This is a genomic window from Brevibacillus ginsengisoli (assembly GCF_050113715.1).
GTDB classification, from domain to species: Bacteria; Bacillota; Bacilli; order Brevibacillales; family Brevibacillaceae; genus Brevibacillus_H; species Brevibacillus_H ginsengisoli.
Genome location: NZ_JBNJQR010000001.1, coordinates 491122 through 548792, shown reverse-complemented (window position 1 = coordinate 548792; position 57671 = coordinate 491122). Strand labels below are relative to the sequence as shown.

At 46.5% G+C, this 57671-nt stretch carries 53 protein-coding genes and 1 other RNA gene (1 of these 54 running past the window's edge); 6 read left to right on the top strand and 48 right to left on the bottom strand.

The window, feature by feature from the left end; translation table 11 throughout:
- From ACQCN2_RS02740 to ACQCN2_RS02705, 8 genes are all read right to left on the bottom strand, one after another.
- A protein-coding gene (locus ACQCN2_RS02740) for an O-methyltransferase (RefSeq protein ID WP_426927350.1) crosses the window boundary here: on the bottom strand, window positions 1–609 show its 5' portion. The gene continues 54 nt to the left of window position 1, outside the view; the window shows 609 of its 663 coding nt (coding positions 1–609); it begins with the start codon at window positions 607–609; its stop codon lies beyond the left edge, outside the window.
- A 66-nt stretch (window positions 610–675) separates the two neighbouring features.
- Complete coding sequence (gene mltG, locus ACQCN2_RS02735; RefSeq protein ID WP_426927512.1) at window positions 676–1770, bottom strand: endolytic transglycosylase MltG; 1095 nt, start codon at window positions 1768–1770, stop codon at window positions 676–678.
- Window positions 1771–1922: 152 nt separating this feature from the next.
- The gene (locus tag ACQCN2_RS02730; protein WP_426927349.1) at window positions 1923–2153 is read right to left on the bottom strand and encodes a hypothetical protein; all 231 of its coding nucleotides are present in this window, start codon (window positions 2151–2153) and stop codon (window positions 1923–1925) included.
- A gap of 188 nt (window positions 2154–2341) precedes the next feature.
- Window positions 2342–3676 (bottom strand): histidine--tRNA ligase, encoded by a 1335-nt coding sequence (locus ACQCN2_RS02725; protein WP_426927348.1) that lies wholly within the window; start codon window positions 3674–3676, stop codon window positions 2342–2344.
- 288 nt (window positions 3677–3964) lie between these two features.
- Window positions 3965–5746, bottom strand: coding sequence for a DNA helicase RecQ (gene recQ / locus ACQCN2_RS02720; protein WP_426927347.1), 1782 nt, complete (start codon window positions 5744–5746; stop codon window positions 3965–3967).
- A 156-nt stretch (window positions 5747–5902) separates the two neighbouring features.
- Complete coding sequence (locus ACQCN2_RS02715) at window positions 5903–6385, bottom strand: PaaI family thioesterase (protein ID WP_426927346.1); 483 nt, start codon at window positions 6383–6385, stop codon at window positions 5903–5905.
- A 107-nt stretch (window positions 6386–6492) separates the two neighbouring features.
- Window positions 6493–6717 (bottom strand): hypothetical protein, encoded by a 225-nt coding sequence (locus ACQCN2_RS02710; RefSeq protein WP_426927345.1) that lies wholly within the window; start codon window positions 6715–6717, stop codon window positions 6493–6495.
- 107 nt (window positions 6718–6824) lie between these two features.
- Window positions 6825–7259: a hypothetical protein gene (locus ACQCN2_RS02705; protein ID WP_426927344.1), complete on the bottom strand. Its 435-nt coding sequence runs from the start codon at window positions 7257–7259 to the stop codon at window positions 6825–6827.
- A gap of 326 nt (window positions 7260–7585) precedes the next feature.
- Between ACQCN2_RS02705 and ACQCN2_RS02700 the strand changes: the two genes are divergently transcribed.
- Window positions 7586–8569 carry a S66 family peptidase gene (locus ACQCN2_RS02700; protein WP_426927343.1) on the top strand — a complete coding sequence of 328 codons (984 nt, stop codon included), beginning with the start codon at window positions 7586–7588 and terminating at the stop codon, window positions 8567–8569.
- Window positions 8570–8711: 142 nt separating this feature from the next.
- Here the strand turns inward: ACQCN2_RS02700 and ACQCN2_RS02695 are convergent, their stop codons facing one another.
- From ACQCN2_RS02695 to cymR, 12 genes are all read right to left on the bottom strand, one after another.
- On the bottom strand, window positions 8712–9002 hold the full coding sequence (locus ACQCN2_RS02695; protein WP_426927342.1) for a DUF1292 domain-containing protein: 291 nt from the start codon (window positions 9000–9002) through the stop codon (window positions 8712–8714).
- An 8-nt stretch (window positions 9003–9010) separates the two neighbouring features.
- Window positions 9011–9424 carry a Holliday junction resolvase RuvX gene (ruvX, locus tag ACQCN2_RS02690; RefSeq protein ID WP_426927341.1) on the bottom strand — a complete coding sequence of 138 codons (414 nt, stop codon included), beginning with the start codon at window positions 9422–9424 and terminating at the stop codon, window positions 9011–9013.
- A 10-nt stretch (window positions 9425–9434) separates the two neighbouring features.
- Window positions 9435–9701, bottom strand: coding sequence for an IreB family regulatory phosphoprotein (locus ACQCN2_RS02685; protein WP_426927340.1), 267 nt, complete (start codon window positions 9699–9701; stop codon window positions 9435–9437).
- A gap of 99 nt (window positions 9702–9800) precedes the next feature.
- A complete protein-coding gene (alaS, locus tag ACQCN2_RS02680) occupies window positions 9801–12449 on the bottom strand; it encodes an alanine--tRNA ligase (RefSeq protein ID WP_426927339.1) in 2649 nt (882 codons plus the stop codon).
- Between the two features lie 318 nt (window positions 12450–12767).
- The gene (locus ACQCN2_RS02675; protein ID WP_426927338.1) at window positions 12768–13829 is read right to left on the bottom strand and encodes an AI-2E family transporter; all 1062 of its coding nucleotides are present in this window, start codon (window positions 13827–13829) and stop codon (window positions 12768–12770) included.
- Window positions 13830–13986: 157 nt separating this feature from the next.
- Window positions 13987–14157, bottom strand: coding sequence for a hypothetical protein (locus ACQCN2_RS02670; protein WP_426927337.1), 171 nt, complete (start codon window positions 14155–14157; stop codon window positions 13987–13989).
- 22 nt (window positions 14158–14179) lie between these two features.
- Window positions 14180–14380 (bottom strand): hypothetical protein, encoded by a 201-nt coding sequence (locus ACQCN2_RS02665; protein ID WP_426927336.1) that lies wholly within the window; start codon window positions 14378–14380, stop codon window positions 14180–14182.
- A 40-nt stretch (window positions 14381–14420) separates the two neighbouring features.
- Window positions 14421–14897 carry a PRC-barrel domain-containing protein gene (locus tag ACQCN2_RS02660; RefSeq protein ID WP_426927335.1) on the bottom strand — a complete coding sequence of 159 codons (477 nt, stop codon included), beginning with the start codon at window positions 14895–14897 and terminating at the stop codon, window positions 14421–14423.
- Window positions 14898–14973: 76 nt separating this feature from the next.
- The gene (gene recD2 / locus ACQCN2_RS02655) at window positions 14974–17232 is read right to left on the bottom strand and encodes an SF1B family DNA helicase RecD2 (RefSeq protein WP_426927334.1); all 2259 of its coding nucleotides are present in this window, start codon (window positions 17230–17232) and stop codon (window positions 14974–14976) included.
- Between the two features lie 133 nt (window positions 17233–17365).
- Entirely contained in the window at window positions 17366–19036 is a 1671-nt protein-coding gene (locus ACQCN2_RS02650; RefSeq protein WP_426927333.1) for a methyl-accepting chemotaxis protein, read from the bottom strand.
- 360 nt (window positions 19037–19396) lie between these two features.
- Window positions 19397–20539, bottom strand: a complete 1143-nt coding sequence (locus ACQCN2_RS02645; RefSeq protein ID WP_426927332.1) for a cysteine desulfurase family protein — start codon at window positions 20537–20539, stop codon at window positions 19397–19399.
- Window positions 20540–20596: 57 nt separating this feature from the next.
- Complete coding sequence (gene cymR / locus ACQCN2_RS02640) at window positions 20597–21016, bottom strand: cysteine metabolism transcriptional regulator CymR (protein WP_426927331.1); 420 nt, start codon at window positions 21014–21016, stop codon at window positions 20597–20599.
- 146 nt (window positions 21017–21162) lie between these two features.
- Here cymR and ACQCN2_RS02635 point away from each other — a divergent pair, with 146 nt between their 5' ends.
- Window positions 21163–21336 carry a hypothetical protein gene (locus ACQCN2_RS02635; RefSeq protein ID WP_426927330.1) on the top strand — a complete coding sequence of 58 codons (174 nt, stop codon included), beginning with the start codon at window positions 21163–21165 and terminating at the stop codon, window positions 21334–21336.
- A gap of 9 nt (window positions 21337–21345) precedes the next feature.
- Here the strand turns inward: ACQCN2_RS02635 and ACQCN2_RS02630 are convergent, their stop codons facing one another.
- The 7 genes from ACQCN2_RS02630 to ACQCN2_RS02600 all read right to left on the bottom strand — a co-directional run bounded on the left by ACQCN2_RS02630 (window position 21346) and on the right by ACQCN2_RS02600 (window position 29035).
- A complete protein-coding gene (locus tag ACQCN2_RS02630; protein ID WP_426927329.1) occupies window positions 21346–22683 on the bottom strand; it encodes an AAA family ATPase in 1338 nt (445 codons plus the stop codon).
- 5 nt (window positions 22684–22688) lie between these two features.
- Window positions 22689–23444, bottom strand: coding sequence for a tRNA threonylcarbamoyladenosine dehydratase (locus ACQCN2_RS02625; protein WP_426927328.1), 756 nt, complete (start codon window positions 23442–23444; stop codon window positions 22689–22691).
- Window positions 23445–23507: 63 nt separating this feature from the next.
- Window positions 23508–23690: non-coding RNA, 6S RNA (ssrS, locus tag ACQCN2_RS02620), on the bottom strand.
- 80 nt (window positions 23691–23770) lie between these two features.
- Window positions 23771–25552 carry an aspartate--tRNA ligase gene (gene aspS, locus ACQCN2_RS02615; RefSeq protein WP_426927327.1) on the bottom strand — a complete coding sequence of 594 codons (1782 nt, stop codon included), beginning with the start codon at window positions 25550–25552 and terminating at the stop codon, window positions 23771–23773.
- A 30-nt stretch (window positions 25553–25582) separates the two neighbouring features.
- The gene (hisS, locus tag ACQCN2_RS02610; RefSeq protein WP_426927326.1) at window positions 25583–26842 is read right to left on the bottom strand and encodes a histidine--tRNA ligase; all 1260 of its coding nucleotides are present in this window, start codon (window positions 26840–26842) and stop codon (window positions 25583–25585) included.
- 429 nt (window positions 26843–27271) lie between these two features.
- A complete protein-coding gene (locus ACQCN2_RS02605) occupies window positions 27272–28780 on the bottom strand; it encodes a coproporphyrinogen III oxidase (protein WP_426927325.1) in 1509 nt (502 codons plus the stop codon).
- 81 nt (window positions 28781–28861) lie between these two features.
- Complete coding sequence (locus ACQCN2_RS02600) at window positions 28862–29035, bottom strand: hypothetical protein (protein ID WP_426927324.1); 174 nt, start codon at window positions 29033–29035, stop codon at window positions 28862–28864.
- 233 nt (window positions 29036–29268) lie between these two features.
- Between ACQCN2_RS02600 and ACQCN2_RS02595 the strand changes: the two genes are divergently transcribed.
- Window positions 29269–30996, top strand: a complete 1728-nt coding sequence (locus ACQCN2_RS02595; protein WP_426927323.1) for an N-acetylmuramoyl-L-alanine amidase family protein — start codon at window positions 29269–29271, stop codon at window positions 30994–30996.
- A gap of 93 nt (window positions 30997–31089) precedes the next feature.
- Here ACQCN2_RS02595 and dtd read toward each other — a convergent pair whose 3' ends face one another.
- The 7 genes from dtd to ACQCN2_RS02560 form a co-directional block, all read right to left on the bottom strand.
- Window positions 31090–31536 carry a D-aminoacyl-tRNA deacylase gene (dtd, locus tag ACQCN2_RS02590; protein ID WP_426927322.1) on the bottom strand — a complete coding sequence of 149 codons (447 nt, stop codon included), beginning with the start codon at window positions 31534–31536 and terminating at the stop codon, window positions 31090–31092.
- Window positions 31537–31623: 87 nt separating this feature from the next.
- Window positions 31624–33792, bottom strand: a complete 2169-nt coding sequence (locus ACQCN2_RS02585; RefSeq protein WP_426927321.1) for a RelA/SpoT family protein — start codon at window positions 33790–33792, stop codon at window positions 31624–31626.
- Window positions 33793–34104: 312 nt separating this feature from the next.
- A complete protein-coding gene (locus ACQCN2_RS02580) occupies window positions 34105–34617 on the bottom strand; it encodes an adenine phosphoribosyltransferase (protein ID WP_426927320.1) in 513 nt (170 codons plus the stop codon).
- Between the two features lie 13 nt (window positions 34618–34630).
- Window positions 34631–36997, bottom strand: a complete 2367-nt coding sequence (gene recJ / locus ACQCN2_RS02575) for a single-stranded-DNA-specific exonuclease RecJ (protein ID WP_426927319.1) — start codon at window positions 36995–36997, stop codon at window positions 34631–34633.
- A 391-nt stretch (window positions 36998–37388) separates the two neighbouring features.
- Window positions 37389–38339, bottom strand: coding sequence for a protein translocase subunit SecF (gene secF, locus ACQCN2_RS02570; RefSeq protein WP_426927318.1), 951 nt, complete (start codon window positions 38337–38339; stop codon window positions 37389–37391).
- Entirely contained in the window at window positions 38329–39564 is a 1236-nt protein-coding gene (gene secD / locus ACQCN2_RS02565) for a protein translocase subunit SecD (protein WP_426927317.1), read from the bottom strand. Before secD ends, secF begins: the two co-directional genes overlap by 11 nt.
- 97 nt (window positions 39565–39661) lie before the next feature.
- Window positions 39662–39916 carry a post-transcriptional regulator gene (locus tag ACQCN2_RS02560; RefSeq protein WP_426927316.1) on the bottom strand — a complete coding sequence of 85 codons (255 nt, stop codon included), beginning with the start codon at window positions 39914–39916 and terminating at the stop codon, window positions 39662–39664.
- 157 nt (window positions 39917–40073) lie between these two features.
- Between ACQCN2_RS02560 and spoVB the strand changes: the two genes are divergently transcribed.
- Window positions 40074–41654, top strand: a complete 1581-nt coding sequence (gene spoVB / locus ACQCN2_RS02555; RefSeq protein ID WP_426927315.1) for a stage V sporulation protein B — start codon at window positions 40074–40076, stop codon at window positions 41652–41654.
- Here the strand turns inward: spoVB and ACQCN2_RS02550 are convergent, their stop codons facing one another.
- Complete coding sequence (locus ACQCN2_RS02550) at window positions 41655–42287, bottom strand: DUF421 domain-containing protein (protein WP_426927511.1); 633 nt, start codon at window positions 42285–42287, stop codon at window positions 41655–41657. It lies immediately after the preceding gene.
- 120 nt (window positions 42288–42407) lie between these two features.
- Window positions 42408–43385: a magnesium/cobalt transporter CorA gene (corA, locus tag ACQCN2_RS02545; protein WP_426927314.1), complete on the bottom strand. Its 978-nt coding sequence runs from the start codon at window positions 43383–43385 to the stop codon at window positions 42408–42410.
- 134 nt (window positions 43386–43519) lie between these two features.
- On the opposite strand from corA, the gene ACQCN2_RS02540 reads away from it, so the two are divergent.
- A complete protein-coding gene (locus ACQCN2_RS02540; RefSeq protein WP_426927313.1) occupies window positions 43520–43888 on the top strand; it encodes a TIGR04086 family membrane protein in 369 nt (122 codons plus the stop codon).
- A gap of 315 nt (window positions 43889–44203) precedes the next feature.
- On the opposite strand, the gene yajC is transcribed toward ACQCN2_RS02540, so the two are convergent.
- The 11 genes from yajC to ACQCN2_RS02485 form a co-directional block, all read right to left on the bottom strand.
- Window positions 44204–44536, bottom strand: coding sequence for a preprotein translocase subunit YajC (yajC, locus tag ACQCN2_RS02535; protein WP_426927312.1), 333 nt, complete (start codon window positions 44534–44536; stop codon window positions 44204–44206).
- A gap of 20 nt (window positions 44537–44556) precedes the next feature.
- A complete protein-coding gene (gene tgt / locus ACQCN2_RS02530) occupies window positions 44557–45687 on the bottom strand; it encodes a tRNA guanosine(34) transglycosylase Tgt (protein WP_426927311.1) in 1131 nt (376 codons plus the stop codon).
- Window positions 45688–45822: 135 nt separating this feature from the next.
- Window positions 45823–46854: a tRNA preQ1(34) S-adenosylmethionine ribosyltransferase-isomerase QueA gene (gene queA, locus ACQCN2_RS02525; protein ID WP_426927310.1), complete on the bottom strand. Its 1032-nt coding sequence runs from the start codon at window positions 46852–46854 to the stop codon at window positions 45823–45825.
- A 19-nt stretch (window positions 46855–46873) separates the two neighbouring features.
- On the bottom strand, window positions 46874–48955 hold the full coding sequence (locus ACQCN2_RS02520) for a SpoIID/LytB domain-containing protein (protein WP_426927309.1): 2082 nt from the start codon (window positions 48953–48955) through the stop codon (window positions 46874–46876).
- Between the two features lie 242 nt (window positions 48956–49197).
- Window positions 49198–49416: a DUF2905 domain-containing protein gene (locus tag ACQCN2_RS02515; RefSeq protein WP_426927308.1), complete on the bottom strand. Its 219-nt coding sequence runs from the start codon at window positions 49414–49416 to the stop codon at window positions 49198–49200.
- Entirely contained in the window at window positions 49413–50411 is a 999-nt protein-coding gene (gene ruvB / locus ACQCN2_RS02510; protein ID WP_426927307.1) for a Holliday junction branch migration DNA helicase RuvB, read from the bottom strand. Before ruvB ends, ACQCN2_RS02515 begins: the two co-directional genes overlap by 4 nt.
- Window positions 50412–50417: 6 nt before the next feature.
- On the bottom strand, window positions 50418–51032 hold the full coding sequence (gene ruvA, locus ACQCN2_RS02505) for a Holliday junction branch migration protein RuvA (protein ID WP_426927306.1): 615 nt from the start codon (window positions 51030–51032) through the stop codon (window positions 50418–50420).
- Window positions 51029–51529: a crossover junction endodeoxyribonuclease RuvC gene (ruvC, locus tag ACQCN2_RS02500; protein WP_426927305.1), complete on the bottom strand. Its 501-nt coding sequence runs from the start codon at window positions 51527–51529 to the stop codon at window positions 51029–51031. Before ruvC ends, ruvA begins: the two co-directional genes overlap by 4 nt.
- Window positions 51530–51646: 117 nt before the next feature.
- Window positions 51647–52828 (bottom strand): beta propeller repeat protein, encoded by a 1182-nt coding sequence (locus tag ACQCN2_RS02495; RefSeq protein ID WP_426927304.1) that lies wholly within the window; start codon window positions 52826–52828, stop codon window positions 51647–51649.
- 132 nt (window positions 52829–52960) lie between these two features.
- The gene (locus ACQCN2_RS02490) at window positions 52961–53152 is read right to left on the bottom strand and encodes a hypothetical protein (RefSeq protein ID WP_426927303.1); all 192 of its coding nucleotides are present in this window, start codon (window positions 53150–53152) and stop codon (window positions 52961–52963) included.
- Window positions 53153–53221: 69 nt separating this feature from the next.
- Window positions 53222–53809 (bottom strand): BofC C-terminal domain-containing protein, encoded by a 588-nt coding sequence (locus ACQCN2_RS02485; protein ID WP_426927302.1) that lies wholly within the window; start codon window positions 53807–53809, stop codon window positions 53222–53224.
- Window positions 53810–54077: 268 nt separating this feature from the next.
- Here ACQCN2_RS02485 and ACQCN2_RS02480 point away from each other — a divergent pair, with 268 nt between their 5' ends.
- Window positions 54078–56042: a bifunctional 2',3'-cyclic-nucleotide 2'-phosphodiesterase/3'-nucleotidase gene (locus tag ACQCN2_RS02480; protein WP_426927301.1), complete on the top strand. Its 1965-nt coding sequence runs from the start codon at window positions 54078–54080 to the stop codon at window positions 56040–56042.
- A gap of 62 nt (window positions 56043–56104) precedes the next feature.
- On the opposite strand, the gene ACQCN2_RS02475 is transcribed toward ACQCN2_RS02480, so the two are convergent.
- Window positions 56105–57133 (bottom strand): phosphotransferase, encoded by a 1029-nt coding sequence (locus tag ACQCN2_RS02475; protein ID WP_426927300.1) that lies wholly within the window; start codon window positions 57131–57133, stop codon window positions 56105–56107.
- Between the last annotated feature and the right edge of the window lie 538 nt (window positions 57134–57671).

Here is a 57671-nt window from a genome sequence, read left to right as displayed (position 1 = left end):
TCCATCGCCGATTGGCACAACAGCCGTTTCCAGCTGCGGATGGGTGACAAGATGGTTGTTGAATTGATCTATTTTTTGGACGAGCGGTCGCTGTCGTTTATTCGCTTCTTCAGGAGTGGCCACGAGCCCACGGAACAAGACGTTATCACTGATCACAAGCCCGCCGGGAACAAGAAGAGGCAAGTACAGTTCGAGAAACTTGAGATACTGCCCCTTGGCCGCATCAATGAACAGGCAGTCAAATTGATAGCCTTCAGGCAGACCAAGCGTAGCATCTCCCTCACGAAGTTCAATTCGTTCGCTTACACCAGCCTCGGCAAAATTCTCGCGAGCCCGCTTGATTCTCTCCTCATCCAGCTCCATGGTGACAATCCGCGCTTCGGGTGCCGCTTCAGCCAGCCAGATCGTCGAATAGCCGATCGCGGTACCCACTTCCAGAATCCGTTTGGGCCGATGCGTCAACAGCAACAGGCGGATGAACTGTGCGCTTGGCAGTTGAACAATGGGAATTCCCTCCGCATGCGCTTCTTGTTCCAAGCGCGTGAGAAGGGAAGATCGTTTGGGAACCAATGTATGAAGGTAAGCATCTATGGTTGGATTGGTAATCATCCTTGTAACTCCTCATCGGCAATAACCGAATTATTATATCATATTTTTACTATGAAAACATTGTTTTTACCAGTTCCCTCTGCTTTTTGCGTCGCGAGCCAGGTGTTCTTCCAACGTTTTGGAAAAGTAATGTTCGGAGGTGCCATCTTTTTTGGTGACAAAGAAGAAATAATCGTGGTGTGCAGGCTCCACAACCGCTTGAAGCGAAGCTCTGCCCGGATTGGCGATTGGACCAGGCGGTAAGCCCTGATGTAAGTACGTATTGTACGGACTTGGGATCTTCAAATCGTTAAAGGTAATCCGATCCCGCTGTTTGCCAAGAATGAACTGAATGGTTGCACAGGATTGCAGCATCCAGTGATCGTGTATCCGATTGTAGAATACACCAGCCACTACAGGGCGCTCCTGATCAACAACGACTTCACGCTCTACGATGGACGCAAGGGTGACCGCATCATCCAGCGAAATGTTTTGCTTTTTGAGCTCATCTAGCCACTCTGGCTTCAGTTCTTTTTGAAATTGAGCGAGCATTTTGGAGATGATCTCATGCTCCGTCGCCCCTTTTTTCACTTCATACGTGTCGGGAAATAAATAGCCCTCTAACCGATATTTTCGCCCTTCCTTGTGAGGAATAGACGACACAAAGGGAAATTCCGAAAAATCACCGTGATCGATCTCTTTCAAGAACGCCTCTTTGTTGACAATCCCCTTCTCAGCAAGAGAGGTTGCGATTTGATTAATGTTCCAGCCTTCTGGAACGGTGAAGTGAACGGTATCAACGACAACCTTACCGCCCGCCATATCATCGATTAACGCGGAAATAGGTTGTCCAACACTAAATCGATAGTCTCCAGCTTGGAGTTTACTGCCGTTATCTCTTGTCTTGACATACAAACTGAATAACGTGGCGTTTTTTATCAGCCCTTCTTTTTCAAGAATCTGTCCAATGTCTCGAACAGACGAACCAGCCGGAATGGAAACTAGTTTCACTTTACCCGCGCTTGCCGAAGGTGGCTGAAGCTGTGAATACACATAGCCCATCGCGACTGCAAGTACAAGAATCATGATGAAAAGATAGACACCAAACGGTCTTCTTCTCCTCTTTTGCTTCCCTGTGAATGACGGAGTACCATTTCTCAAGGATCCCCGTTCTTTTTTCATTTGGTTCAAAAGTAAACCTCCTCTTCCCTGCATCGCCTCTCATTATACCGAAGATTTTGTCTCAAGTAAAAGAACCCTTTGGATGTGTTCCAAAGGGTTCAGCGGATGGCGTATTCTTATCTATATAGGGTGCGCGTATTTGACTTGATCAATTAGTAGCCATAAACAAATGCTTCATCATCAAACCATTTGATTCGTACGGCTTTGTCAGCTAACGTCATCAATCGCTTTCCGACTTTTAAAAAGTGGCCGCGGGACTCGCATTTTTTAAATTCATGAAACGGGACGGATTCAATCATTTGAACATCTCCTGAAGCAAAAACGATAACCAATGTACCCATATCGACTGCTTCAACCGCTTCCCGTTCTAAAACCATTGCCATGATTTTCATCTCCCTGCTTTTTCTTCGCAAGATTTTTTCCGTGCAAGTTACCCCAGCCATAATTTGGATCCTGTCAGGAGTCTTGCTCACACCCATATTCTATATGATTCTTGTTGGCCTAAGACCATCAATTTATGAATAAACCGTTAAGAAACTGTGAATTAGTATGACACATTTCGCGCAAAATGTCAGATCATTACTGAGCATGTCGACTTCTGGAAATTCTTCATAAGCGAGTTAAGTTTTTCTTCAACCTCAGATAGCCCAACCCTCTCCTCGATCCCCTCCCGCATACTCCTGAGGGTTACTTCGCCTCGCGCCAGCTCATCCTGACCTAACAAAAGGACAAACGGAATTTCTTCCTTATTCGCATAATCCAAGGCCTTCTTCACTCGTTTCCCAGACATCTCGATCTCTACTCGCAGACCCTGACGCCGTAATCGTGTGGCTAGTTGAAGGCTTTCAGCTTGCGTTCCGATGGGAACAATCAATATTTCGGTAAGTGGACCAGATGAAAGCTGTCCCTTTTCCAGCAATGCCGCATAGATGACATCCAGTCCGAACGACAGCCCTACAGCAGGGAAGCTCTGATCGTTCCCCAGCAGTTGTCCGATGATCTTGTCGTAGCGTCCGCCGCTCCCGATACTGGAAGTAATTCTGCCTTCTGTTAAAAAAATCTCATATACACTACCCGTATAAATATTGAGGCCTCTCGCGAGAAACGGATTGAACTGCAGATAGGATTCGACTCCAGCCTTCGTCACATATTCACGTAGCTCCATCAATTCTCGGAGTCCTTCCACAACAAGCGGCTGGGAGAAGTTCTTGCCGATATACTCTAATGTGTTACCGTTATCTGCTTGGATGAATTGGGTGATTCGCTCGATTGTGTCTTGTTCGATCTGTTTGTCATTGAGTTCTTCCTTGACCCCTGCTATCCCGATTTTCTCTACCTTATCCAGTGTCAGGATTACGTCACCCAACCGCTCCTCAGCTACCTCGAAGCTGAGCAGGATTCCCGTCAGAACCTTCCGATTGTTATATTGAATCTTTACATTAAGCTTCAAACGCTGAAACACCTCAACCGCCATCACCAGCAGTTCCGCTTCGGCCAGCACTGATGTGACCCCGACCACGTCCACATCACATTGCGTAAACTCTCGGAACCTTCCCGCTTTCATAGGCCCATCTCGAAAAACCTTGCCAATCTCGTACCGTTTGAACGGCAGCCGAATATCTGGATTCATCCCGATCACCTTGGCGACAGGAATGGTTAAGTCATAGCGTAAAGCCAGCTCCCTCTCACCCTGATCGGAAAGCTTATAAACTTCTTTGAGAATCTCCTCACCGCCGCCGTACTTGGAGGCGAGCAAGTCATAGTAGTTGAGGATGGGTGTCTCCAGCGGCTTATATGCGTACTGTTCAAATACCTCTTCCAAGGTTCTTCTGATGTAGGTGCGAATCGTCTGCTCCTCTGGCAAATAGTCTTTGGTCCCCTTCACATTGCGCAGCATCTCTTCCATTGTGCTCATCCTTTCGTTTTAAGCCGAGTTGATTCGGCATTGGTGAAATAAAAAAAGCCACGTAGGATTAAAAATACCTACGTGGCTTCGTATATCGCCCGCAGGTACAAGCACGAAAAGCGCTTGCACCTACGGGAGTTATCCCTTAGACACAAACGCTTACGTATGATGATGTAGTTGTTCGATTCTGGTTAGATTGCGGTAACCGAACATGAAAAAACTCTCCTTACAAGTAAATTGAAGCTATTGTATCGAATCTTCCGCTTTAACGCAAGCCCTTTATGGCCATTAAGCGTTTGAATGCGTCTGAACGTACTCTTGCAGGCAGTCTAGGAACAGCTGACCGTACTTCTCAAATTTGGCCGCTCCCACTCCTTTGATCGTGAGCATTGTTTGTTTGTCACCAGGACAAATACTGCTCATTTCTTTCAACGTGCTGTCATGGAAAATGACATAAGGCGGTACCCCTTCTTGCTGGGATAGCTCTTTGCGCAATTCTCGCAACCGCTCAAACAATTCATCATCCGCTTCCCGCTGTACAGGTCGAAGCTGAATCTTCTGCCACACTTGCTCCTCGCCTTTTAAGACCGGCAAGGCTTTTTCCGTTACCATCAGAACCGGGTACTGGCTTTCCGTTACATGGAGATACCCTTCCGCAATCAGAAGCTGAATCAATTCCATAATCTCTTTCTCCACATATTCCTTCATCAAGCCATACGTAGGCAGCTTGTCAAACCCGAATTGCAGAACCTTTTTGTTTTTGGAGGCTTTAAGCACTTGGGCAACTAGCGAGGCTCCGTAGCGTTCTTTCATCCGTTTGACGCAGGAAAATATTTTTTGGGCTTCCACCGTAATGTCTAGCAGTTCCAAATCATTCGTGCAATTGCCGCATTGCCCACACTCGGTTGATTGGGTTTCACCGAAGTACTGGACGATATGCTGCATCAGGCATCTGGGTGTCCGGCAGTAATCCATCATGGCGTACAGCTTTTTGTATTCGTATTCTTTTCGCTCGGTTGTGAGCTGATTTTGTTCGATAAAGAATTTCTGGGTCTGAACATCTTGCGGATGATACAAGAGAATACACTCGCTCAGCTCGCCATCGCGGCCTGCGCGGCCAGCTTCTTGATAGTAAGCCTCCAGATTTTTGGGCATGTTGAAGTGAATGACGTACCGAACGTTAGACTTGTCAATCCCCATCCCAAATGCGTTGGTGGCGATCATAACTCTGACATCATCAAAAAGAAAGGCCTCCTGATTACCCGCTCTCTCCTCCTCATTTAGCCCAGCATGGTATTTGGTCACAGAAAGCCCTCGTTTGAGCAAGTGTTCATGAAGAGCGTCCACTTCTTTTCTGGTTGACGCATAGACGATTCCTGCTTGCTGGTGGTTCGCTTTGAGGTAATCGACTACGAACGCGCGTTTATCCTCCCCCTTGCGAACAGACAGGATGAGGTTCTTCCTTTCAAAACCCGTAATCACTAGACCTTCATTCATAAGACTCAGTTGTCTTCGAATATCCTCCGTCACTTCGGGAGTAGCTGTCGCTGTAAGGGCAGCAACAATCGGTCGCGTTGGTAAATCGCGTAGAAATTTGGCGATATTTAAATAGCTGGGGCGAAAATCATGACCCCACGAAGAGACGCAGTGAGCCTCATCTACCGCCACCAGAGAAACAGGCAGTTCCCTCATTAAAGAGAGAAAGTTTTCGGACTCCAGCCTTTCCGGCGCGATGTAGAGCAGCTTATACTCCCCACCGCGGGCTTTTTGCAGTCGATCCCGCACCTCGCTATAGTCAAGGGAACTATTGATCTGGGTTGCTGGAATTCCCATGCTGACGAGTGCATCTACTTGATCTTTCATGAGAGATATTAACGGCGAGATGACAATCGTGACACCGTCCAAAAGAATCGCTGGCACCTGATAACAGATGGATTTACCGCCGCCTGTCGGCATGATGCCCACCGTATCCCGCCCAGCGAGCAAACTTTGGACAATCTCTTCTTGTCCTTTGCGAAAAGCTTGATAACCAAAATATTGTTTCAGAATTTCTTCTGCTCTGTTTAACAAATCAAATCACCTGCGTTCGATTCATTTTACTTGGAATTCACCAAAGCTTTTTCTATTCTACTCGTACCATATCAAAGATTACTAGGGCAAATTTTTTTACCCAATAAGACAAAAGGACCACCCTGTAGGCTGGTCCTCCATTCTATCATGATTCGCTTAATCCTTCATAAGGAAGCTATTAGGCATCACCACAGCGACAACCTCGCCACGAGCGCAAAGCGTGTCGTTCGCGTACACTTCCGTTTCTACCTTCCATTTTTTCGGGTGAATCTCTTGAATCGTTCCAATCGCTTTTAATGGAATGCCATGTGGAGTCGGCTTAAGAAAATCCACGTGTAAGGAAGCTGTTACAAATCGAGGTGGCTCAGCATTGTCTCCGGGCTCATGACCATTTTTACGGTGCAGGGCCAATGCCGCCGAGCCTGTCCCATGACAATCAATGAGTGACGCAATCAAGCCACCGTAAACAAAACCAGGTAGAGCCAAATGCTCATCCCCCGGCGAATAAATGGTCACTGTCTGCTCTCCTTGCCAACCTGTGCGGAAGTGGTGGCCTTGCTCATTTAATCGACCACAACCATAGCACCATGCAAAATCATCCGGATAATCATCTTGAATCGCTTGCAGCACTTTTTCCACCTGAGTTCCTCCTCTATTCGTCGAAATTATCTATCAATAAAAGATGCCTACTTCCTTTTTATCATATTTTCTCAAAAATGGAACACCAAACATGAAATCTCAATTCATTACTCCGTCTTTTTTCGTTGTTTTCTCCAACGTTTGTATAAACCTAATCCGAGCAATATCATCACGACAAGCGGTGCGAACTCAGGAAAAGCAAACAAGGAAATCATCGCATCTCCGTACACCACCAGGTCAAAGAGGCCGATAACGAATAATGTAAGGATTAGATTCTGGAATTTATGATAAAAGATCACAATTCTAGTAATGCACGCGTTCAAGATATTCATGATATCCCTCCTAGCTGGTAATACGAAGAAGGAAGAAATTAGGTTCAAAAAATTAAAAGAACTGGCCGCCGAAAAGACCAGTTCCTTTCTTCGTGTATTTCGTCCAATTACTTCATTTCTTCAATGTCCTGTAAAACCAGCTGCTCTCCCTCGGTGTAATGGAACGAAACACGGGTTTTGGACTTCAATTTCTCCACCATTTGTTTGGATACCTCGTTCAGTCGAAATGCCTTGGGCTCGCCGTTGACGATGATTTCTACAGAGTTCCCGTCGATCATACCGGTGTATTCCCCGGTACCTTCTTTCACCACAAGTTTAGGGGAACCACTTGACTTGGTTGGAGTAGCAGGAGTCGTAGAAGGTTGACCAGTAGTCTGCGCAGGTGCTTGAACCCCAGAACTTCCCTCTTGTTGGACAGGTTGTGATGCCAGGGACGCCTGGCTTTGATCGGCCGGAGCTGGTCCTGCTTGCTGATCAGAACAGCCCGTCACCAAGAATACTGCTGCTGCTAGTGGAACTAGAGTGGAAGCGAATTTTTTCATTGTCATGATCACCTCGCTACTAAGACGAACGGATTTCCGAAACGTTTCCTCAATTATCCAACTCATCATTTGTACAATGACGAAGATGAATGGAATAAAAAAGGAGAGGGAAAATCTTAAGTAGAAGAGGAAAGTAATCTTGTATCATATGTATGGCCTTGTACTCACTCAGTTCTTTTTTCGTTTTCTTAGTAAAAAGGTCTTGCATTCAAACATGGTGGAGGAATAAATGGAAGTTTTACTTTACATCAGAACCAGCTAAGCTATTACTAGATCATCTGAAATGTGTGGGTTTCACATGTAATAATACATAGGAGTGAAAAGGATTGTTTCAGTTAAACAAAGGAGATCAAATAGGAATTTTTTCACCATCATTGCCAGGTACATATACATCGCCTACTAGATTCGAACGCTCCAAACAGTTTATGAAAAGTAAAGGATTTGATATCGTTGATGGAAGTCTTACTGGAAAACATGACGGGTATCGATCTGGAAATATAAAGGATCGTGTTCAAGAGTTGAACCAACTCATTCGAAGTCCAAAAATAAAGTGTATTATGTCGTCTGTTGGAGGAAGCAATTCAAATTCGTTACTTCCTTATTTAGATTACGAAGCAATAAAAAAACACCCTAAAATTTTTGTTGGATATTCAGATGTTACAGCAATTTTGTTAGGTATTTATGCTATAACAGGTGTTAAAACATTTTATGGACCTTCCTTGATTTCGTCATTAGGAGAATTTCCTCCGTATGTGAATGACACATTTTCATCATTTGAGGATGTACTCATAAAAAGTGAAGCGCTTCCATATGAGTATCCGCTATATCCCTTTTGGACAGATGAGCAATTAGATTGGCAGACACAAAATCTCTCCAAGAAAAGTTATCCTAATGAATGGGTTTGTGTAAAAGAAGGTGTGGTCACAGGTCGGCTAATAGCTGGGAATTTAATGACAATGTTAAGTATATGGGGAAGTCCTTATATGCCTGTTATTCATAAGGGGGATATTTTAATGATTGAAGACTGTAAAAAAACAGCAGCAATCGTTGAAAAGCATTTTAGTTTCCTAAAAATAAACGGTGTATTCGACAAGGTTAGTGGTGTAATCTTAGGAAAGCATGAACAGTTTGATGATCAAGGAACAGGGCTAACACCATATGATATTTTACTCGAAGTAATCGGGGACACTGACATTCCAATCTTAGCGGATTTTGATTGCTGTCATACTCACCCTATTGTAACAATGCCGATTGGAGCAATTATCGAATTAAATGCAACACAGAAAATAGTTCGGATTTTGGAGTTGTAATAAAATTCCACTTAAATTATCGGGTAGCATTAGTAGAAGCAAGAGCAAAAAAGCCTGTATCGTAGATTACCAAGTAATCATTGATACAGGCTTTTTCTGTCGATAGCTCTTATATATATTTTAAAAATATCCCTCTCTACTCTTACATCTCGTCGTTTTCAAGCTCAGAGATCAATGTCTCGAAAGTCGCCTCAACTTGCTCCCACTCTTCATCATCTTCAATTGGTTGAAGGGTGTCAGTTCCATCGTATTTCAGGAAGTGAACCTCATACTCTTCTTCTTCCTCTTGATCGACTGGAACAAGTACCAGGTAGGAACGATCTTCAATATCGAAAATGTACATGATACGGAAATCACTGGTATTTCCGTCTCCATCCTCGGATAACGCAATTACTTCTCCAACTTCAAACTCATTCGCCATTTCTTCGCTCATTTATCCATTCACCTCGACTTGGCGTCCAAAAATCCTTGCAGGATGAAGGTCGCCGCCATTTTATCTATTACTTTTTTGCGCTTTTGTCTGCTTACATCCGCAGCAATCAGCATCTTCTCCGCTGCCATGGTGGTTAAACGCTCATCCCACATGTGAATCGGAAGTGAGGTCGTCTCCTCCAATTCGGCGGCAAACGCCTGGCAAATCTCACCGCGCGGGCCAATTGTGCCATTCATGTTTTTGGGGAGACCGACAACGATCTCCTCCACATTATATTGCCCAATAATTTCTTGTAGCCTTGCAAAATCTTTTACCTTGGACTGCCGTCTAATCGTTTCCACACCTTGAGCGGTCCAGCCCATCTCGTCGCTGACAGCCACTCCGATGGTCCGATCGCCGACATCCAAACCTAATATTCGCATGGGTTGCTCCTTATGACGAACGGTTAGTGGAGAGGTACACTTTTACCAATTCCTCGATTACGCGATCCCGCTCCAGCTTACCAATCAGACTACGTGCGTTGTTGTGGCGTGGAATGAAGGCAGGATCTCCAGAAAGCAGATACCCTACAATTTGCGTTATGGGATTGTACCCCTTTTCTTGAAGGGCCTGATAGACGATGGTCAACGTTTCCCTTACTTCCGCTTCGTTTGTCTCATTAGGTACCGTGTACTTCATGGTATTGTCCATGGAATTCATTACCAACACCTCAGTTATCAGAGATTCTATCGTATGTCTAGCTACATATTCGCCTTTTTTATCAGAAATCCTTGTCGAATGGAATCTCTTTAGCAAAGATTATTTTACTGAAGCCTGATTCTCGATGAGACCGTACACAGACTCAAGGGCACCAGCCAGTTTTGCCGGCTCTTTTCCGCCTGCCTGAGCCATATCAGGACGACCGCCGCCGCCACCGCCGCAACGGGTAGCTACTTCTTTAATCAGCTTGCCAGCGTGGTAACCTTGATCCATCAAGTCTTTGGTAACCCCAGTCACAAGGTTCACTTTATCGCCATCTACGGCACCTAATACAATGACTGCAGAACCCAGTTGATTTTTCAGTTCATCGACCATACCGCGAAGGTTATCCATATCGGTAGCGGAAACTTGAGCCGCCAATACTTGGATACCGCCTACTTCTTTTACTTTGTCCTTCAGAGAAGTGGCTTCGATGTTGCCAAGCTTCGCGCGCAAGGATTCGTTCTCGCGTTGCACTTCTTTTATTTGATGCTGCAGGGCTTCTACACGTGCAGGGGTTTCATGAAGCTGCGGAGATTTCACCGTATTAGCTACTTCTCGCAGTGTAGACAGCTGTTGATTCAGGTATTGGAATGCTCCGCGTCCCGTTACCGCTTCAATACGGCGAGTTCCGGCACCGATTCCGCTCTCGCTCACGATTTTGAACAGACCGATTTCAGCTGTGTTGTTGACGTGGCAACCACCGCAAAGCTCAAGGCTGTAATCGCCTACTTGAACGACGCGAACGATGTCCCCGTATTTTTCACCGAAGAGTGCCATTGCTCCCAACGCTTTGGCTTCAGCGATTGGTTTGTTGGTAATGTTCACGATGATATTCGCCCAAACCTTCTCATTCACAATGCGCTCAATTCTCTCCAGTTCTTCTGGTTCGATGGAGCTGATATGAGTGAAGTCAAAGCGCAGACGATCAGGTGACACAAGTGAACCCGCTTGGTTAACGTGAGTTCCCAACACATCTTTCAAGGCTTGGTGAAGCAAGTGGGTAGCCGTATGATTCTTAATCGTAGCCATACGACCTTCACGGTTCACTTCTGCGCGGATTTCTTCTCCATTGTGGAGTACGCCCGCTTCGATTACGACGGTGAGCACGTGTTGTCCCATTGGTCCTTTTTGCACGTCAGTCACGCGCCCTTTTACGGTATCGGAAGTAAGAAGACCCTCGTCATTGATCTGTCCGCCGCTCTCCGCATAGAACGGAGTAGTTTCCAGAATGACTTGACATTGCTGTCCTTCTTGCACTTCCTCGACCAATTGATTGTCGTGAATCAAAGCGACAACCTTGGTAGTTACTACCAATTCAGTATACCCAACAAACTCACTCTTAACCGTCAATTCTCCCAATGGCCCACCTTGTGTATGCATGCTGTCCACATCTTGACGAGCGGCGCGAGCGCGTTCACGTTGTTCTTCCATCGCTTGCTCAAAACCATCGCGGTCTACAGAGATGCCATGCTCCATAGCGAAGTCTTCTGTCAGGTCAACCGGGAAGCCATAGGTATCGTACAGCTTGAAGGTGTTTGCGCCAGAGATTTGCGTTTCTCCTTTTGCCTTCGCTTCTTTGACCATCTCTTCCAAAATAACCAAGCCATCATGCAGGGTTTCATGGAAGCGTTCTTCTTCCGCGCGGATTACTTTTTCAATGAATGCGCGTTTTTCCACGATTTCTGGGTAGTAAGCACCCATCATGCTGCCTACTTTTTCAATAAGACTATACAAGAACGGCTTCTCTACGCCTAGCAATTTGCCCATGCGTACAGCGCGACGGAGCAAACGTCGAATGACGTAGCCACGACCTTCATTGGAAGGAAGAGCTCCATCTCCAATAGCGAATGCAACGGTACGAGCGTGGTCTGCAATTACTTTTAACGCCACGTCTTTTTCCGGATCTTCTTTATAGGTTACGCCTGCGATTTCACAGGTGCGCTCAATTAATGGGAAGAGCAAGTCCGTCTCGTAGTTGTTATCTACGTTTTGGATGACGGAAGCCATACGCTCGAGACCCATCCCGGTATCAATATTTTTCTTTGGCAGCGGCGTATAGGTATGGTCTGGATTGTGATTGAACTGGGAGAATACCAGGTTCCATACTTCGAGGTAACGTTCGTTCTCCCCGCCTGGATACAACTCGGGATCGTTCGGGTCGTTGCCGAAGCTCTCGCCGCGATCATAGAAAATCTCCGTGTTCGGACCGCTTGGGCCTTCTCCGATATCCCAGAAGTTGCCTTCCAAGCGGATAATACGCTCCTCAGGAATGCCGATTTTTTTATTCCACAGCTCAAACGCTTCTTCGTCCTCTGGATGAATCGTCACGGACAATTTCTCTGGATCAAAACCAATCCACTCCGGACTGGTCAAGAACTCCCATGCCCAAGTGATCGATTCTTCCTTGAAATAATCCCCGATCGAGAAGTTTCCCAGCATCTCGAAGAAAGTATGGTGGCGCGCTGTGCGGCCAACATTCTCGATATCATTGGTACGGATAGATTTTTGGGAGTTGGTAATACGCGGATTATCCGGTATAACTCGTCCATCAAAATACTTCTTCAATGGCGCCATCCCACAGTTGATCCACAGCAAGGAAGCGTCATCGTGCGGAACGAGCGGAGCGCTTGGCTCCACATGATGTCCTTTACTTTTAAAGAAATCCAGATACATTTGACGGATTTGATTTCCTGTCAGTTTCTTCATTATGGTCACCCTTTCTTACATATAAATAAAAAAAGCCCTCATCCCAATCAGGGACGAGAGCTGTTCTCGCGGTACCACCCTGCTTACAGCCATTCCATTCAATTGAACAGAAAACGACTGTCGCTTCGAGGACTTGTAACGGAGTCTACCCGCTGGTTTTTGCCCAGTCTTCGGAATAGCATTCGACTACTCTGCTTCTGGATGCCCTCTCAACCGTGGAGCACCCTCTCTGTAGAAGGGTTTTAGCCTACTCGTTCCTTCATCGATCAACCATATGGATTCATTGATCTTCATTATAGTGAAAAAAGTACCAGACTGTCAACTTTCATGCAGGATTAAGGAAATTCGTGTAATGAGTACCTTGCAGATCGCCAAAACCGGAACCGCGACAATCATCCCGATTATGCCGCCAAGCGTCTCGCCCACTAGCAAAGCGAAGATAATGAGCAGCGGATGCAAATGAAGAGATTTGCCGACGATGTGAGGCGATAAAATATTCCCTTCCAAAATCTGTATTACTAAATTTATAGCAGCCACAAACAAAACAGTTTTGGTCGAGATAGTCAAGGCAATAATCAGCGCGGGCAGGGCTCCGATTAAAGGACCAATAAACGGAATAATATTGGTAATGCAAATGAAAGAAGCCAGCACGAATGGATACGGCATGTCAATATACCAATACCCAAGATAGGCAAGCGCGCCAAGAATAAGTGAGACCACCATCTGCCCGTGTATGTATTTTCCTAACGAATCATGAATTTCTCTCATGGTATGAAGTGTTCCCCGACGGTATTTCTTGGGGATCAAAAGTATAGTCCCGCGTTGGATAACCTTCATATCCTTTAGCAGATAAAAGGCGATAAACGGAACTACGGCATACCCTAGCATTTTGCCGATCGTATCTTGGGCATTCGCAACAAAATCACTTACCGAATGAGACATCCGCTCTTTGGACTGAAGGATGACTCGATCTACTCCACTTTGAACGGTATCGGGTAAAAAATACTTGTTGGCTTCCCATTCACTCATCCACGAATGGTACCACCCCGTCAGTCTGGGCAAATCATCCGCAAGCTCAATCAATTGTTTGGTAAAGATGGGAATAGCGTTCACGATCGCGATCGTTATGATCAGAATGAATGAGGCATAAATCAAGAGTACCGCAACCAGGCGAGGAACTTTGCGGTTTTCCAGAAGGACAACCACTGGATGGAGCAAATAGGCAATGACTAAGCCGACCAGAAAAGGAACCGTCACTTCCTCAATAATCAACCAAATCTGTTTGACAAGCGGGCGTATCCACCACAGCAGGTTGATGATGAGCAAAATCAAAATACAGCTGATTGCCGCAGAAAAGAAAGGATGACGCTTAAACTCCATCCGTATGGCTCTCCCCTTTTGATCATGATCCTATGAGTAGAAAACTCGGAGATTGCCGAGCCGCCTTTATTAGAGTGGCACCAAAAAGCGAAACTATACGAAAGAAGCTGGCACCGCTTAAAATTAGGTGCCAGCAAGAATGTCAAATAGGTATTCCCTAACGAACAGCGCGGGCAAGATAACGCCCTACTTTCCATAAATCGCGACGAGAGATTGGCCATTGTCTAAGGAGCATCATACGGTTTCTGCGTTTTGGCATGAGCATATACCCGATTGCCGCAAGGATACCGCCGGTAATGATTTTCCCGAGTATTCCGCGTCCGAACAAGCCAACTCCTCCTTCAGTTTCATTAAATTTGGGTGTGGACGGTAGGTTCCTCTAAAAACAAATCATTGAGTGATTGCAGGGACCCGTCTTCTTCCACCTGATAAATCGAGGAAATCTGGTCGCCTGATAAACTCAACTCGACAAAGCAAGTCCAACAATAATATTGATTGGTTCCAATCTTGCCTATATCTTTTCCACTACAATTTGGGCATCTTACTTGCATGACGCCAGCCTCCTTGCATGCCTTACGCACGACACGATTTTTACGAAACGATGAGTCCTTTTTTCCCAATAATGAGCGTCGGGGTAATTGGCAAACGCTGCCGACCCTCGGTTATATCCACAATCCAGCCTTGGGATAATTCACATGCTACTAGCTTCTCCCAATTCACAGAAAAGTAAACATCTTCAACACTACCCAAAAGAACACCGTTTCGCGTAACAACCGGCTTGCCCTTCAGCTTGTTTAAGCCTGTAACGAAGCCAATCGTATCGTGTTTGCGGACCTCATGCATGGAGGTAATTGCGTCTTTGCTCTCAACGGCCAGGAAATCCTCCCCAACGGCATGAATTTTGTCGGAAGGAATATAAGTACCTGGTTGGAACCAGCCTCTGTCTCGAACAACGACACCCAACTTGCGCCATTCCATATCACAAAGAATGTCGTTGATCACCCCGATTTCTTCTCCAGTAACTAGAGAAATAATCGGCAGTCCCAAAACATCCATTGCTCTATGCATAGGGAACCCCCTTCCGCCTTCTTATTATTTGGTGAAGGGCCTATAGACATGCTGGGGAAACTGTGCCAATCAGCATCTATGTTTGACAAAGACGTTCTTTTAGGTAGGAATAGCGTACACCTTCATCGTGATGATCGACAGCTGTTCGAAACGCTTCAATTTCACCACATAGAATGAGGTAGGACTTGCTGCGCGTCACACCCGTATACAGAAGTTTACGCCGAAGCATGCGATGGTAATTTCGTACGAGGGGCATAATCACGATCGGAAATTCACTTCCCTGTGATTTATGGATGGAGCAGCAGTAGGCAAGCGTCAATTGATGATACTGAGACCGCTTATAAACCACTTCCCGTCCGTCAAACGAAACCACCAACATTTCTTCGTTTTGTTCGTTCTCGTTAGGATAAAATATTGCCACTACCTCGCCCATATCTCCGTTAAACACTTGTTCATCGATATTGTTAACCAGTTGCAATACTTTATCATGGGTTCGAAAAACTGTCTCACCGAAAGTCACTTCTCTAACCCGATCCAATTTGGGGTTAAATAGGGCCTGGAGCTCTTCATTTAGCTGATTCACTCCTGCGACACCCTTATACATGGGAGCCAGCACTTGAATTTGTTTGGCTGTATATCCTTTATTTACGGCTCCGATACAAATTTGTTTCACTACCGAAGCAATTTCTTGTGGCGAACTGATGAAAAATCTTCGATCATGCGCTGGAGTCAGCAAATCAGTCGGTACTTCTCCCTGTCGGATGTGATGGGCTAGACGAATGATCGAGGATTCTTCCGCTTGCCGATAAATTTCGTGAAGCTGTACCTGTGGAAGCAGATTGGAACTAATCAAATCTGCCAGAACGTTACCGGGACCGACAGATGGGAGCTGGTCTGGATCGCCTACCATGACAATCTGAATGTTGGATGGAAGCGCCCGAAATAGCTGATTGGCTAACCAGACGTCAACCATAGACATTTCGTCGATGATGACGAGCTTTCCGGTTACCGGATGGTCCTGATCATGCTCAAATCCGGTACCATTCCAACCTAGTAAACGGTGTATCGTCATGGCCGGAAGTCCTGTTGTCTCGGACATTCGTTTAGCTGCTCGGCCTGTAGGTGCTATCAAGAGAATGGGAAAAGGATTCTCGTGTGTTGAATATTTGTTCGGATCGAGTGATATGCCATGCAAATCAGCAAACACATGGCAGATCCCGCGAATGACGGTCGTTTTCCCTGTACCAGGCCCACCGGTTAGAAGCATAATTCCACTTTCAATCGCTTTCTCCACCGCTTCTCGCTGGGTAGGCGCATACGTAATCGCCAGTTCGTCCTCTACATGCCCAAGCGCCTGATAAAATTCAGAGGCAGGAAATGAAGGCAAATCAGAGCGTTCCACAAAAAAGCGCATCCTCTTCGCCAAGCCGATTTCCGCAAAAAACAGACTGGGCAGATAGACCCGATCCTCTTCCCAAACAATTCGTTGGTCCTCAAACATAAGCTGCAGGGTTTGCTGAATATCCTCTCGTGTGAAGACGTGTCCACCACACTCATGTAATAGACGAAGGGTCCTGTCACAAAGTTCCATTTCACTCAGAAAAACATGTCCTTCTCCATATCCGGATTCTTGCAAGACAAACAAGGCGCAAGCCCCGGCACGTTCTGGAGACGATGCTCCGATGCCGTTTGAACGGGCGATTTCATCCGCTTTTTTGAAGCCGATCCCTTGAATATCCTCAATCAGCTTATAGGGATTATCCGTAATCACGTCCATGGTCTCCGTCTTATAGGTCTGATAAATCCGCAGCGCAAGATGAACGCCAATACCGAATTCATAAAGAAAGACCATCGCCCTCTCTAATGAGCGATGTTCGAGTACAGACTGAAAGATCTGCCGGGCGCGTTCTTTTGATAATCCCGGGATTTCTTCCAGACGCTCCGGTTGTTCGGCAATGATGGTTAACGCGTCGACCCCCAAATATTCGACGATGCGCTTCGCTGTTTTTTTACCGATTCCGCTAAACAGTCCACTCGCCAAATATTTCTCTACGCCTGCTTTGGTTTTGGGTGTTTCCCGTTCATAGCGATCTACCACGTACTGAACGCCAAATTTGGCATGGTTTTTCCAGGTTCCATAAAAGGTGTACAATTCATCCGGATGCGGCCGTGGGAAGTGTCCAACGACAATGACTTCCGATTCCGAGTAATCCTCTGTGGTTTCTTCTATTTTTAAACGGATCACACCATACCAGTTCTCTTCATTGTAAAAAATCTCATGAAGGATGTGACCGCGAATCATTTTTTCTGAAAACAGCGGGAGTGCCTGCTGCATTGTATTCCCCACCCTTCTCAAAGCATTCAGAATGCCATTTTACCACACAACCATTCATTTGGCGTCTTCAGTAAAAAATCCACTTTTATTCAAAGTGGATGAAAAAACTTGCTAATATGCTTATTGAAGTTTGTTAAATTTTAAAGCGTTTCACCATTTCAGACAGTTGTTCCGCCATACGAGCCAATGTTTCTGAAGCTGCGCTTATTTCCTCAGAGGTTGCCGTCTGCTCTTCAGAAGCGGCCGCTACTTCTTGTGTATCGCTCGCGGCGATTGTGGCCAACTTGGCGATTTGATCCGCATTGGACACAATACTCTCGGTATCATTAGCGATGGTTTGAGCCGCTTGATTCATCTGTTCAATTTGGCTGCTTACATCATCTACAGACTTAAGGATTTGGCCAAATGATTTACCTGAGTTGGCTACTCCTCCACGTCCCAGTTGAACCGCTTCCGTCGTCTGTTCCATCGCATAAACCGCATGTTTGATTTCATCGTTAATACTGATGATCAGCTTGGTGATCTCATCAGCGGATTGACCCGATTGTTCAGCTAGTCGTCGAACCTCATGGGCGACAACAGCAAAGCTTTTGCCTTGTTCACCTGCGCGCGCGGCCTCAATAGCAGCGTTAAGAGCAAGCAAGTTCGTCTGTGCGCTCATCTCACGGATAATGGTGATGATTCCCATGATCGCTTCAGATTGCTCTCCAAGAGTACGGATGACCTTTTCTGTCGACTGAACCTTCGTTGTAATCTGATCCATCTCTTTCACAAGCTCACTTAAGGTTTTTTCACCTTCATGGGCAATTTGGTAGGCGAGCTGGGAGTCATCGGTGATTCGCTTCGCATAAGAAGCAATCTCATGAATATCATGTCCAATTCGATGTATGGAAGTTGTCGTTTCGCCAACGGTTTCACTTTGTTTCTCGGAGCCTGTAGCAATCTCGGTAGCCGCTATCGAAATTTGCTCAGACGCTCTTGCACTCTCCATAGAACTTGCAGTTAACTCTTGAGATGAGCTCGCCACTTGTTCGGACACGTTTTGAACCTCATTCAACATTCTGCGGAATACATCCATCATCTCATTATACATCCCAGCTAGCTGGCCGAACTCATCTCTACGATCCAATACGACCCGTTCCGTCAGATCGCCTGTCTCCGCTTTTTTCATGGCCCCAACGATACGTTTCAGTGGTACCAGAATCATATAAACAATAAACACTCCGATTAGCACGGCCACAAAGCAAGAGATTATAGAAATAATCATAATCATCAATTTACTTTTCGCAAAAGGAGCCAAGAGATCGCTTTGATAGCTTCCAATTCCCAAAATCCAGCCGTTCGGCAGTTCTTCAAAAGCCGTAACCTTGTCTTTTCCTTGGAACTCATATTCTACGTACCCTTGCTTTTCCTTTAGCATTTGTTGAATATAGGCTTCCTTCGAAAAATCAGTCCCAATCACGTCTTGTTTGGGATGGTAGATCATAGTCCCTTTACTGTCAATAATGTAGGCATAGCCTTGCTGTCCGTGTGGTTTGTAATACTTTTCCGCCACATCATTCGTAATCTTGAGAATTTGCTCTCGATCCGAAGAACTAGGGTCGGTTTGTTCGGTGTAATGTTGAAGTTCTTTTCCAACCAGATAAGTCACATACTTCAGATCATTAATTGTCAAATCGTAAACAGCCTGCTCCGAATAGCGATACTGTAAAAATCCGGCGGTAAGAATTGGGACAAGGGTAATAATCAGAACGGTCACAATAAATTTAAACTTGATCGACGATAACTTTGGTACTGTTTGCACTATATATTCCCCCTAAAACAAACTCATACTTCCCATCTTGATAGCTCTACAAGCTTACATACTTATAAATTTAATTAGGCCAGAATAGCAATATAGTAGCATTAATACCTTGTAAACGTATACATTCTATTGATAAGAAATGGTAATTTTTTTAATTATATTGTCAAAAAATGTTCACAAATAGAAGAAAAGACTTCATCTGAGGGGGGCAAGCGGACGAAGTCTTTTCTTGGTGGGCTTACGCAAATAGAAGGAATGCCTAATCACTTTACCTTTGTAAAGCAATTAAACATTCCGATATTAAAATAAACAAGGGAGTGTCCATCGAACACTCCCTCTTTCCCGATATCTTTTCGTTCATTACTTGCAAATCCTTTTCACAATCGAAACGATTTTGCGGGCAGCTTCTTGCACTTGTTCGATAGAATTGGCAAGTCCAAAACTGAAACGAATCGCTGAATGCGTGCGCGCATCGCCAAGGTGCATGGCTACCAACACATGGGATAGTTCCAAAGAGCCAGATGTGCAGGCTGAGCCACTTGAAGCAGCAATTCCCTCCAGATCGAGATTCATCAGCATGGTCTCCGTGTCAATCCCTACGAAACTTACATTCAAGATGTGTGGCAAGAATTTCTCGGGATGACCATTAACCTCGAAGGCTATTCCAGCGTCCTGCCAAATGCTTAACATGGCGTCACGCATCGCCTGGTACTTCTTCCGATTGTTCTCCAACTCTTCTGCTGCAATGAAAACAGCCTCAGCAAAGCCAACAGCGCCAGCTACGTTCTCCGTCCCCGCGCGCCGCTTTCGTTCTTGAGAACCCCCGAACTGATGTGGGCTTAGCTTTACATGTTTGGCCGCATACAAGGCGCCTACGCCTTTAGGACCATTAATTTTATGGGCGGTAACAGAAAGCAGGTCAACGGGCAGCTCCTGGACGTTGATGCTCTCCACGCCAAAGGCCTGAACGGCATCGGTATGAAAGTAGCTTCCCTTCGCGCGAACAAGCTCCCCAATAGCGTGAATCGGCTGAACCGTTCCCACTTCGTTATTTCCGTACATGATGGAGACAAGAATGGTATCTTGACGAATCGTTTTCTCGAGCTCCTCAAGAGAAATCATTCCTGTCGTATCAACTGGCAAGTACGTTACCTCAAAGCCCATCTGTTCTAGCTGCTCGCAAGCATGCAAGACAGCGTGATGCTCAATTTGGGTTGTGATAATATGGCGACCACGGTGCTGATTGGCCATGGCCACTCCGAAAATGGCCAAATTATCCGCTTCTGTACCGCCGCTTGTAAATATCAGTTCCCCTGGATTTGCCCCTAATTGCTTAGCAATGAGGTCCCGAGCTTTCTCCAGCTTCTGTCTGGCGATTCGTCCGAAGCCGTGCGTACTGGAAGGATTACCAAATGTCTCGGACATCGCCGCATTCATAACCTCCATCACACGCGGATGCATGGGCGTAGTAGAAGCATGATCAAGATAGATTAAGTTTGTCATTTCATCTCACCTATTCATCTCAGCCTTCGAGAATGAAAGCTTGTTCTCCCATCTCACTTATATGTAGAACATGTAGCTATCGGTCTGATCGTCATCCTGATGGCTGATTAAATCCTTCAATGTAGTTGAGTCCAGCACTGCTGAGATAGCGTCGCGAATGCGCAGCCATAAATAACGCTTGGCCGGATCTTCTTCCTCGGCGAACTCAACTGGGCTGATCGGCCCTTCGAGAACGCGAATCACATCACCAGAAGTAATTTCCTCCGGAGCTTTGGATAGCACATAGCCACCATAGGCACCGCGAATACTTTTGACAAGACCGGCATTACGCAACGGTGCGATTAGCTGTTCCAGATAGTGCTCAGACAAATCGTGACGCTGGGCGATGCTTTTTAGAGAAACTGGGCCATCTCCAAAGCGGTTGGACAGCTCCATCATAATCGTGAGGCCGTAACGGCCTTTGGTAGAAATCTTCAATGTTCAGCTCTCCTCTTACATTTGCCATTATCTCCACATAAACGGGAACATATTTTTTATGAATCATACGATCACTCACTGGAGCGATTAGGTAGACATGAGTTGGCTCGATTCGGTTTATCCTACTGTACTAGGAGGTGTTGAAAATGCCAACGAATAAACGTTCGGAGCGTGGTCGCAATCATCCGTCTGAACTGCTGTATGAAGTTCCTGCGGGGACCGTCGCTCACAAAGCTCGCTTTGGGGCGAGTGAAGTCAGCAAACAACCCAATATTAACGGCGACCTCCCGAATAAACCAGGTGGAGACGCACGCACGTAGTCATTTCTTCTAAGATGGCTTGGAGTCTGAAGATGTTTTTCGCGCTTGCTGGCGCGTCTTGATCTCTTGCTCATACCCGATATCCTTCGGTTGATACAAATGGTAATGGATACCATCCGGGAAGTACTGCTGAGGGACATACCCTTGTGGATAATTGTGCGGGTAGAGATAGCCTTGCCCATGCCCAAGTTTGGCAGCCCCTTTATAGCTTTGATCCCGCAAATGGACAGGAACGGGTTTGTGACCGTCTGCCTGAATGACGGAAAGAGCCTGGTTGATGCCATTGTATGCGGCATTGCTCTTGGGCGCTTGTGCCAAATAGGTTGTGGCTTGGCCGAGAGGAATTCGCCCCTCAGGCATTCCAATCACCTGTACCGCCTGAAAGCAAGCCATTGCCACACTGATTGCCTGCGGATCGGCGTTCCCTACATCCTCTGAAGCCGAGATGATCAGTCGTCTAGCAATAAACTTAGGATCCTCTCCCGCGTCAATCATCCTCGCCAGCCAATAAAGAGCGGCGTCGGGATCGGACCCGCGAATCGATTTGATAAAAGCGGAGATCGTGTCGTAATGGTTATCTCCGCTTTTGTCATAGCGAACCGCACGACGCTGAATGGATTCAACCGCAACCTCAAGGTCAATCCTCGTCTTCCCATCAATGGACGGTGGCGTCGTGGTAACCGCAAGCTCCAGCGCGTTCAATAATCGTCTGGCATCCCCTTCCGCATAGCGAATAAGATGTTGCCTTGCCTCTTCATCCACTTCAACCGCAAGCTCTCCCAATCCCATTTCTTGATCCGTTAACGCTCGCTCCATAACTTGCCCAAGCTCCTGCTCGGTGAGAGGCTGCAGCGGAAAAATTTGCGACCGGGATAATAGCGCAGAGTTGACTTCAAAAAAAGGATTTTCCGTCGTGGCGCCAATCAGGATAATGGTCCCCTCCTCCACAAAAGGGAGAAGGGCATCTTGTTGGGATTTGTTGAAGCGATGGATTTCATCCACGAACAACGTCGTCCTCTGCTGGCTCATGACCAGTCGATCCTTAGCTTCTTCCACGATCTTGCGAATATCCGCCACCCCGGCTGTTACAGCATTCAGTTCAGAGAAGTGCGTCTTGGTGGTATTAGCAATGACTTTGGCAAGGGTGGTTTTACCTGTACCAGGCGGACCATAAAAAATAAAAGAAGAGACCTGATCCGCTTCAATCGCGCGGCGAAGCAGTTTTCCAGGCGCAAGAATATGCGATTGTCCAATAACTTCATTAATCGCGCGTGGTCTCAGTCGCGCCGCAAGCGGCTTCGATCGATCGACCGCTTGTTGTTCATAAGCAAATGAAAACAAATCCATAGCTCTTACCCTTTCTTCGGTTCAAATCCAATCAAATCACGCACGACAACACTAGCGAGAATCAGTCCTGCTACAGATGGAACGAACGCGTTACTTGCTGGCGGCTGCTTTACTTTACGAATCGGCGAATCAGGGTTCGTCACAATCTGCTCTTGTACGTCTGTCCGAATGGTAACCGGAATTTCTTTGGAATAAACCACTTTTACTCCTTTAAAAATGCGTTCTTTGCGAAGCTCGCGACGAATGACCTTGGCAATTGGGTCGTAGCTGGTCTTGGAGATATCCGCAACCTCGAAGCGAGTTGGGTCCATTTTATTGGCGGCTCCCATACTGGAGATGATCGGAATGTTCCGTTTTTTCGCTTCCAAAATGACGTGAATTTTGGCCGAGACGGTATCCATTGCATCCACGATATAATCAATTTGGTGTTCAAATAAGTGATCTGCTGTACTCTCATCATAAAACATATTTAGCGTGATCACTTCACATTCAGGGTTGATAGAAGCGATCCGTTGTTTCATTAACTCTGTTTTTTCCTGGCCGATCGTATTTAAGGTGGCGTGAATTTGTCGATTAATGTTGGTAATATCTACAACATCTTTATCCAGTAAAATCAGTTTGCCAACGCCGGTTCGGGCAAGCGCTTCCACTGTAAAGGAACCTACTCCACCGATCCCTAACACAGCGACCGTGCTGTTCTTCATGATGTCTAAACCTTCTGGCCCAAATGCCAATTCACAACGAGAGAATTGATGTAGCATGCAGTAACAACCTTTCAAATATATGATAATCTTGATCGGAAAAGTAGGAATGAAACATGGGAAAAGAGCCCCAGTATGCCGTGAAGCACCACAGTTTTGAACCTGCGCTAGCAGGTGGGTGTTCTGCCAAATCTTCCAGACTTCCACTCCAACGAGGCATGTCTTCCAGATCACGGACAACCGAACTCCCGAGAAGAATCTTTGTGGCTCAAAACTAAAGGATAATCACGTACATCGCAGGGCTCTATTTTTGAGGTAATCGTATCATATTGTGATTCTTGAACGCAAGTTTGCCCCCTAAAATTAGGGGGCAAAGTGTAGTTGATCTATGCCTTGACTTCCTCTTCTTTTACCGCGGTAGTCGCGATGTGAAGCTGAAGCAATTGATCCAGATCGACCTCACCTGGAGCGTTCACCATCAGGTCGCTTGCGCTTGCCGTTTTCGGGAAGGCAATGACTTCACGCAAGTTGGTGCGACCAGCCATAAGCATGATCAAGCGGTCCAAGCCGAGGGCCATTCCACCATGCGGAGGCGTACCGAAGTCGAATGCATCCAAGAGGTACCCGAATTTTTCTCTGGCTACTTCTGGGGTCATGCCGAGTGCCTTGAACATTTTTTCCTGAATGTCGCGTTTGAAGATCCGCATGGAACCCCCGCCAAGCTCATATCCGTTCAAGACCATGTCGTACGCTTGTGCGCGCATTTCGGCCGGGTTGGTGTCAAACAGGTGCAAATCTTCATCTTTTGGACGCGTGAACGGATGGTGAAGCGCTACATAGCGACCAGCTTCTGCATCCCACTCAACCAGCGGGAAGTCTACAACCCACAGGAAGGCAAATTCGTTCTGGTCGATGAGACCCAATTCGTTACCCAGCTTGGAACGAAGCGCACCCAATGCGTCTGCTACTACTTTTGGTTTGTCCGCTACGAACAAGAGCAGGTCTCCTTCTGTCGCGTCCATACGAGCTTGCATAGCCGTGATCTCTTCCGGAGTGAAGAATTTGGCGATAGGGCCTTTGGCTTCTCCATCTTTGAAACCGATCCAAGCCAAGCCTTTTGCTCCATAACGGCTCGCGAATTTACCGAGGTCATCCGCTTCCTTACGGGAGTAATGCCCGCAGCCTTTTGCGTTGATCGCTTTTACCTGACCGCCGCTCTCCACTGTGCTTGCGAATACTTTGAATCCGCTGGTTTTCACCAAATCGGATACGTCGGTCAACTCCATGCCAAAACGGACGTCTGGCTTGTCGGAACCATAGCGATCCATTGCTTCCGCATAAGTCATGCGCGGGAATGGCGTCGGGATTTGTTCTCCCAGTGTTTCTTTGAACACGTGTGCAACCATGTTCTCCATCATCGGAAGTAGCTCTTCCATTGGCAGGAAGGAGGTCTCAATATCGACTTGCGTAAATTCTGGCTGACGGTCAGCGCGCAAGTCCTCGTCACGGAAGCAACGAGCGATTTGATAATAACGCTCAAAACCGGAAACCATCAAAAGCTGCTTGAACAGCTGCGGAGATTGCGGCAACGCGTAGAATTCACCCGGATGCACACGGGATGGCACCAGGTAGTCGCGTGCTCCTTCAGGCGAGCTATTCGTCAACATTGGCGTCTCCACTTCCATGAAGCCATGTTGGTCGAGGTAGTCACGGAATGCTTTGGCAGCCTTGCTGCGAAGCAAGAAGGTGCGTTGCATTTCCGGTCTACGAAGGTCAAGATAGCGATATTTCAAACGCAGCGATTCATCTACATCGACATTGTCTTCAATCAGGAACGGAGGTGTTTTGGCTTCGTTCAGGATGGTGATTTCAGAAGCGACAATCTCGATTTCTCCTGTTTTCAGCTTAGTGTTGACCGCTTCTGGAGCGCGTTCAACCACTTTCCCTTTAATTGCTAGAACATACTCGCCACGAGCTTTATCAGCGATTGCCCAAGCCTCTTTATTTACTTCCGGATTGAATACTAGCTGAACCAAACCGGTACGGTCTCTTAGATCGATGAAGATGACTCCACCCAAGTCACGACGTTTGTTCACCCAACCACTCAGGCTGATTTCTTGACCAACATGCTGTTTCGTTACTTCGCCACAAAAAATAGAACGATACATGTAAATCCCCTCCGGATTATTTAGAATGATTTATTTCACCAAAACTGCGGCTACATCTTCCAACTTGATTTCTTGTTGCTCGCCCGTTGCCATTTCTTTAAGGACAACCGTTCCATTAGCCAGCTCTGATTCGCCAATAATCGCGGCATAGCGAGATTGATAGCGATCTGCTGCTTTTAATTGCGCCTTCATTTTGCGTCCCAGGTAATCCATATCAGCGGATACCCCTGCTTGACGAAGCAGATCCAGCAGGTAGAAGGCTTTCGCTTTGGCTTCTGGTGTCTGAACGACCACAAAACAGTCAAGCGCTGGCGCACCCGGCAAGCTGATTCCTTGTTTCTCAAGCGCGAGCAACAATCGCTCAATACTTAAAGCGAAACCAATGCCCGGCATATCCTCTCCCCCTATTTCGGAAACCAGACCATTATATCGGCCGCCTCCGCAAAGGGTCTCGACGGCTCCAATCTCCGCCATCTTAATCTCGAACGCGGTCAACGTATAGTAATCCAGACCACGAACCAGTCGAGGGTTGATCGTGTAAGAAATATTCAAATCGCATAGGTGCTGCAGAACTTCTTCAAAGTGAGCCATCGATTCAGGACTCAGATAATCGAGAATGGACGGCGCATCTTGGGTTAAGTTCTTGCACTTATCCACTTTACAGTCAAGGACACGCAACGGATTACGATCCATGCGTGATTGACAGTCCGCACATAGCTCATGACGGATTGGTTGGAAATATTCCAACAGCTTCTCGCGATGTCTCGCGCGATCTTCTAAAGTACCTACACTGTTTAATTCCACCGTAATTCCTTGCAGTCCGAACTCTTGGTAAAAACGAACCGCTACCGCAATGGTTTCCGCGTCAATCGCAGGATCACTGGAGCCGATCGCTTCCACACCAAATTGGGTAAATTGGCGGTAACGCCCTGCCTGTGGACGCTCGTGGCGGAACATCGGACCAATGTAGTACAGCTTGGTAGGCTGAACTGGCGAACCGTACAGCTTTTTCTCCACATAGGAACGAACGACACCCGCAGTACCTTCCGGACGCAGCGTCAGTTGGTCCTCACCGCGAGATTCCACGCTGTACATCTCTTTTTCCACAATATCGGTTGTCTCGCCCACACCGCGTTGAAACAGTTCGGTCTGTTCAAAAATCGGCGTGCGGATTTCCTGATAGTTGTAGCGGCGGCAAAGATCGCGCGCTTTGGCTTCAATGTGCTGCCAAAGTTCAACGGTGCCGGGCATAATGTCTTGCGTGCCACGCGGAATTTGAATCTTGGACATAATCTTCCCTCCACTATTCATGTATTGCTTATTGGAACGCGCTCAAGCCTTGAGGCACGTGAGTTTTATGGATATACGCAAAAAACCCCCGTCCCCAGCATGATGCATTCACGCCAGGGACGAGAGTCTTATATACTCCCGTGGTGCCACCCTTATTGGATACGAGATCCCACTTCATTACCCTTAACGCAGGTTCACGCCCGATCGTTACTAGACATAGTCGTTCACGGAGGTCTTCAGGGAAGTCATTCACCAAGTCGTCACAGAGAAGTGCTTTCAGCCACGGCACTTCCTCTCTAGCTATGCGTATTCCCGGCTACTTGGTCCCGTCATCAGATCAAGATATGAAAAACTTATATCGAATCATAGCAAATGCATGAAACAGAAGTCAACTGTTCTGTCAGGAAAACTTTTTCTATCAAGCAATTATCATGATTGTTGGACGTACCCGTAGACCTCATCTAGCGCCCGAATCTTCTCTACCACAAGCTGTTTATAGGTCTCGTTATAGGTTTTGGGATCTTTCGGGTTGGGAAAACGAGTCAATTGACCACTGCCCGGTTTCATCAGCTTGGAGACCGCTCCGCAGCCCAATCCGAGAATCGTCTGTACCTCTTCCATGATCATGATGTTATAGATGCTCTCTTGCCCCCGAACCGCATAGCCGATGTTCTCCAAATTGCCCAGGATGTTTTTCTGGCGATAGAGATAGTAGGGCAAGTAATCATGCTCTCGCGTCCACTCGGAAGCTAGCCGCATCATTTGCTGAATCTCGTCACGACTGGCCACCTTGTAGCGTTCCTTGTTTTGCGTCATTTCGGAAGCTCGCTTGAATGACAGCGTATGAACGGTGAGGGAGGTTGGTTTCAAGCGTTCCACTTCCGCCAAGCTGTTTCGCATCTCCTCAAGCCCTTCGTTAGGCAAGCCAATAATCAGGTCCATGTTGATATTGGTAAGCCCCATCGACATAGCCAGTTCATATTTCTCAATGACTTCAGCAACGGAGTGATGGCGTCCGATTGCCTCCAGCGTCTCATCCGTAAATGACTGCGGATTGATGCTGATCCGATCCACCTTCCACTTCTTCATCACATTCAGTTTATCAGCGGTAATCGTATCAGGTCGCCCAGCCTCTACCGTTAGCTCACGCACCTTGTCCATATGCGGGAACGACTGATGGAGCGCTACAAACAATTGGTCCAATTCCTCAGCCGTAATACTGGTCGGTGTCCCTCCGCCAAAATAAATCGAGGTAATCCGCAGATCGTGTCGCTTCAGCCATTCTCCCGTTGCCCGGATTTCGTACATTAAGCCTTCTAGGAAGACGTTGACGTTCTCCTTTTGCGCCTGAATGGCATACGCCGGGAAAGTACAGTAAGCGCATTTGGTCGGACAGAAGGGAATCCCAATGTAAATGGACAGTTCACGATCAATGGAATAAAGATCGGGAACCACCTGAAGCTGCTTGTCCACAATTTCTTGCAGCAAATCCAGCTTGTACGGACGCATCATATAATCTTCCCGCAGATGTCGATGCGCCTCTTCACGGCTCATGCCAGAGGTGAGGAATTTATGCAACAGCTTCGTCGGGCGAATCCCGGTGAGGATGCCCCAACCCTGCTCGATTCCTGTCAGCCGTTCCAAAAGGCTTAAGAGTGTATAGCTTATGGCTTGCTTGGCTGTCTTACGCTCTGCTTTTTCCGTCCGCTCTTGATAGTTGCGCTTGTATGAAAACTCGTATCGCTCCTTGTCGCGTAAGATCTCTCCGTACGCTTGAACGCCATCAGACTCTGGAGTTATCGAGAGCCATATGCGAATATCGGCTTCTGAATTATCCCACTGGGTTACGTATTGCACTTCAGGGTCTTCATAAAACAAAGCAAGAATAAAACCAATCTCCCGCTCAAAAGAATGTCCCTCGTTACGGACTTGAATCAAACTGTTCACCTGCTTTTCCATTTCACTAGAGACAGTTTATCGAACGGCTGAAGCACGGTCAATCCAGGTTGACACTTTTCGCTACCTCTTCATCCTCTTTCGTAGCTGATGGACGTCCTTGATGCTGATATCAAATTCGGATGAGAGTTCCACGTCGTTAAGGACACTTTCCTTTTCAATAAAATCATGAAAATCAACAGAGAAAAGCCTTCTGTTGGATTCTTGCGCGAATGTTTCATTGATCGATTGCCGCATTGAACATCCTCCTTTTTCTCCTAGTAGTCTTGCCTTTTCCGCCAAATTCCACACATCTCGCTTTGGCCATTCGAAAACGCTAGGAAGTTTGACAAGAATCAATCGAGCTATTTTTCACAAAAAAATGCTAATTGTGTCGTTACTTGCAGGAAAAATGAGGGACTAAGAAGAAAGAGTAATGTCGGACGGAAAATTTAGGGTGATAGATTAATAGCTTAGAGAGGGTGAGCCTTTTGAACAGACTTAGAATTTGCAGCATACTCGCACTAGCTTGTCTCCTCCTCCCCGTAATGCCCGCCGAGGCAGCACCGAATGTTGTTCAAGGAACTGTAGACAAGCTTAATATCAGATCAGGACCTGGTCTAACATACAACGTGGTCAAACAATTACCCCGTACACACAAAATGAATGTTCTTACCGAGAAAAACGACTGGTATCAGGTCACCCTGCCAGACGGAACCAAAGGTTGGATTGCCAGCTGGTTAGTGAAACCGGTCGGCGGAAAAGATGTTATCGCGGTCAATTCGGCAAAACCAAGCAAAAGTGCCAAGACCCCCGTGAGTACGCCAAACAGCTCGGGTACTAAACCATCTGGCACGGCGAATTCAGGCACAGTTCATTCAGGTACTGGGAAGTCAACCACCAGTCAGCCTGGCGGAACCAATGGGAAGTCTTATATTCAAAGCAATGTAACAAATCTAAATGTTCGTTCGGCTCCAAATCAGACAGCTTCCATTGTTCAAAAGATTAATCCCGACAAATCGTACCCGCTTGTCCAAAAAAATGGTCAGTGGGTCCAAATCAAGCTCTCCCCTACCCAAACTGGTTGGGTGGCGAGTTGGTTGGTGAAAGAGGCTGGGAAAGAGGCTGGGAAAGAAGCCGTAAAAGAATCTGGGAATATCGCAACAAATCCTGTCCCCTCTCCGACCACTGTGGTAAAAGTGAACGCTACCAATGTGAATCTGAGAAGCCAACCGAATACCACAAGTAACGTTGTAGGCAAGCTGACACAAGGTGATAACCTCACTATTCTTACTCGCAAAGGAGAATGGATTCAGGTTCGAACCCCAAATCAGCAAATCGGTTGGGTCGCTGGCTGGCTCGTGGCTGCTTCACCTTCATCCGAAGATGATCAGGAACCGACAGTATCTCCTGGAGATGTTACACCGACAGAACCCGGTTCACCACAGGTTACCATCCTGAATCCCGACACGAATGTTCGCTTGGGACCTGGAATTACCTATGACATTGTTGGAAACGTACAGCCCGGCGAACATTACCCGATTCTGGCAACGGAAGGTGAATGGGTTCGCATCCAGTTATCCGACGGAACAATTGGATACGTGGCTGGATGGATTGTCAATGCGGATGGTAAAGGGACAACCAATATCGTACACAGCGACTCGCTCAAAAATAAAGTGATTGTCGTCGACGCTGGACACGGTGGAGATGATACGGGAGCAATCGGGAAAAGCTTCGGTACACAAGAAAAAACAATTAATCTCCAGGTTGCCCTCGATCTCAAAGCAAAGCTGGAAGCCGCAGGTGCCAAGGTCGTCATGACACGAAGCGACGATTGGAAACCCTCGCTTCAACAACGCGTAGATATTGCCGTGAACAACAAGGCCGATCTGTTTGTCAGTATCCACCATAACACTCACCCCAATCCCACGATAAATGGTAGTATTATTTTTTACTACTATGAAGGGGAATCTAGTAAGCTTGCATCGATGGTTCAATCGGAGATCGTTAAGACTACCAACTATGCGGACCTTCATTCCCGTTTCGGAGATTATCACGTCTTGCGTGAGAATCCAATTGTTTCGATACTTTGTGAGGTTGGTTTCTTATCGAATCCAGATGAAGAAACGCGTGTGCGCTCCGCTAATCAAGAAGACCTCGCGGCGGAAGGAATTTTTAACGGTATTGCCCGCTATTTTGCGTCACAATCTAGTGATTAAATTTAAAAAAGCACCGACCGAATCGTCCATCTCTAACGATTCAGTCGGTGCTTTTTTACGTAACAGTGTTAACCAACCAACACTTCATAGCAATTATTGCGGATCACTTTCAACAATCAAAGTGACGGGTCCGTCATTGATCAGATGGACCTGCATCATCGCCCCAAACTTGCCCGTCTCAACCTTAAGCCCCTTGTCCCGAAGCTTCTGATTGAACAGCTCGTACAATCCTTCGGCAATCTCAGGTCGGGCCGCCGCCATGAAATTGGGTCTGCGCCCCTTCCGGCAATCCCCGTACAGCGTGAATTGCGACACCGAAAGGATTTGTCCTCGGGTATCCAGGACAGACCAGTTCATTTTATCTTCTTCATCACTGAAAATTCGCAGATTGGCTACTTTATCCGCGACAAATTCGACATCCTTCTCTGAATCGTTGTGGGTAATGCCAACCAACAGCATCAGTCCGTGCTGGATTTGTCCGACAATCTCTCCTTCTACCTCCACTCGCGATTCCAAACAACGCTGAACGATTACTCTCATCTTTGCATACCCCTTTGCAACCTTGTCCTTTTTTATCCTGTCTACAAAGAAAGAAGCAGCACTTCAAAAAGGGCCGCTTCCACTAACCTACGTATTTAAAATCCGACGAACCGAGTAAATATCCTTGATCCGTTTGATTCGCTCCACGACCTTCTGCAAATGATCCAGATTGCTGATCGAAATGGTCATGTGAATCGTAGCCACCCGGTTTTTATCGGCTTTGCCGCTTACAGCCGTAATATTGGTTTTGGTCTCTCCAACCACATGCAGCACGTCATTTAGAAGACCGCTTCGATCATGGCCGGTAATCTCAATATCCACATTGTAATTATGCTTGATATCGCTCTCCCATTCCACTTCGATCAAGCGCTCGCTGCAGTCGTCCGTCAAGATGTTCGTGCAGTCCTTCCGATGAATCGAAACTCCACGTCCGCGTGTTATAAATCCAACGATATCGTCGCCAGGAACCGGTGTACAGCAACGAGACAATCGTACCAACAAGTTGTCGATCCCTTTGACGCGTACCCCATTCTCACTCTTGACGGTTTGATGAATGGTTGACGTCGGTTTGAATTCTGGGATGACTTGCTCTTCCCGTTCTTTGCGCAATTTCTCCGTAATGCGTGAAACAGCCTGAGAAGCCGTTAAGCCGCCATAGCCTACTGCCGCGTACAGATCATCTAGCGCTTGAAAATTAAACTTGTTAGCCGCATCCTGAAGATTCTCGTCCGTCATGGCTTCTTTTAAGGTAAAGCCTCGATCTTTGATCTCCGCTTCAATCATCTCTCTGCCTTTGATCACATTCTCTTCACGCTTTTCGCGTTTAAACCATTGTTTGATCTTATTGCGCGCTTGAGCGGATTTGGCAATCTTCAGCCAGTCCTGACTAGGACCAAAGGAGTTCTTGGAAGTTAAAATCTCCACAATGTCTCCTGTTTTGAGCGCGTGATCCAGCGGTACGATCTTTCCGTTCACTTTGGCTCCGATGCAACGATTCCCTACCGCAGAGTGAATACGATAGGCAAAATCAAGTGGAACAGACCCTTTGGGCAATTCAATGACTTCGCCCTTCGGTGTAAATACGAATACCGTATCAGAGAACAAGTCCTGCTTCAAAGACTCCATGAACTCTTGGGCATTCGGCGCTTCCTCTTGCCCACCCTGGATAATCTCACGTAGTGTGCCGATTTTCTCTTCAAAATTGCCTTGAACCTGTCCTTTGCCCTCTTTATACGCCCAGTGTGCGGCAATCCCGATCTCCGCTGTCTGATGCATCTCCCAGGTACGAATTTGAACCTCCAGAGGGTCTCCTTTGGGTCCAATCACGGTCGTATGCAGTGATTGGTACATGTTGGCTTTCGGCATGGCGATGTAATCCTTAAAACGGCCAGGCATCGGTTTCCACAGGGTATGGACAATTCCTAAGACTGCGTAACAGTCCCGTATATCATGAACAATAATGCGGAGTGCCAGCAGGTCATAAATTTCATTGAACTGCTTGCTCTGCGTTGTCATTTTTTTATAGATACTGTAAATATGTTTCGGGCGTCCAGAGATTTCCGCTTCAATGTGGAGCTCTCGCAATTTCTCTTGGATAGTTTCCGTTGCTTCGCTGATGTACTCCACACGTTCGGTTCGCTTCTTTTGCATCAGGTTGACGATACGGTAGTATTGCTGAGGGTTTAAATAACGCAGCGAGATATCCTCTAGCTCCCATTTGACGGAAGCAATCCCCAATCGATGAGCAAGAGGGGCAAAAATCTCAAGGGTCTCATCCGAGATTTCGCGTTGTTTCTCTTCTGACATATGCTTCAGAGTACGCATATTGTGCAGACGGTCCGCCAACTTGATCAGAATAACGCGGATGTCCTGCGCCATCGCAACCAGCATTTTCCGGTGATTCTCAGCCAGTTGCTCTTCCTTGGATTTATATTTGATTTTCTCGAGCTTCGTTACCCCATCAACCAGCAACGCTACTTCGTCCCCAAAATCCTTCCGAAGCATGTCTAGCGTAATATCTGTGTCCTCTACGACATCATGCAGGAACCCAGCCGCTACAGTTGTCGCATCTAATTTAAGATTAACGAGAATACCCGCAACCGCAATTGGATGCATGATATAAGGGACCCCTGATTTGCGCACCTGGCCCTCGTGTGCTTTCATAGCCAGTTGATACGCGCGTTCGACTATCGCTACATCTTCTGGCGGCATATAGGTGCTAGCCTTCTTAATTACCTCATCGACACCCGTTGTCATAGTTACCTTCCCTTATCCTCCAAAATATATCAGTCCCATGCATTGTCTTCAGCTTCTTCGTAAGGGTACAAAGAAAATCAATCGTCCACCCGATATGCACAAAATCTAATAAAAGACTGTTTTCATATTATTATCTTGTAATAACACGTGATTGTAAAGGTAAAAGATATAGAAAAGACTTCGTCCCTCTACGCTCTGTTTAGACTTTTGCGGGCTTACGTGAATGGATAAGCTCAGTCACTTTACCACTGTAAAGCAATTGAACTTTCTGAGATTATAACAAAAACGGGCAAAATATGCCCGTTTTTCATTTTAGTACTGTACCAAAGATTTAACTGGAATATCGTCCATTACCTTGCGTCCATCCAGGTAGGACAATTCAATGAAGAAAGTTGCCCCTACTACCACACCGCCTAATTCCTCAATCAACTTGATCGTAGTCGAGATGGTACCGCCTGTCGCCAACAAGTCATCCGCGATAAGAACTCGTTGCCCTGGTGTAATCGCATCCACGTGCATAGCCAAAGCGTCTTTTCCATATTCCAGGCTGTAATCGGCTTTGATGGACTCATACGGCAATTTGCCGGATTTGCGAACCGGGATGAACCCAACCCCAAGAGCATAAGAAAGTGGAGCACCTACGACAAACCCACGCGCTTCAGGTCCAGCAATTACATCGACATTTAAATCCTTGGCAAAATTGGCCAACTCGTCAATCGACGCTTTGTAGGCTGGTCCATCCTTTAACAAGGTGGTAATGTCTTTGAAACGGATACCTGGTTGTGGGAAGTCAGGAATAACGCGAATGTACTCTTTAAAATTCATTGTAAAAATCCTCCTAGAGGACGGTATCAACCATCCATTGATTCAAGTAGTGGTGTAATTGTTCTTGCGAGGAAAGAAGCAAATCGGTAGCAAGTTCCGCCTCTTCCTTCCAATTCGAGTAGAGTTGTGAATGTTCGAGCGGGACTTTTTTGGGGATCGGGTCTAGCTTGTAGTGATCTGCTTCCGCTAGGATGAACCCCAATTCCACAAACACCGCCAGCATCAAATCTAACTTCGTCCGTTTCCACGCCAATTTCTTCGCAAGGGCATCGAGCGAAGAAATTTGAATGTGTGGGTACTGATGAAATACTTGATAAAGCCGCTTGAATTGATCACGGTGTGGAAACTCAATTTTATCCAATGTCAGGTTGGGGTCGCCAAACATGACATAGATTCTTTGGATTCGTTCAGACGCTTGAATGACCCATTGCAACGCTTCTTTTTTCTTTGGTAAATCAAACATAATCAGCGTCTGGCAGTTTACAAGATCGGGTAAGGAGTGACGAAGCCTTACAAGATCCGTGGCATCAATCAAATTGAGGGATTCTGATTGATTCCGGTATTCGCTTAATTGAGCAAAAGTTTCATCCGTGAACACCAATGTGTATGTGCCCACCTGATTAGCCAACTCTCGCCATCTCGATTCCTTATCTCGTAATCCACGCCAATCAAACAGCTGTCGGTGGTTGACCGCTATATCTTTCAATACGATTTGAGGCTTCCTGTTTCCGTTCCATTCATTTATAGACAGTTCCCCAATAATATGTGCCTTCGCCGAAGAAGTAATATGTTCACTAATCGCAGCGAGTGAAAAACCGATGGAATCGACACTATATCCATTCGCTGTAAGCGAACATTTGATATGAGAATCATCTCTGCCTATTTTACGCAATCCGGTCAACTCTACATTCTCCAGCTGCACAATCGGCGTAGGATTGCCCATCCCAAATGGCGCAAGTTGTTCAAAAGCTTCGATCGTTTTCAGACTAACTTCTTCAATCGGCATGGAGATGTCTACCCGCGCCAATGGGATCAAATCTTCATCCGTTAATACTTGCTTAGCAAACTGATTCATCTGCATTCTGAAGAGTTCAAGATTCTCGATCGGCATCGTCATTCCTGCCGCCATCGTGTGACCGCCGTAATGAGGAAGCAGCTCGTTACATGTCGTCAATGCTTCGTACAGGTCGAAGCCAGCCACGCTTCTAGCTGAGCCTTTGGCTGTTCCTTTTACAGGATCAATACACAAAACGATGGTCGGACGATAGAATTTCTCCACCATGCGTGAAGCGACGATTCCAACCACTCCAGGATTCCAATTTTCTTTGGCGAGCACCAATACGTGATGCTGATCTGGAGGGTATAAGTTTCGGACCATTTCTTCGGCTTCTTCGGCAATGGTTTGCACTAGCTCTTGACGCTCACGATTCAATTGATCCAATGTCTCTGCCAACTGATCCGCTTGTGCGGGATCGCTCTCAATCAACAGTTTAACCGCCGCTTCTGCTGTTTCTAGACGTCCACCCGCATTAATTCTCGGGCCAAGAGCAAATCCGACGTGACCCGCCGTCAAATCTTTATCGTCGAGACCACAGATTCGGATGAGCGATTTGAGACCGATGTTATTCGTATGATTTAACCGTTTCAATCCATACGTAGCCAGTAATCGGTTCTCATCAACAAGCGGCACCAAATCAGCGATGGTCCCAATAGCTGCTAAATCAACAAGATGCATGGGCAATTCGCCGAGCAGGGCATGGGCCAATTTGAAGGCGACCCCTACACCAGCGAGCATATCAAACGGATATGTACAACCCGGTTTCTTCGGATTGATCACTGCGTAAGCATCCGGAAGAATGGCTGGCGGTTCATGATGATCGGTGACAATGACATCAAGACCCAGCTCGTTCGCATAGGCCACTTGCTCAACTGCGCTGATTCCGGTATCCACTGTAATGATTAAGCCAAAACCTCTTTCATGCAGCTGGGCGATCGCTTCCTGATTTAATCCATAGCCTTCTGTAAAGCGATTCGGTATATAGTAGTCAAAGGTCGCTCCCATTTGACGCATAACGTGTACCATCAGTGTTGTAGAGCTTACCCCATCCGCGTCGTAATCCCCGTACAAGCAAATCGGTTCTTTTTGTTCCAGCGCGAGTCGAATTCTATTGACTGCCCGCTCCATTCCATCAAGTAAATATGGATCATGAAACTGGTCCGTACTCACGTTCAAAAAGGCATTGGCACGTTCCACCGTATCAATACCTCGAATGACTAACAGCTTGGCGAGCAGAGGGGAAATGCCACATTCACGAGCAATCTGGTCACTTCTTGCTTCTTCATATTCAGCTAATTGCCAACGTGATTTAGGCTTGAGCATTCAGCATCCTCCAATCCCCATTTATTATATTCGAAAACTTGGGTGCAGCCAAGACTGAGAAAAGACTTCGTCCCTCTATGCTCTGTTTAAGCTCGCGTGTAGCATTTACTGTCCGCTCCGTTTACTACGGAAGGGAGTCGACAAGAAAATCACTTAGGTTCTCAGTCTGATGTAAAGAATGCCGACTCTGTTCCTACCTTCGTTCACTCTGCTTGGTTTCGCTTAAAATGAGCGTCGAGCAGACGAAATCTTTTCTTGATGGCCTTACACAAATGGAAGGAATGTTTAATCACTTTAACTATGTAAAGTAATTAAACATTCCAACTTGATAAAGAAAGCCGCGGAATATAACCGCGGCTTCAGTATCTGAGCTTCTTGGCTTCGTTGATTATTAAGCTTCGTTCGGGCTTGGTGCCATGCGTTTTTTAAACATTTCCCGCTTTTTCAGCGTTACCCAAACTTGCGCCGCAATAAAGATGGAGGAATACGTACCACTCACTAATCCAAACAGCAAGCAGATTGAGAAGTTACGAATCCCTTCTCCACCCAAAACAGCTACAGCTAGGGCACAGAAGAATACGGTAGCAACGGTAAAGATCGAACGGCGCATGGTTTGCCACAAGCTGACATTGACCATATGCTCAAGCTCTTCCACATTGCGCACTTTCATCAGCCTTAAGTTCTCACGAATACGGTCAAAAATAACGACGGTATCGTTAATGGAGTAACCGACAATTGTTAAGATCGCCGCAATAAACGTCAAGTCTACCTCGATGTTGAAAATGGAGAACATGGCAATCGGGATCAAAACGTCATGCAGAAGCGCAACCACACAGGCAATCCCGAAATAAAATTGGAAGCGAATCGCGATATAAATGATAATCCCAATAGCAGCCAACAGAACGGCAATCGCCGCTTTTTCTACGAGCTCTTCTGCAATAACTGGTGATACAGTCGATTCTTGCTTGTTTACCTGAGGCCCGTATTTTGCTTTCATGGCGTCTTCAATTTTTGCCAGACGTGGCCCATCTACTGGTTGATCAAACGTGGTTGTTGCCGTGTCATGGTTAGTCCCCAATTTGGAGATTGGCTTAAACACAACATCTGGAACCTGTTGCTTGATAATCGCATCAACGTCTTGAGTGTTAAATTCTTTCCCGATAAATACATCCAGACGGGTACCAGACTTGAAGTCAACACCTAAATTCATCCCAAAAATCAGGGTATGAAGCAAACCTAAAACCAGAATGATAGTCGACAGGACATATAATTTCCGACGGTTCTTAACGATATCAAACTTGATGACATTATCGTGTTGGTTGTTGATCTTTTTAGAGCTCACCAATATCACTCTCCTTTACGCCGAACCATTTCGGTTTCTTAAACATGTTGGCATTAAGAAGCATCCAGAGCAATAAGCGGGAGCCGAAGACGTTGGTAATCAAACTCACGATCAATGTCATCGTAAGAATGATCGCAAAACCTTGAATAGAGCTTGTACCAAAATAGAACAAAACAGCGCAGGCAATCAAGGTAGTGACATGAGAGTCGATAATCGTAATAAACGAACGACGCTGTCCCATACGGAAAGCAGACAGAATAGTTTTTCCGCTGCGAATCTCTTCTTGAATGCGCTCATACGTAATAATGTTCGCGTCAACCGCCATCCCGACAGCCAGAATGAAACCGGCAATACCCGGAAGTGTCAATGTCGCGTTCATCCAGTCTAAAATGACCAAACAGAAATACGTAAACGCCGCCAAGGTAATATTCGCAATCATACCTGGCATGCGGTAAACAAGCAGCATAAAGATAAAGATGGCCGCTCCACCAATATAACCGGCAAAAATCGTTTGATGCAACGCCATATCCCCAAGGCTTGCCCCTACAGCTGTTGCCTGCATCTCAACCAACTTGGCTGGCAAGGCACCAGAATTCAGGATATCCGCTAATTCTTGGGCGGATTCAACCGTGTAATTCCCTGTAATTTGGGCACTTCCGCCAGAAATAACGGCTTGGATTTCTGGATTGGTCAACATATTATTATCCAAATAAATGGCGACACGTTTATGAAGATTAGCTCTAGTTACCTTTTCAAAAGCGTCTGCATTAGCAAACTTCAAGGTAACCAACGGACGTTGCAGGTTATCATAACCTACACCAGCCCCACCTGGAGCAAGATCGCTTCCGCGGAGAACTACCTTGCCGCTCTCGTCACGGAAAGTAAGTACGGCAGGCTTACCAATTAAATCACGAAGTTTCTCTTGATTGGTTACACCAGCCAGACGCACACGAATACGGTCAGGGTTCTCAATTGAGATTTCAGGTTCGGATACCCCACCGATGTTTACGCGTTTCTCAACCATTTTGGCTGTAGCCTTGAGAAGATCTGTTGTTACTTTTTGTCCTGGTTCCAGCGGTTCAACCTTGTACAAAATTTCGAAACCGCCTCGTAAGTCTAATCCAAGTACGATGTTTTTTGAGACTTGTCCTGTTGTCGTAAACATTAAGCCGCCCAAAACGGCGATTACGAGCAGGAAGAGCATAAACCTACTCCACTTTATCATTCTACTCGAAAGCTCCTTTCCCTAATGGCCACCCTTTATCAGAAGCCCAATCTTTGTAGCCCAATATTCCAATTATAGCGAAGTCAAAAAATGCATGTCAAATCCGCCCGGAATTCTTATACATGTTAATCATCAAGTAATTCATGTATTTGTTGGGTTTTAACGATAAAATGTCATTGACCAGTTGGTGTTTTCGCGGTAACTCCTTATACGATTGCGAGACACATTCCCAGATATCATTTGCTGAAATGTTGTCATAACCGAGCAGGACGAATTCCTCGGCCTTGCTCTGGCAAAGCTCCTCAACCTCCAGAAATACTGATTCTTTATTAAACGCTTCCCCCGCTGTCATCTGCGCTCACCTCTGAAAAAAAGTCATGCAAACTCCGGCACGTCCATACATTTAAGCATAGGAGTTTGCTTTACATATTGCTATCAGCAATTATTTCTATATTTGCCACTCCATCCTCCCCTCGTCCAAACAAATTTTAGGAAGAAAGGGTCGAACGATGAGACAATCTTTTTTATACGGAACCGTCATCTTAATCGCAGCTGGTGCTGTAACCAAGATCTTGGGGTTTGCCCATCGGATCGTACTTTCACGAATTATCGGTGCGGAGGGCATGGGACTTTATCAAATGGTTGTCCCTATTCTGTATTTTCTTATTACCCTGACGACATTTGGGTTGCCGGTCGCCATAGCTAAACAGGTTGCCGAAACAGAAGCTAGTCAAGACAGCCGACAGACTAAGCGCTTTTTGGTTTTATCCTTGGGAATCGTGACTCTCTTTAGTCTATTTGTCAGCCTCATCTTGTTCGCAGGCGCCCATCAGCTTGTCGACTGGATGTTTGCTGACGATCGCGCCTATCTTGTGCTCATGGCCGCAATCCCTGTCATCCCGCTCGCTAGTATCTCCGCTGTGCTACGCGGCTACTTCCAAGGTAAACACAATATGATTCCAACGGCGGCTTCCCAGTTCATTGAGCAAGTATTAAGAATCGGACTGGTCATGGTGATGACGGTCAGCTTTCTTGACAAAGGTGTGGAATATGCCACAGCCGGAGCAGCAGCCAGTATCGTCATCGGCGAATTAGGTGGACTTCTTTATATTGTCTGGCAATATCGGCGCTCAACGCAGAGGGTCGCGTCACAATACATCAAACTTCCTTTGTTCGCATCCCTCAAACAAAATCGAGAAAATTTACGTATTTTGTTGAATGTCTCGTTCCCAGTTACTCTGAGCCGATTAGTAGGCTCCATCGCTTATGTATTAGAACCAATGATTGTCCCAATTTCTCTGGTAATTGCTGGATTTCAAATCACTGAGGCCACCTCCTTGTACGGACAATTCGCCGGGATGGCCGTCCCATTGCTGTTATTTCCGACATTTTTAACCTATTCCCTATCGGTTTCGCTTGTTCCTGCCGTGGCGGAAGCGGCTTTCCAAAAAAATAGCCGTTTGGTTCATCGACGAATTTATCAAGCGATGCGAATTACCTTGGTCATTGGCGCTCCTTGCACCGTGCTGCTTTATATTTTTGCCAAGCCCCTGTGCGGCTTGATGTACAATAGCCCTGAGGTAGGGAGCCTTCTTAGAGAGCTGGCCCCCTTCTCCATCTTCCTGTTCTTCCAGGCTCCTCTGGCTTCCGCACTGCAGGGTTTAGATCGAGCCAATGTCGTTTTCCGCAATACATTAATCGGAGCCATCGTCAAAACCTCAACCATGTTTCTTTTGACGTCACAATCCGCGTTCGGAATTCATGGTGCAATAATCGCTTTAAACCTAGGGATCACTCTGGTAACCCTGCTTCATTTTGCCAGCTTGATGAAAGGAATCGGATTTTCAATCGAAGTCATGGATTTCGTCAAGATCGGATTCTCCATGCTTGTCATGGGTTATGCAGCCTCTTACATGGCACAACACTGGTTGGACCATCTCAGTATTGGCCGGATGGTTCTGATTAGTTCTCTATCGAGCAGCCTGCTGTACACTGTCCTTTTGATTGCCCTGCGTGTCCTCGGCCGACAGGATGTTCAGCGAATCCCATGGATCGGGGAACAGCTTGCCCTTTTCTTCCCACGCCGTTAATTAGCGTCTGGAAGGATCTTTTTTGTCGATAAACATTATTCCTCTGCTGTCAATGCTGCAAAAGCTTACTTCCTTGGCGCTTTTGACTCCGTATTTGCGGATTTCTTTTTTCAGCCAGAATTTATTTTGACCAATCCGTTGCAGGGCTTCCTCACGAATTTCGCCGTCGATAATCAAAGGAACGCTCAAGCCTGTAGTCAGCTTCTGTTCTTTGGGGAACACGCTCAGTTCTCCGTTCGTTTCCAGAATGGCGAACTCTACATCGGCTAGACTTTTGACATCTTTTTGTCTTAACTTAAGTAACAAATCGTCCATACTCAGTCGGTTTCGCCTCATGGCTTCATCCCGGATTTCACCGTTCTCCATAATCATTTCTGGCTGGCCGTCGATCCAATCCCGGATTTTTTTGCTTTTCAAGGACAAGAACGCCATGACGATTTCCAAGCCTGCAATGAGCATCATGGGCAAATAAAAGAGAATCGCCGGCCGGTTCACGTCTACTATCACAAGAACCGCCATCTCGGCAAGCATAATCGAGATGACCACATCAAAGACCGACATCTTGCCCAGCTCTCGCTTCCCCATCAACCGGTGCAAAATGAGAATAAAAAAATATGTGAAAAGGGTACGCATCAAAATGGTTGAAAGTTCCACTTTAGACCGAGCCTCCCTATGAAGAGAATCAGTTACTATTCTCCACACACCAAGATGACTCTATGCGTCCCAAATTTCACATATCTGCTTCAAGCTATCCTATAGCCACTTCCGCTTTTTGAAAATATACAGCATCAAGACCGTCAAAAGCACCATGGATCCCATCGCGATGACAAACATAACCGGCTCCGCCTTCTCACCCATCCAGGCGAACGTATTCATCCCAAACAATCCTGTGATAAAGGTAAGCGGGAGAATAATCGTGGAGATGATCGTCAGGACGCGCATGATCTCTGTTGTTTTACCACTGATGATGGTGTAGTACGTATCGAGTGCACCATTCACCAGATCTCGGAATGTCTCAGCAGAATCGAAAATCCGTTCCAAGTGATCCGTTAGATCGGCGTAAAAGGGGACATTATCCTCGGAGATATCAAATGAAAAGCGTCCATTCACATTGGCGAAGATACGTTTTTGCGGCATGATTACACGTCTGATCAAGATAATCGTTCGCTTCAATGCCAGGAACTCTTCAGTAATTTCTTCCATCTGATGCTCGTAAATCTCATCTTCCAGTTCATCAATACGCACGCTAATACGGTCCATAATCGGGAAGTATTCGTCGGTAATTCCGTCGACAATCGCATATAAGAGGTAGTCTGGGCCACGATTCATGAATGACTTACTACGATGACACTGAGCGGCAATCCTACCTATCGTATTCATTGGTGATTTATGAATGGTTACGATATAATTAGGCCCCAAAAACACATTCAGCTCAACTGTTGTAATCTCGTTGTCACTTTCTTCGTTATAACGCAGGGCATGAAATACAAAGAAAAAATAATCCTCGTAATTGTCCACTTTGGCTCGAGGGCTTACATGCAAACAATCTTCTATGGCCAGCGGGTGAAAATCAAAAATTCGAGCGATATATTGGAGCTCGTGATTTCCCACGTCATACAGATCGATCCACAATAAATCCTCCGGTGACCTCAGCCAGTCGTCCTTCGTATCTAGATCGACATCGTGGTACATCTTCTGTTCTGAATGATTATAAAAATAAGTTTTAATCATATCGCTCACCACCTCTGTTGTTTCCTCATCCATCATACGAAAATTCGCCTAGATGTTCAACTTAGAGATGAATATTGCGTCCAAGCTGTTCATATAAATGGTACAAACTTTGTCACAGGGGGAGGTCTATTGGCATGCGAACAACATCATCCTCGATTATCACGGGACTTCTGTTTACATTTGGGCTCGTGCTGATTGGGGCATTGGTAACGGCATTACTGCTTTCCTTCACCAATTTGCGAGAAAATTCTCTATCCTACTTTACGATCGTGATTAATTGTATTGGTCTGTTGGTCGGAGGCTGGGTGACTGGGCGACGTTGCGGATCCAAGGGCTGGTATTACGGCGGATTGACTGGGCTCTCCTACTTCTTACTCGTCCTCTTAATCGGGTTCCTCGGATTTGACACTCCGCTAAAAATGGCCACACTCTTCTATTTAGTCGCCGCTTTCGTGATTAGCGCGATGGGTGGAGTGGTTGGGGTGAATATGTCACGCAGGTAGAAAAGACTTCATCCATTTAAGTTCTCTGTGGATGTTCGCAGAGTAGTTATGAAGTCCGCTCCCTCAATCCGCAAGGGAAATCGCCAAACGCTTCGCGCCCCTACGGGGTTGGGTGGCGATTTTGGTCCCTTGCTCCTCTCGTCCACTGGGTATCACTTCCAAGGAGACTTAAATTGGATGAAGTCTTTTCTGGCGTTGGTTTACTGGAATGAAGAAAAACGAATGACCTCACTTCATTACGGTCATTCGTTTTTCCTTTTGAACGCAAAAAAGCAGACCGACATCGGTCTGCTTTTTGCTCTTAGTATGTATCGCTTACGCTTCTTCTTTTGGAGCAGAAGCCACTGGAGCTTCGGTTTTGGAAGCTGCTGGCGCAGTTGTTTCGGCACTTACAGCCGTTACGCTGTTCACAGCGCCACGATCAAACGTAATGTTGGTGTTATGAGCCACACGCAACGTTACTTGGTCATCGGTCAAATCGGTAACAGTACCGTGCATTCCGCCGATTGTCACTACTTTGTCGCCCTTTTTCAGAGCACTAAGCATCAAGTTACGTGTTTTGGTACGTTTTTGTTGTGGGCGAATCAATAAGAAGTAAAAAATCGCCACCATAATAATCAATGGTAAAAAGCTTTGTAAATTTGCCATGGTAGAATACCTCCTTGTATTTAGAAAGATCTATCTTCACCCAAACCATACTGGGCAAAAAACTGGTCTCTGAAATCTCCCAAACGATCCTCAGCTATCGCTTGACGAACCTGTTCCATCAACTTAATCAAGAAATGAAGATTGTGGTAAGTGGTCAAACGAATTCCAAATGTCTCTTCCGCCTTGATCAAATGGCGGATGTAGGCACGCGTGTAATTGCGGCAGGTATAGCAATCACAATTGGGATCGAGCGGTGTAAAGTCCTTCGCGAATTTGGCGTTGCGAATCACCAAGCGACCTTGGCTCGTCATACATGTCCCATTGCGGGCAATTCGCGTCGGAAGCACGCAGTCAAACATGTCAATTCCACGTAACGCTCCCTCAATCAAAGCATCAGGAGAGCCTACTCCCATCAGATAGCGCGGCTTGTTCGCCGGTAACAGTGGCACCGTATAATCCAGTACTTCATACATCAGCGGGAACGGTTCACCTACACTTAACCCACCCACTGCATAGCCTGGAAAATCCAACGATACCAGATCACGCGCGCTCTGTTCTCGCAAGTCACGGTACATCCCGCCTTGCACGATTCCAAATAACGCTTGCGTATCCGGTTTTTGGTGGGCCTTCAAGCAACGCTGTGCCCAACGTGTCGTACGTTCCATTGATTGCTTCACATAATCGTACTCAGCCGGATAAGGAGCACACTCATCGAACGCCATCATGATATCGGCACCGAGTGAGTTTTGAATTTGCATGGCTTCCTCTGGTCCAATGAACAGCTTCTCCCCGTTCAAGTGCGAGCGGAAAGAAACCCCTTCCTCGGTGATCTTGCGTAGGTTACTCAAGCTGAACACCTGAAAACCTCCGCTATCCGTAAGAATGGCACCTGGCCAGTTCATGAACGAATGTAGTCCGCCGGCTTCTTCCACGATTTTATGTCCGGGACGCAAAAACAGATGGTAGGTATTGCTGAGAATAATCCCCGCTCCCATCTCCCTTACTTCTTCCGGGCTCATCGTTTTTACTGTCGCTTGTGTTCCAACTGGCATGAACACAGGTGTATCTATGGTTCCGTGTGGTGTATGTAGCTTACCAAGTCTGGCCCCTGTTTGCTTACATGTCTTAATTAACTCATAACGTACTGCCAAATGATTGCACTCCTTGGTTTCAACTTCTTATGTACATGTCCTTCTTATTATAGTGGCAATAGTGAAGAATCACAAGGCGAGATGGCCTATATATGCACATTCGTTTATATTCTGATGGGTAAGGCTTGGATTGTCCTACTCTATGATGAGCATCGCGTCTCCAAAGCTAAAGAAACGATACGCTTGATCAACCGCTTCCCGATAGGCATTCAAGACATACTCTTGGCCTGCAAGCGCGCTCACGAGCATCACCAACGTAGACTTTGGCAGATGGAAGTTGGTTAATAGTCCATCGATAATACTAAAGGTATAGCCAGGGTAAATAAAGATTTGGGTCCAACCGGATTGGGCGATCAGCTTGCCTTGATTGTCGCTTCCTACGGTCTCCAGCACCCGACAAGAAGTGGTTCCGACTGCAATGACCCTTCTTCCCTCGGCTTTCGCCTGATTAATTGCTGTTGCGGTTTCCTCTGAAAGCTCGTAATACTCGGAATGCATCACGTGACCCTCAATTGTATCGGAGCTAACTGGTCTAAATGTGCCCAGTCCCACATGCAATGTCACATAGCGAAGCTCCACACCCTTCTTCTCCAGCCGCTCCAAATAATCACGGGTAAAATGCAACCCAGCCGTAGGTGCTGCCGCGGAACCTCGTTCTTTGGCGTAGACGGTCTGGTATCGTTCCTTATCCTCCAGTTGAGCGTGAATGTAAGGCGGAAGCGGCATTGAGCCCAACTGATCCAATACTTCATAGAAGATTCCGCTATATTCAAATCGGACAATTCGCCCGCCTACCTCAGTCGTATCTTCGCAGACACAGCGAAGCAAGCCATCTCCGAATTGGATAACCGTTCCCGACTTTACGCGTTTCCCTGGCTTCACAAGTGTTTCCCAGCGATCATCTCCTAGGGACTTGAGCAAGAGCACCTCAATTTTGGCGCCGGTATCTTCTTTTACGCCGATCAGCCGAGCTGGTAGCACTCGGCTGTCGTTTAAAACAAGCACATCTCCCGCCTTCAAATGGTCGATTAGATTGGTAAACTGTTGATGTTCAATCTCTCCCGTCTGTTTATGAAGGACGAGCAGTCTAGAAGCAGTCCTTTCCTCTAAAGGATGTTGCGCAATTAACTCTTCGGGTAGTTCAAAATCAAACTGATTAACGTCCACTTGTAATAACTCCTCTTTTTTATGGTTCGATTGTTACGTCCTGATAGTAGTGTTGCAGGATTTGCTGATAGTCATACCCTTGTTCAGCCAAGGCTTTGGCACCAAATTGCGAGACTCCTAGCCCATGCCCAAAACCATTGCCATGAATGACGAACATAGCCTGTTTGGAAGCGATTCGCGGTGCCTGAATCCCATTTGTTATAACGTATTGATCACTATTGCCATTGGCAGGGCTTGTCCCGTCGGCACCCATTGCTTGAATATCGTAGGCGGGAAAGTTGGCTGTCTGATTGTTGGCTCCCAACACCATTACTTGTCCCATTTGCTCAATATCGAATTTGGTGCTTCGCAAACTGTTGCCCCCTTGACTGAATACGGATCGGAATCCATCGGGGTTCGAAACCGCAATCGCCATCCCATCCGCTTCCATTGCCATCACTCGACCAGATGGACCCCTTTTCGTTACTTCGAGCGACTGTATGGGTTGGTTATATTGCGCCCCTTTGTTGCGGGCCTGACTTGTATTGATCATCGCCGTCAGTTCTTGCGCGGTGTAGGGTCCACGCGTCCATTGGTAGGCGTTCTCCTCAGGTTCCGATTGGAGGATGGTGAGCTCGGTTCCAATCGGCAAAGCGGTAATCGCCTTATGATACGTGCTGGATGGCCCGATCCGGAAGTTTACCTTATCAATTTTGGTAACGCCTTGTTGCAGTCCTACCGGATTTCGTTCAGATCGAAGCGTAACAAAGTCACTGCGCACATACCCGATGGTTCCGTCAGCCAAAGCGACATGATACCACGGAATTGCTTTTTCCATCGGGTCAATGTCAGGAGTATCAACTACCGCCAAGTACGGAACCTTCGTGCCCCATACTTCCGTCCCATCCGCTGTCATGCCCCCGGCGTTGGAATAAAACAACGATTCAGCCACTTTTCCTTTATAATGAATCACTTCACCTGCTGTTTCATCTACAGCCTTGCGAATGTCGGCCGCTTCCTTGCTGTAGCCGTAATAAGCCTGTTCATACACAGTGTCAGACAGGTTAGCGACGCCGTATTTATTTCCTTGTCCTACAGCACGCGTCCGCGCTAATACGGCTTGCGCCTTGAGCGCTTCCAATGGCCAACCTGTTGACATCTCTGAACCGACAACACCGTACAGATATTGCTCCATAGGCAATTCGTTCACCACTGTCAGGTTGTTTTTATAATCGGATAATTCAATCTGTCCACGGTATTTGCGATGTTCACGCTCTTCTACGGTGATGAGAGGAGTACCCTTGCCCTTCGATTTCACCGTCAGTTTCACTTGCGAAGAAAACACGTACTGAGGGACTGTCTCCGCTTCATTGCCTCCCGCGACCACTTCATCATTGATTACAATATAACTGGATGCATCCGCTTTTTGGTAACGGCCTGCTTTTACATCTTCCGCCGCGGCAGTGATGGAGTTTAGTTTGGATGACGAAATCTCGTCTCCCAGCCAGACCGCATAGGCTGCTTTATCTCCATCCAAAAGCATGACGGTATGAGCAGGTACTCCGGATGCTTCATACGTGCTCTCCGATTTCTTCGCATCTGCTAAACTTTTATATCGACCGGCTTCCACCCGATATGGACCTTGAATCTGAGGCTGTTTTCCAACCTTCTGAGCAATTGATTTGCTTTGGGATAGGGCGGTGTCATATGTATTGTACGAACCGCTCATGACTTGATAGATTGGCCTTCCGTTACGGGAATTGACTGTAATCGATGCATCCAGCTTTTGCTTGCTCAACTGTTGGGCGGTTCGCTGCGCTTCATTCAAATCAGCCGTTTCCACGGCGACCACTGTGAATTCATCTACACGAAAACGGGCCTGATCGGAGTTGATCCCTACGGAAACGTCTGATTGCTTGTCCGAAGCTCTCACGTCAAGTCCGGAGTCACTCGCAAGCGTAATGGAGGGGACCACACCCCGATAGCCTTGCCCTGTATCTACAAAAAGTGCGACCCGAATATTTTTCTCAGCTGCATCGGCAGTTGGATAATACCCTGTTAGTGATAATGAGAGAACGCTTGCAATAGCTAGCAGCTGTCTGCCTAACCTGCGTTTTTTCATCTCTTGTCATCTCCTTTATCGAAAGAGCTTGTTCAAAGCTTTTTTATATCAATTTTCGACGCTAAAGAAAGTAAAATTCGACAAATTCCAAATCAATTCCTCCCAGCATTCTCTAGGACTATTTAGCTGAAAATGAGCGTCGATCGGACGAAGTCTTTTCTTGGCAGGCTTGCGCGAATGGAAGGAATTTTAACAAATTCCTATCAACGAAAAAAAGGCAGCCGTTTCGCTGCCTTTTCCCGTTATTTAAACAACCGAAACAAGTAACTTCCCAGCGACAACAAGATGCTAATAACAATACAGGTCACAATCGGGAAGTAAACCTTGACATTCTCCTTCTCCACCACGATGTCTCCCGGAAGCTTACCCAATGGCAAAAATCTGCCGCCTACTTGCCACAGCACACCAATGATGATCAATAGGGCTCCAAGCCCAATCAAGAGCTTTGGAAAAGAACTCATTCCGGCATCACCCTTCCAAAATGCTGGTAGGCACTTGGCGTTGCAATTCGCCCGCGTGGTGTCCGTTGTAAAAACCCGATTTGCAAAAGATAAGGTTCACAAACGTCTTCAATCGTCTGAGATTCCTCGCCGATTGTTGCCGCAATAGTATCCAATCCAACAGGTCCACCCGCAAACTTGTCAATAATCGAGAGAAGAAGTTTATGATCGACGTGATCCAGCCCGCAGGAATCCACTTGCAAGCGATCCAACGCTTCACGGGCAAGCTCCGTTGTAATTTTGCCTTCCCCTTGGACCTGCGCAAAATCACGGACGCGCTTTAGCAGTCGATTGGCGACACGTGGTGTCCCACGCGAGCGTTTGGCCACTTCTACCGCTCCACCTTCGGCAATCCCGGTTTGCAGAATATCTGACGCGCGACTAACGATGAAACTCAATTCATCGATTGTATAAAATTCCAGACGATTCACGACACCAAAGCGATCCCGTAGCGGTGACGACAAAAGGCCAGCGCGTGTCGTTGCCCCAATCAGGGTAAACGGCGGCAAATCAAGCCGGACGCTTCTTGCGCTTGGCCCTTTGCCGATCATAATATCCAGGGCGAAATCTTCCATTGCCGAATAAAGCACTTCTTCGGCGCTTCGATGCAAGCGATGGATTTCATCAATGAACAGCACATCGTTTTCTTGCAAATTGGTCAGAATCGCGGCTAAATCTCCAGGACGCTCGATAGCGGGTCCCGATGTGGTGCGGATGTTGACGCCGAGTTCATTCGCGATGATTTGGGACAATGTTGTTTTCCCCAAACCAGGTGGTCCGTATAAAAGAACATGATCCAATGCCTCGTTCCGCATCTTGGCAGCTTCAATAAAGATTTTGAGATTCTCTTTCACTTGGGACTGCCCGATATATTCAGCTAGATAGCGAGGGCGCAGGCTTAATTCACTCATATCATCTTGCAACGTCATATGAGTTGTGATGATGCGTTCTTCCACTGCTTTCTACCCCCTCATCAACTGAGCCAGACCTGCCTTAATCAACTGTTCAACAGAATTGCCTGCCTGCGCTTTTTCTCGTAGAACTGACTTAATGGATTGGATTTCGTTGTCGGAGTACCCCAGAGCCTCAAGCGCTTCCATCGCTTGCTGAAAAGCACCCACTGACGCAATTTCCGAAGAAGTGGAGGCGACTTCAACCGTGAGCATGGATGGGGTAAATCCTTTCAGCTTGTCTTTTAAGTCAAGAATAATCCGCTGTGCGGTCTTCTTCCCAATCCCAGGGAACTTGGTCAAATAATTCACGTTTTCCTGCTGAATAGCGAGCACAATCTGTTCGGGACTAGCTGCAGCTAGAATGGCCAGAGCACCTTTAGGGCCAATTCCCGTCACTTCGAGCAGACGACGAAACATATCCCGTTCATCTCGGTCGCCAAACCCGTATAATTGGATCGCGTCTTCCCGGACATGATGATGGGTAAACAAGCGGCGTTTCGACCCCTCTTGATTCACGAACTGATACGGATTCGGACAAAACAGTCGATAGCCAATACCTCCTGCCTCCACAACCACGTATTCCGTATCGATGTAACAAACCGTTCCTTCCACGAAGTCAATCATAAACGTGCCCCTTCCATCATCTGATGATACGTCCTGAAGTTCGCATGTGTAATCGCGATCCCCAACGCATCCGCTACATCGTCCGGTTTAGGAACCTCTGGCAGCTTCAGCAAGATTCTTACCATCTCTTGAATTTGTTTTTTCTCTGCGCCTCCGTATCCTGTTACCGCTTGTTTCACTTGCATCGGTGTGTACTCGTATGTAGGAATCCCTGCTTGCTCAGCTGCCAAAAGGATCACTCCTCTCGCTTGACCGACACTGAACGCAGTGGTTACATTTTTATTGAAAAACAGCTTCTCCACCGAAACCTCGTCCGGTTTGTAAGTGGCAAGCAATTCTTGCATCGCTTCATAAATTTGTTTCAATCGTAGGGGAACAGATAATCCGGCCTCTGTCTGAATCGAACCGTATTGAGCAGGCTTCAGCTGACTGCCCTGTTTATCCACAAAACCAAACCCAACGATCGCAATACCTGGGTCAATCCCTAAAATCCGCATGTTTCACTCTCCGCCTATCTACTCTTTCATCTAACTCTACCACAACCATAGAAAAAAGCGAACGTGTATTTGTACTTTTAATAGAAAAGGCCGTCTATACGACAGCCTTGTTATCCATTAAGATGTGGGTTTGGGTTTATCGAACTGATGTGTTTTCTTCCAGGTCTTGCCGCCATCGACAGATGTGTAAAGTATGGACGGCTCCGTATTGTCGGTCGTAATCCACCAGCCGTAACTAGGATCTGCAAAGGCGATGAATGCAGGCCCAAAGCCTGTCAGCGCAACATTGCCATTGGTCAAGGTTTTGCCTCCATCCTTGGTCCAGCCAATCGTGTTCGGCTTGTCGCAAGCATTGCACCTGCCGCCGATAAATGCGACTGTTGGATTCACAACATAGAGCGGTCCAGGACTGTTGCCAGCAATCGAAGGACCACCTGTGTAATCGGCAGGGAATCCGGGTGCAGGACCTCCACCCGCAGTCGATTTCACAATGACCGTCAGCCAGCTACGCCCGCCGTCCAAGGTATGGAACAAGGAGTAAGACGTTTGGGTCATACCCGTATCTCCGATAAGTTCAACCCAGGCATCGTTCACACCCGATGATCTGATCAGTGTTCCGTTAATTGGAGCAGCTGTTTTTCGCGTCATGACGATTTTCCAGGTCTTGCCGCCATCAACAGTCCGCTCAAAGCGAACTGTGTTGTTTCCTCGTGTGACGACCCAACCGTTATCTTTATCATGAAAATAAGCGTCTCCTGCTGCATTTTTGGGTACAGCAAGCATACTCCAGGTCTTGCCGCCGTCTGTCGTTCTGGCATTGCCGCTAAACGCTTCACGGCTTGAAACGAAGTGCAGAAAGCCCTTGTTGGGGACTTTTCCTGTCAAACTCCAATGCTGTCCGCCATCTGCTGAGCTGAGCAACCCGAGAGATCCAGATTGGCTTGACGCCTCGTTTAGCGTCGCCCACGCCTCTTTTGCGTTTAACGCGAACAGTTGATGGATGGTTCCCGAGCCTTTGTATTGCGCGCTCCAATTCACTCCCCCATCATCCGTTCTGGCAATCCAGCCTTCCCCTCCAACCCAGCCGATTTTGTGATCAGCCAAGCGAACAGCGGTTACAGTACCCATTGGCGTATGGTCCGGAGTTGTTGGGGTCGTTGCAACAGGTTGCTGATGATTTTTGGTGGCATCAGTCGGTGGGTTAGGAGAAGGAGCTTTCGATCCATTTTGGCAGCTAGTCAAGGCGATCAACAGAAAGGCAAACACGATGATAATCTTACTTTTATACAATTCATTCACGCTTGTTCACTCCAGTTTGCTTTGTGAATACCCGCAACAATTCGACGTTCAAACCAACGATCTCGTTACACGCTTTTGTCAGGTTCTAGCAGAAAACCCGACCTGCTTTAGTCAGGTCGGGTCAAACGGTGCCTAGTGCCTGTTCATTCCCAGAGCGTCTGAATAGTCATGCTGCATGTGGGCATAGTCGTCCACATTGTGCTGCATGTCTTCCTTTAGGATATTGATCCTGCGGTAATCCAGTTTGTTGTGCCCTTGGTTCAGTTGAACGTACAAGCGCTGATGGTATTGGTCCTTATAGCTTCCTCGAGGCATCGAAGACATGCTGTAAGTCTCCTCCTTTTGTTGCACCGTGTACCTTCAGTATGGCTGTAACGTCCTTCAAATATGTGATTAAGGACTCGTCCCGCTTTTCTCGTGATTTTGAAACTCGCTATAAGTGGAAAGAATACTATTGTACTCAGCCAAGTCATGGACGCGGATGCCTTTTTTCAATAAATCCAGTTCATTCTTGGGCAGACCCGCTTCCAGACGCGCTGTGTTGATTTGGTAGAAGGTTTGGATGACCTTTTGTTCACCGGGAAGCCCGTTAAACAGCGTCAACACGTTACCCTGAGACAATCCAAAATGCCCGTTCGACTTACACAAAGGCGAGAGGTCATTCTCCGCTTTTTTTAAAACAACGGAATCGGCCCCCACTGACGCGATCTCCCAACCAATGTATTTGGATAGCAGTTGTTCAATGGTTTGAGGTTCCACACGGACTCGCTCTTCATCTTTGGGTCCGCACAGGTAGGTCCTTTTTAGCACTAATTCAAGCGGTTTGCCCATGACCGCCACCGCTTTTTCTTCCGCTTGTTTTAGCAGTTTCTCCTGATTGGGCAACCCTTTGATCGCGTCCGTGAGAAAGGTCGTACCTTTTCCAAGCAAACCAACGGCCAAGAGAGCCAGCGTCAGGAAGATTAGCTTGTAACTTCGCATCCGGGAAAACTCCTTCAATCGCTTTTATTCACAGTTTGCCCAGTAAAATCAACAAATATACTCCATTTCTTCCATCAAATAGTGAAAATTACGACAGCTCACCAAAAAAATATCGATTTTTGATAAAAAAAAGTTTATAAACAGGTGAAAATTGTGTCTTATTACCAGTTCCTATGGTATTATTTGAATGGTTAAGAAAACTTTAACTTCCCATTAATATTTTCTTAACCATTTATTATTTTTTAAATTTATAAGGGGGTTTATTTTCTTGGACAAGAAAAAGGTACTAAGTGGTGTAGTTGCAGCTTCTTTGGCTTTCAGCGTGTTGTCGGTTCCTGTTTTTGCCGCAAAAGACCCGGTTGTGAACCTGCGCATTCTTGAAACAACGGACATTCACACCAACATCGTAAACTATGACTATTATAAAGATGCGTCAACCGACGAATTTGGTTTGGCGAAAACTGCATCTCTCATCAAAAAAGCTCGTCAAGAAGCGGTAAACAGCATGCTGTTTGATAATGGGGACTTGATCCAAGGTAATCCGCTCGGAGATTATGTTGCTCGCGTGCAGCCGTTGAAAGCTGGCCAAGTTCATCCCGTGTATAAAGCAATGAATCAGCTTAGCTATGACGCAGGAAATGTCGGTAACCACGAATTCAACTATGGCTTGGACTTCTTAAAAACATCGCTAAGTGGCGCAAAATTCCCGTATGTAAATGCAAACGTTTACTTCGATGATCATGACAAAAATCCAAACAACGACAAAAACTATTTCAAACCATACATCATCTTGGACAAAGTCTTCAAAGATGACACCGGTAAACTACAAAAAATCAAGGTCGGCGTAATCGGTTTCGTGCCACCGCAAATTACCGCTTGGGACAAAGCAAATCTCGAGGGAAAAGTTATCACCAAAGACATCGTTGCAACCGCAAACAAATACGTCCCTGAGATGAAAAAGGCTGGCGCTGACGTAATCATCGCCCTTGCTCACTCCGGCTTCGAAAAAGCGGCTCCAAAAGGCTTTGACGAGAACGCTACCTACTACTTGAGCAATGTAAAGGGAATCGACGCGATTCTTTTCGGACATGCCCATAAAGTATTCCCTAGCAAAGACTTCGAAAACATTCCAGGTGTAGACGTAAACAAAGGGACAATCAATGGTGTCGCTTCTGTTATGCCTGGTTTCTGGGGAGATCACTTGGGTCAAGTCGATCTTCAGTTGCAAAAAGTAAAAGGCAAATGGACTGTGGTTAGCTCCCAAGCAACAACTTTGGCAATCTATGATAAAGCCAATAAGAAAGCGTTGGTTGACGCTGATCCAGCCATCGTAAACGCTGTAAAAGCTGAACACGAAGGTACTCTTGCTTATGTTCGCGGTCCAGTTGGTACAACAACCGCTCCGATCAACAGCTACTTCGCATTGGTAAACGACGATCCATCTATTCAAATCGTAACCAACGCTCAAAAATGGTATATCGAAAAGAAATTGCAAGGCACTGAGTATGATGGTCTTCCAGTTCTTTCTGTAGGCGCTCCATTCAAAGCAGGCGGACGTAACGGTGCAAGCTACTATACAGACATAGCTCCTGGTACCATTGCGATCAAAAACGTATCTGATCTATATGTATATCCAAACACAGTAAAAGCTGTATTGGTAACTGGCGACACCGTAAAAGAATGGTTGGAAATGTCTGCTGGACAATTCAACCAAATTGATCCTAACAAATCAGAAGATCAAGCGCTAATTAATCTTGACTTCCCAACTTACAACTACGATGTAATCGATGGCGTAACTTATCAAATCGACGTAACTCAGCCTGCGAAGTACGATGCGAAAGGTACCGTGGTGAATCCAAATTCCAGCCGTATCAAAAACCTTCAATTCAACGGTAAAGAGATTGCCAAGGATCAAAAATTCATCGTGGTCACCAACAACTACCGCGCTAGCGGCGGCGGTAACTTCCCAGGTTTGAAAGGCGATAACATCGTGATTGATTCTCCAGATGAAAACCGTCAAGCGATTATCGACTACATCTTGGCCCAAAAAACAATCAACCCAACTGCTGATAGCAACTGGTCATTTGCTCCTGCAGCGACAAAAGGAAAAGTTACATTTGAATCTTCTCCTAACGCTCAAAAATATTTGGATAAACTTCCACAAATCAAGTTTGTTTCCACTTTGGACACTGGTTTTGCCAAATACACCATCGACCTTTCCGCAAAAAAATAATCAAGTGAACGCCAAAAGAGCCGAAGACCTTGTGTCTTTGGCTCTTTTCTTTCTGCATTAATTTAGCTGGCTCCGAATTCGAACATATCTTTTTTCCAGTAATGAATGGTACGATTTGCCTGCTGCAGGAATTCTTTGCGGGCAGAAACAAACCTTCGTTTGAGCAACAGGAGCTGGGTCACTCCCCGTACGCGATAACCCGGACGCTTGGCATAAATCCCGGTTACTTCTCGTATCACGTTATCCGGAAAATGCAACATGGTGATCAGCATTTTAATTTGACTGTCTGATAAATGCTTGATCCGCGTATACTCTTGGATGGCATCGATAAACGAATTCATCTGGTACCCTTGCATGAGCATCATACGGCTCATGAATTGCGCCAAGTCAACCAGCTGCATATCTGAATGGACCGTATCCAAATCAATGAGATAGCAATTGCCTTTCTCCGTAATGAGGAAATTGTGACTGGCCACATCTCGGTGAGCCATAGTACCGCGTGAATAGGCCTGGTACAACTCTTCATTAAAGGGAAGCTCTCTCATCTGTTCAAGGCAGTCCAAGGAGTCTCGAATAATCTCCTTGGATAATTGGGAGATCAACTGTTCAAACCGATTGCCTGGACCTCTGTTGTTGATCTTGCTTGAGATCTGTGTAAAGTGATTGTACCTGCTCTCCCATTTATCAAAAATCGGCGGAATTCCCCGATCATCCTCCAGTGTAAACGGAATCCCTTGAGCCGCTTGATGGAATTGGGCCAGGGATCTTGCCGCCTTTTTTACGTCAAAGAGAGATGCGTAATTCGCCTCCTCACCTTCGATTGCCTTCATAACCGTGTAGTAGCGTTGTCCTATAGGAATGACTTGCATCCCATCCCGAGTCGTCACATAATGTACGGTGCGAAAAAAGCCCTGTTCGTGTAAAATACTTGCCAACTGTGTCACCCAATACGCCATTTCTTTGTCTTTATAGCCCTTAACGATCCAGACCCCACGATTTGATCGGACTTGATAAACGTTCCGCTTCGGCTTCACTCCGTATATTTGGCAGCTGTACGCTAGTTCAAGAGTCTTTATTAAAGCTTCGCTCATAGGCGATCACTTAATCCGCTGATGATGAATCGTGACCGTGATCCCAGTTCGGACTCACGTCGTGCTCTGGTATGAACGGTAGGGAGTGATGCAAGTGAAACATTGGATTCTGAATCATGGGCTGAGCGTACAGATTAGAACCGCTGTTTAAATAAAAATCGTGATGTTGAGGTTGATGAATCATCGGTGAAGGCATATAAGCATGTGGATAGTGTGGAAAAGGTGTTTGTTCGAAATAGACGTTTGCACCCTCTTGTTCAGTCCTTCCCCCTATATCAAAGCCAAATCGGCTTGTGTCAAATGAAGATCCATCTGTTTGGTATCGTTCAACGTCTTGATTGGACGATGAAGAATACCCTGGATATTGGTAGGTATGCGGAGGGTAGGATGGTGATTGTTTGTGTAACGATTGGTCCCAATGTGACGACTGGAATGGCTGAGAGGACTGATCCGATTGATCCGACTGTGACGATTGGATTGGCTGATGGGAGGGATACGATTGATCCATTTGTGACGACTGGTACGGTTGATAGGACTG

Excerpts from the sequence above, each read along its gene's own strand:
- corA (WP_426927314.1), bottom strand. The coding sequence starts at position 43,385 with ATGATTAAAACTTATTTTTATAATCATTCAGAACAGAAGATGTACCAC.
- ACQCN2_RS02520 (WP_426927309.1), bottom strand. The coding sequence starts at position 48,955 with ATGAAAAAACGCAGGTTAGGCAGACAGCTGCTAGCTATTGCAAGCGTT.
- ACQCN2_RS02635 (WP_426927330.1), top strand. The coding sequence starts at position 21,163 with ATGCCAACGAATAAACGTTCGGAGCGTGGTCGCAATCATCCGTCTGAA.
- ACQCN2_RS02725 (WP_426927348.1), bottom strand. The coding sequence starts at position 3,676 with ATGGAAGAGATGCTGCGCAATGTGAAGGGGACCAAAGACTATTTGCCA.
- ACQCN2_RS02560 (WP_426927316.1), bottom strand. The coding sequence starts at position 39,916 with ATGACAGCGGGGGAAGCGTTTAATAAAGAATCAGTATTTCTGGAGGTT.
- ACQCN2_RS02695 (WP_426927342.1), bottom strand. The coding sequence starts at position 9,002 with ATGAGCGAAGAAATGGCGAATGAGTTTGAAGTTGGAGAAGTAATTGCG.
- recD2 (WP_426927334.1), bottom strand. The coding sequence starts at position 17,232 with ATGCAGCAGGCACTCCCGCTGTTTTCAGAAAAAATGATTCGCGGTCAC.
- ruvC (WP_426927305.1), bottom strand. The coding sequence starts at position 51,529 with ATGCGGATTTTAGGGATTGACCCAGGTATTGCGATCGTTGGGTTTGGT.
- ACQCN2_RS02675 (WP_426927338.1), bottom strand. The coding sequence starts at position 13,829 with ATGGAGTTTAAGCGTCATCCTTTCTTTTCTGCGGCAATCAGCTGTATT.
- secD (WP_426927317.1), bottom strand. The coding sequence starts at position 39,564 with ATGATAAAGTGGAGTAGGTTTATGCTCTTCCTGCTCGTAATCGCCGTT.
- ruvX (WP_426927341.1), bottom strand. The coding sequence starts at position 9,424 with ATGCGAATATTAGGTTTGGATGTCGGCGATCGGACCATCGGAGTGGCT.
- ACQCN2_RS02475 (WP_426927300.1), bottom strand. The coding sequence starts at position 57,133 with ATGAGCGAAGCTTTAATAAAGACTCTTGAACTAGCGTACAGCTGCCAA.
- ACQCN2_RS02685 (WP_426927340.1), bottom strand. The coding sequence starts at position 9,701 with ATGAATTCCATGGACAATACCATGAAGTACACGGTACCTAATGAGACA.
- ACQCN2_RS02515 (WP_426927308.1), bottom strand. The coding sequence starts at position 49,416 with ATGAGTTCTTTTCCAAAGCTCTTGATTGGGCTTGGAGCCCTATTGATC.
- hisS (WP_426927326.1), bottom strand. The coding sequence starts at position 26,842 with ATGTCCAAGATTCAAATTCCGCGTGGCACGCAAGACATTATGCCCGGC.
- ACQCN2_RS02645 (WP_426927332.1), bottom strand. The coding sequence starts at position 20,539 with ATGACAAACTTAATCTATCTTGATCATGCTTCTACTACGCCCATGCAT.
- dtd (WP_426927322.1), bottom strand. The coding sequence starts at position 31,536 with ATGAGAGTAATCGTTCAGCGTTGTTTGGAATCGCGAGTGGAGGTAGAA.
- ACQCN2_RS02625 (WP_426927328.1), bottom strand. The coding sequence starts at position 23,444 with ATGCTACATCAATTCTCTCGTTGTGAATTGGCATTTGGGCCAGAAGGT.
- ACQCN2_RS02580 (WP_426927320.1), bottom strand. The coding sequence starts at position 34,617 with ATGAATTTTAAAGAGTACATTCGCGTTATTCCTGACTTCCCACAACCA.
- yajC (WP_426927312.1), bottom strand. The coding sequence starts at position 44,536 with ATGGCAAATTTACAAAGCTTTTTACCATTGATTATTATGGTGGCGATT.
- spoVB (WP_426927315.1), top strand. The coding sequence starts at position 40,074 with ATGAGACAATCTTTTTTATACGGAACCGTCATCTTAATCGCAGCTGGT.
- ACQCN2_RS02540 (WP_426927313.1), top strand. The coding sequence starts at position 43,520 with ATGCGAACAACATCATCCTCGATTATCACGGGACTTCTGTTTACATTT.
- ACQCN2_RS02550 (WP_426927511.1), bottom strand. The coding sequence starts at position 42,287 with ATGCGTACCCTTTTCACATATTTTTTTATTCTCATTTTGCACCGGTTG.
- ACQCN2_RS02485 (WP_426927302.1), bottom strand. The coding sequence starts at position 53,809 with ATGCGAAGTTACAAGCTAATCTTCCTGACGCTGGCTCTCTTGGCCGTT.
- ACQCN2_RS02490 (WP_426927303.1), bottom strand. The coding sequence starts at position 53,152 with ATGTCTTCGATGCCTCGAGGAAGCTATAAGGACCAATACCATCAGCGC.
- ACQCN2_RS02705 (WP_426927344.1), bottom strand. The coding sequence starts at position 7,259 with ATGAAAAAATTCGCTTCCACTCTAGTTCCACTAGCAGCAGCAGTATTC.
- ACQCN2_RS02710 (WP_426927345.1), bottom strand. The coding sequence starts at position 6,717 with ATGAATATCTTGAACGCGTGCATTACTAGAATTGTGATCTTTTATCAT.
- ACQCN2_RS02585 (WP_426927321.1), bottom strand. The coding sequence starts at position 33,792 with ATGACAACGGGTGTCGATGAGGTAATTAAGAAGGCTAGCACCTATATG.
- ACQCN2_RS02630 (WP_426927329.1), bottom strand. The coding sequence starts at position 22,683 with ATGGATTTGTTTTCATTTGCTTATGAACAACAAGCGGTCGATCGATCG.
- recJ (WP_426927319.1), bottom strand. The coding sequence starts at position 36,997 with ATGCTCAAGCCTAAATCACGTTGGCAATTAGCTGAATATGAAGAAGCA.
- mltG (WP_426927512.1), bottom strand. The coding sequence starts at position 1,770 with ATGAAAAAAGAACGGGGATCCTTGAGAAATGGTACTCCGTCATTCACA.
- ACQCN2_RS02660 (WP_426927335.1), bottom strand. The coding sequence starts at position 14,897 with ATGCATAGAGCAATGGATGTTTTGGGACTGCCGATTATTTCTCTAGTT.
- aspS (WP_426927327.1), bottom strand. The coding sequence starts at position 25,552 with ATGTATCGTTCTATTTTTTGTGGCGAAGTAACGAAACAGCATGTTGGT.
- ACQCN2_RS02665 (WP_426927336.1), bottom strand. The coding sequence starts at position 14,380 with ATGCAAGTAAGATGCCCAAATTGTAGTGGAAAAGATATAGGCAAGATT.
- alaS (WP_426927339.1), bottom strand. The coding sequence starts at position 12,449 with ATGAAGAAACTGACAGGAAATCAAATCCGTCAAATGTATCTGGATTTC.
- ACQCN2_RS02600 (WP_426927324.1), bottom strand. The coding sequence starts at position 29,035 with ATGCGGCAATCGATCAATGAAACATTCGCGCAAGAATCCAACAGAAGG.
- ACQCN2_RS02730 (WP_426927349.1), bottom strand. The coding sequence starts at position 2,153 with ATGGCAATGGTTTTAGAACGGGAAGCGGTTGAAGCAGTCGATATGGGT.
- ruvA (WP_426927306.1), bottom strand. The coding sequence starts at position 51,032 with ATGATTGACTTCGTGGAAGGAACGGTTTGTTACATCGATACGGAATAC.